Origin of the sequence: Micromonospora sp. NPDC005087 (assembly GCF_042872965.1) — a bacterium.
Lineage (GTDB): Bacteria > Actinomycetota > Actinomycetes > Mycobacteriales > Micromonosporaceae > Micromonospora.
On sequence record NZ_JBIALB010000003.1, the window covers coordinates 553,115 to 610,102 of the forward strand.

General features: G+C 72.5%; 47 protein-coding genes, 1 tRNA gene and 1 pseudogene (1 of these 49 running past the window's edge). 28 read left to right on the top strand and 21 right to left on the bottom strand.

All coding sequences use genetic code 11. From position 1 onward, the window contains the following. Positions 1–122: 122 nt before the first annotated feature. Entirely contained in the window at positions 123–995 is an 873-nt protein-coding gene (locus tag ACFYPS_RS10755; protein WP_354964940.1) for an aldo/keto reductase, read from the bottom strand. Between the two features lie 220 nt (positions 996–1,215). On the opposite strand from ACFYPS_RS10755, the gene ACFYPS_RS10760 reads away from it, so the two are divergent. Further along, entirely contained in the window at positions 1,216–5,202 is a 3,987-nt protein-coding gene (locus ACFYPS_RS10760; protein WP_354964939.1) for a CHAT domain-containing protein, read from the top strand. A gap of 54 nt (positions 5,203–5,256) precedes the next feature. Here the strand turns inward: ACFYPS_RS10760 and ACFYPS_RS10765 are convergent, their stop codons facing one another. After that, on the bottom strand, positions 5,257–5,751 hold the full coding sequence (locus tag ACFYPS_RS10765) for a hypothetical protein (protein ID WP_354964938.1): 495 nt from the start codon (positions 5,749–5,751) through the stop codon (positions 5,257–5,259). Beyond that, positions 5,748–6,068, bottom strand: coding sequence for a hypothetical protein (locus ACFYPS_RS10770; protein WP_354964937.1), 321 nt, complete (start codon positions 6,066–6,068; stop codon positions 5,748–5,750). Before ACFYPS_RS10770 ends, ACFYPS_RS10765 begins: the two co-directional genes overlap by 4 nt. A gap of 243 nt (positions 6,069–6,311) precedes the next feature. On the opposite strand from ACFYPS_RS10770, the gene ACFYPS_RS10775 reads away from it, so the two are divergent. From ACFYPS_RS10775 to ACFYPS_RS10790, 4 genes are all read left to right on the top strand, one after another. Beyond that, entirely contained in the window at positions 6,312–6,677 is a 366-nt protein-coding gene (locus tag ACFYPS_RS10775; protein WP_089019800.1) for a YciI family protein, read from the top strand. 125 nt (positions 6,678–6,802) lie between these two features. Further along, positions 6,803–8,356, top strand: a complete 1,554-nt coding sequence (locus ACFYPS_RS10780; protein WP_387323924.1) for an FAD-binding oxidoreductase — start codon at positions 6,803–6,805, stop codon at positions 8,354–8,356. A 16-nt stretch (positions 8,357–8,372) separates the two neighbouring features. Continuing rightward, on the top strand, positions 8,373–9,821 hold the full coding sequence (pyk, locus tag ACFYPS_RS10785) for a pyruvate kinase (RefSeq protein WP_354964936.1): 1,449 nt from the start codon (positions 8,373–8,375) through the stop codon (positions 9,819–9,821). Beyond that, positions 9,818–10,702 (top strand): acyl-CoA thioesterase II, encoded by an 885-nt coding sequence (locus ACFYPS_RS10790; protein WP_354964935.1) that lies wholly within the window; start codon positions 9,818–9,820, stop codon positions 10,700–10,702. Before pyk ends, ACFYPS_RS10790 begins: the two co-directional genes overlap by 4 nt. A 105-nt stretch (positions 10,703–10,807) precedes the next feature. Here ACFYPS_RS10790 and ACFYPS_RS10795 read toward each other — a convergent pair whose 3' ends face one another. Further along, positions 10,808–11,476, bottom strand: a complete 669-nt coding sequence (locus ACFYPS_RS10795; protein ID WP_354964934.1) for a YceI family protein — start codon at positions 11,474–11,476, stop codon at positions 10,808–10,810. A 271-nt stretch (positions 11,477–11,747) separates the two neighbouring features. Between ACFYPS_RS10795 and ACFYPS_RS10800 the strand changes: the two genes are divergently transcribed. Both ACFYPS_RS10800 and ACFYPS_RS10805 read left to right on the top strand, forming a co-directional pair. Further along, the gene (locus ACFYPS_RS10800; RefSeq protein ID WP_354964933.1) at positions 11,748–12,212 is read left to right on the top strand and encodes an Rrf2 family transcriptional regulator; all 465 of its coding nucleotides are present in this window, start codon (positions 11,748–11,750) and stop codon (positions 12,210–12,212) included. 101 nt (positions 12,213–12,313) lie between these two features. Next, on the top strand, positions 12,314–13,294 hold the full coding sequence (locus tag ACFYPS_RS10805) for a sulfite exporter TauE/SafE family protein (protein ID WP_354964932.1): 981 nt from the start codon (positions 12,314–12,316) through the stop codon (positions 13,292–13,294). A gap of 64 nt (positions 13,295–13,358) precedes the next feature. On the opposite strand, the gene ACFYPS_RS10810 is transcribed toward ACFYPS_RS10805, so the two are convergent. Then, positions 13,359–14,795, bottom strand: a complete 1,437-nt coding sequence (locus tag ACFYPS_RS10810; protein ID WP_387323929.1) for a pyridoxal-dependent decarboxylase — start codon at positions 14,793–14,795, stop codon at positions 13,359–13,361. Between the two features lie 260 nt (positions 14,796–15,055). Between ACFYPS_RS10810 and ACFYPS_RS10815 the strand changes: the two are divergent. Beyond that, a pseudogene (locus tag ACFYPS_RS10815) lies at positions 15,056–17,279 on the top strand (cellulose binding domain-containing protein). Between the two features lie 194 nt (positions 17,280–17,473). Here the strand turns inward: ACFYPS_RS10815 and ACFYPS_RS10820 are convergent. Both ACFYPS_RS10820 and ACFYPS_RS10825 read right to left on the bottom strand, forming a co-directional pair. After that, a complete protein-coding gene (locus tag ACFYPS_RS10820) occupies positions 17,474–18,481 on the bottom strand; it encodes an LLM class flavin-dependent oxidoreductase (RefSeq protein WP_387323999.1) in 1,008 nt (335 codons plus the stop codon). 81 nt (positions 18,482–18,562) lie between these two features. Then, entirely contained in the window at positions 18,563–19,042 is a 480-nt protein-coding gene (locus tag ACFYPS_RS10825; RefSeq protein WP_030334356.1) for an Lrp/AsnC family transcriptional regulator, read from the bottom strand. Between the two features lie 83 nt (positions 19,043–19,125). On the opposite strand from ACFYPS_RS10825, the gene ACFYPS_RS10830 reads away from it, so the two are divergent. Further along, positions 19,126–20,304, top strand: coding sequence for an aminotransferase class I/II-fold pyridoxal phosphate-dependent enzyme (locus ACFYPS_RS10830; RefSeq protein WP_354964929.1), 1,179 nt, complete (start codon positions 19,126–19,128; stop codon positions 20,302–20,304). 14 nt (positions 20,305–20,318) lie between these two features. Here the strand turns inward: ACFYPS_RS10830 and ACFYPS_RS10835 are convergent, their stop codons facing one another. From ACFYPS_RS10835 to ACFYPS_RS10845, 3 genes are all read right to left on the bottom strand, one after another. Further along, the gene (locus ACFYPS_RS10835; protein WP_354964928.1) at positions 20,319–20,969 is read right to left on the bottom strand and encodes an NAD-dependent epimerase/dehydratase family protein; all 651 of its coding nucleotides are present in this window, start codon (positions 20,967–20,969) and stop codon (positions 20,319–20,321) included. 273 nt (positions 20,970–21,242) lie between these two features. After that, positions 21,243–22,052 (bottom strand): transcriptional regulator, encoded by an 810-nt coding sequence (locus ACFYPS_RS10840; protein ID WP_354964927.1) that lies wholly within the window; start codon positions 22,050–22,052, stop codon positions 21,243–21,245. After that, positions 22,025–22,102 (bottom strand) — tRNA-Leu (locus ACFYPS_RS10845). The genes ACFYPS_RS10840 and ACFYPS_RS10845 overlap by 28 nt, the downstream gene beginning before the upstream one ends. 97 nt (positions 22,103–22,199) lie before the next feature. Between ACFYPS_RS10845 and ACFYPS_RS10850 the strand changes: the two genes are divergently transcribed. The 8 genes from ACFYPS_RS10850 (at position 22,200) to polA (ending at position 32,303) form a co-directional block, all read left to right on the top strand. Continuing rightward, the gene (locus ACFYPS_RS10850; protein WP_089019813.1) at positions 22,200–22,820 is read left to right on the top strand and encodes an ANTAR domain-containing response regulator; all 621 of its coding nucleotides are present in this window, start codon (positions 22,200–22,202) and stop codon (positions 22,818–22,820) included. Positions 22,821–22,908: 88 nt separating this feature from the next. Continuing rightward, the gene (locus tag ACFYPS_RS10855) at positions 22,909–24,111 is read left to right on the top strand and encodes a hypothetical protein (RefSeq protein WP_354964926.1); all 1,203 of its coding nucleotides are present in this window, start codon (positions 22,909–22,911) and stop codon (positions 24,109–24,111) included. Positions 24,112–24,479: 368 nt separating this feature from the next. Further along, complete coding sequence (locus ACFYPS_RS10860) at positions 24,480–25,631, top strand: branched-chain amino acid ABC transporter substrate-binding protein (protein ID WP_354964925.1); 1,152 nt, start codon at positions 24,480–24,482, stop codon at positions 25,629–25,631. Between the two features lie 67 nt (positions 25,632–25,698). Next, positions 25,699–26,682, top strand: a complete 984-nt coding sequence (locus ACFYPS_RS10865; RefSeq protein WP_354964924.1) for a branched-chain amino acid ABC transporter permease — start codon at positions 25,699–25,701, stop codon at positions 26,680–26,682. Then, positions 26,679–27,836: a branched-chain amino acid ABC transporter permease gene (locus tag ACFYPS_RS10870; RefSeq protein ID WP_354964923.1), complete on the top strand. Its 1,158-nt coding sequence runs from the start codon at positions 26,679–26,681 to the stop codon at positions 27,834–27,836. Before ACFYPS_RS10865 ends, ACFYPS_RS10870 begins: the two co-directional genes overlap by 4 nt. Beyond that, complete coding sequence (locus ACFYPS_RS10875; RefSeq protein ID WP_354964922.1) at positions 27,829–28,770, top strand: ABC transporter ATP-binding protein; 942 nt, start codon at positions 27,829–27,831, stop codon at positions 28,768–28,770. Before ACFYPS_RS10870 ends, ACFYPS_RS10875 begins: the two co-directional genes overlap by 8 nt. After that, positions 28,757–29,470 carry an ABC transporter ATP-binding protein gene (locus ACFYPS_RS10880; RefSeq protein WP_354964921.1) on the top strand — a complete coding sequence of 238 codons (714 nt, stop codon included), beginning with the start codon at positions 28,757–28,759 and terminating at the stop codon, positions 29,468–29,470. The genes ACFYPS_RS10875 and ACFYPS_RS10880 overlap by 14 nt, the downstream gene beginning before the upstream one ends. 133 nt (positions 29,471–29,603) lie before the next feature. Continuing rightward, positions 29,604–32,303, top strand: coding sequence for a DNA polymerase I (polA, locus tag ACFYPS_RS10885; protein WP_354964920.1), 2,700 nt, complete (start codon positions 29,604–29,606; stop codon positions 32,301–32,303). A 96-nt stretch (positions 32,304–32,399) separates the two neighbouring features. Here the strand turns inward: polA and ACFYPS_RS10890 are convergent, their stop codons facing one another. The 4 genes from ACFYPS_RS10890 to ACFYPS_RS10905 are packed head-to-tail and all read right to left on the bottom strand — an operon-like array spanning position 32,400 to position 34,183. Then, on the bottom strand, positions 32,400–32,834 hold the full coding sequence (locus ACFYPS_RS10890) for a DUF3140 domain-containing protein (protein WP_354964919.1): 435 nt from the start codon (positions 32,832–32,834) through the stop codon (positions 32,400–32,402). Further along, complete coding sequence (locus ACFYPS_RS10895) at positions 32,821–33,042, bottom strand: DUF2945 domain-containing protein (RefSeq protein WP_354964918.1); 222 nt, start codon at positions 33,040–33,042, stop codon at positions 32,821–32,823. Before ACFYPS_RS10895 ends, ACFYPS_RS10890 begins: the two co-directional genes overlap by 14 nt. 53 nt (positions 33,043–33,095) lie before the next feature. Next, a complete protein-coding gene (locus ACFYPS_RS10900; protein WP_354964917.1) occupies positions 33,096–33,380 on the bottom strand; it encodes a Uma2 family endonuclease in 285 nt (94 codons plus the stop codon). After that, positions 33,377–34,183 carry a class I SAM-dependent methyltransferase gene (locus tag ACFYPS_RS10905; RefSeq protein ID WP_354964916.1) on the bottom strand — a complete coding sequence of 269 codons (807 nt, stop codon included), beginning with the start codon at positions 34,181–34,183 and terminating at the stop codon, positions 33,377–33,379. The genes ACFYPS_RS10900 and ACFYPS_RS10905 overlap by 4 nt, the downstream gene beginning before the upstream one ends. 402 nt (positions 34,184–34,585) lie before the next feature. Between ACFYPS_RS10905 and rpsA the strand changes: the two genes are divergently transcribed. Continuing rightward, the gene (gene rpsA / locus ACFYPS_RS10910) at positions 34,586–36,082 is read left to right on the top strand and encodes a 30S ribosomal protein S1 (protein ID WP_354964915.1); all 1,497 of its coding nucleotides are present in this window, start codon (positions 34,586–34,588) and stop codon (positions 36,080–36,082) included. Between the two features lie 289 nt (positions 36,083–36,371). Continuing rightward, positions 36,372–37,553, top strand: a complete 1,182-nt coding sequence (gene coaE, locus ACFYPS_RS10915; RefSeq protein WP_354964914.1) for a dephospho-CoA kinase — start codon at positions 36,372–36,374, stop codon at positions 37,551–37,553. 12 nt (positions 37,554–37,565) lie between these two features. Here the strand turns inward: coaE and ACFYPS_RS10920 are convergent, their stop codons facing one another. Next, complete coding sequence (locus ACFYPS_RS10920; protein WP_354964913.1) at positions 37,566–39,086, bottom strand: hypothetical protein; 1,521 nt, start codon at positions 39,084–39,086, stop codon at positions 37,566–37,568. A gap of 328 nt (positions 39,087–39,414) precedes the next feature. Between ACFYPS_RS10920 and uvrB the strand changes: the two genes are divergently transcribed. Both uvrB and ACFYPS_RS10930 read left to right on the top strand, forming a co-directional pair. Then, a complete protein-coding gene (gene uvrB, locus ACFYPS_RS10925; RefSeq protein ID WP_354964912.1) occupies positions 39,415–41,523 on the top strand; it encodes an excinuclease ABC subunit UvrB in 2,109 nt (702 codons plus the stop codon). Between the two features lie 140 nt (positions 41,524–41,663). Continuing rightward, positions 41,664–42,521 (top strand): helix-turn-helix transcriptional regulator, encoded by an 858-nt coding sequence (locus tag ACFYPS_RS10930; RefSeq protein WP_354964911.1) that lies wholly within the window; start codon positions 41,664–41,666, stop codon positions 42,519–42,521. Between the two features lie 100 nt (positions 42,522–42,621). Here the strand turns inward: ACFYPS_RS10930 and ACFYPS_RS10935 are convergent, their stop codons facing one another. Then, entirely contained in the window at positions 42,622–42,915 is a 294-nt protein-coding gene (locus ACFYPS_RS10935) for an antibiotic biosynthesis monooxygenase family protein (protein WP_354964910.1), read from the bottom strand. Between the two features lie 85 nt (positions 42,916–43,000). Here ACFYPS_RS10935 and pnuC point away from each other — a divergent pair, with 85 nt between their 5' ends. From pnuC to ACFYPS_RS10950, 3 genes are all read left to right on the top strand, one after another. Next, positions 43,001–43,654 (top strand): nicotinamide riboside transporter PnuC, encoded by a 654-nt coding sequence (gene pnuC / locus ACFYPS_RS10940; RefSeq protein ID WP_354964909.1) that lies wholly within the window; start codon positions 43,001–43,003, stop codon positions 43,652–43,654. A gap of 80 nt (positions 43,655–43,734) precedes the next feature. Next, a complete protein-coding gene (locus ACFYPS_RS10945) occupies positions 43,735–44,781 on the top strand; it encodes an AAA family ATPase (protein WP_354965117.1) in 1,047 nt (348 codons plus the stop codon). Between the two features lie 325 nt (positions 44,782–45,106). Beyond that, positions 45,107–46,105, top strand: coding sequence for a TerC family protein (locus ACFYPS_RS10950; RefSeq protein ID WP_354965116.1), 999 nt, complete (start codon positions 45,107–45,109; stop codon positions 46,103–46,105). A gap of 36 nt (positions 46,106–46,141) precedes the next feature. On the opposite strand, the gene ACFYPS_RS10955 is transcribed toward ACFYPS_RS10950, so the two are convergent. Continuing rightward, the gene (locus tag ACFYPS_RS10955; RefSeq protein ID WP_354964908.1) at positions 46,142–47,059 is read right to left on the bottom strand and encodes an NlpC/P60 family protein; all 918 of its coding nucleotides are present in this window, start codon (positions 47,057–47,059) and stop codon (positions 46,142–46,144) included. A gap of 58 nt (positions 47,060–47,117) precedes the next feature. Next, positions 47,118–48,215 (bottom strand): dipeptide epimerase, encoded by a 1,098-nt coding sequence (locus tag ACFYPS_RS10960; protein WP_354964907.1) that lies wholly within the window; start codon positions 48,213–48,215, stop codon positions 47,118–47,120. A gap of 44 nt (positions 48,216–48,259) precedes the next feature. Here ACFYPS_RS10960 and ACFYPS_RS10965 point away from each other — a divergent pair, with 44 nt between their 5' ends. After that, on the top strand, positions 48,260–49,057 hold the full coding sequence (locus ACFYPS_RS10965; RefSeq protein ID WP_354964906.1) for a tyrosine-protein phosphatase: 798 nt from the start codon (positions 48,260–48,262) through the stop codon (positions 49,055–49,057). A 32-nt stretch (positions 49,058–49,089) separates the two neighbouring features. On the opposite strand, the gene ACFYPS_RS10970 is transcribed toward ACFYPS_RS10965, so the two are convergent. Next, a complete protein-coding gene (locus tag ACFYPS_RS10970; protein ID WP_354964905.1) occupies positions 49,090–49,950 on the bottom strand; it encodes a serine hydrolase in 861 nt (286 codons plus the stop codon). A gap of 120 nt (positions 49,951–50,070) precedes the next feature. Next, a complete protein-coding gene (typA, locus tag ACFYPS_RS10975) occupies positions 50,071–51,939 on the bottom strand; it encodes a translational GTPase TypA (protein ID WP_354964904.1) in 1,869 nt (622 codons plus the stop codon). A gap of 133 nt (positions 51,940–52,072) precedes the next feature. On the opposite strand from typA, the gene ACFYPS_RS10980 reads away from it, so the two are divergent. Further along, a complete protein-coding gene (locus tag ACFYPS_RS10980; RefSeq protein ID WP_354964903.1) occupies positions 52,073–53,491 on the top strand; it encodes a DedA family protein in 1,419 nt (472 codons plus the stop codon). 33 nt (positions 53,492–53,524) lie between these two features. Beyond that, on the top strand, positions 53,525–54,415 hold the full coding sequence (locus ACFYPS_RS10985; RefSeq protein WP_354964902.1) for a transglycosylase SLT domain-containing protein: 891 nt from the start codon (positions 53,525–53,527) through the stop codon (positions 54,413–54,415). 13 nt (positions 54,416–54,428) lie between these two features. Here ACFYPS_RS10985 and ACFYPS_RS10990 read toward each other — a convergent pair whose 3' ends face one another. Continuing rightward, positions 54,429–56,555, bottom strand: a complete 2,127-nt coding sequence (locus tag ACFYPS_RS10990) for an efflux RND transporter permease subunit (protein ID WP_354964901.1) — start codon at positions 56,553–56,555, stop codon at positions 54,429–54,431. Positions 56,556–56,680: 125 nt separating this feature from the next. Between ACFYPS_RS10990 and ACFYPS_RS10995 the strand changes: the two genes are divergently transcribed. After that, positions 56,681–56,988 carry the 5' portion of a MarR family transcriptional regulator gene (locus tag ACFYPS_RS10995; RefSeq protein WP_354965115.1) on the top strand. Its footprint extends 208 nt past the window's final position, so the window shows 308 of its 516 coding nt (coding positions 1–308); its start codon is at positions 56,681–56,683; its stop codon lies off the right edge, out of view.

Sequence of the window (56,988 nt, forward strand, 5' to 3'; positions counted from 1 at the left end):
CTTCCCCCAGGGGGGGGGGCGCCCGGGGGGGGGGGCGGGGCCGCCCCCCCCGCCCCCCCCGGGGCCCCGCCGGGGGGGGGGGGCGGCCCCCCCCCCCCCCGCGCGGCGCGCCGTCGACGGGGTCAGGTCGCCTTGGCCAGCGCCTCGAACTCGTCGTCGGTGAGCTGCACCTCCGCGGCGGCCACGTTCTCCTCCAGGTGCGCCACCGAGGACGTACCGGGGATCGGCAGCATCACCGGCGACCGGCGCAGCAGCCAGGCCAGCGCGAGCTGCGCGGGCGACGCGCTGTGCGCGGCGGCGATCGTGTCCAGCGGCCCGCCCGGGCGCGCCAGCTCACCGGTGGCGATCGGGAACCACGGGATGAACGCGAGGTCGTTGCGTTCGCAGTACTCCAGCACGTCCTCGGCGCTGCGGTTGGCGAGGTTGTACAGGTTCTGCACCGAGACGATCGAGGTGATCGCGCGGGACTCCTCGATCTGCGAGACGGTCACCTCGGACAGCCCGATGTGCCGGATCTTTCCCTCCTGCTGCAACAGCGCCAGCTCGCCCAGCTGGTCGGCGAGCGGCACCTGCGGGTCGATCCGGTGCAGCTGGTAGAGCGGAATCGTGTCCAGGCCGAGGTGGCGCAGGCTCAGCTCACACTGCTGGCGCAGGTACTCCGGGCGGCCCACCACACGCCAGTCGCCCGGCCCGGCCCGGGTGAACCCACCCTTCGTCGCGACGACCAGGTCGTCGGCGTACGGGTGCAGGGCCTCGCGGATCAGCAGCTCGGAGACGAACGGGCCGTACGAGTCGGCGGTGTCGATGAACGTCACGCCCAGCTCGACCGCCCGGCGCAGCACCCGGACCGCCTCGGCGGGGTCCTTCGGGTCACCCCAGACGCCCGGCCCGGTGAGCTGCATCGCCCCGTAGCCGAGACGGTCGACGGCGAGGTCGCCGCCGATCCGGTAGCTGCCGGAAGCCTTCGCGGGTTGCTTGCTGACGTCGGTCGCCATACGCGGTTCCCCAATCATGTCGTCGTGGCGGGCAGGAGATCAGCTCGCCACCCCGCTGATGATGCCCCAATCCGGTCGTCGTATCCCCGGCGTGCCGACTGTGGGGGTCGACACGGTCGCACAGGCCGCGCCGGGATTCGGGTCGCGTTTCCGGTGGCGCCCGCGCTGTCCGGTCTGCTACGCCTGATCGCAGCCGGTCCGGCCGGTCGGGGGAGGCGCGATGTGGCGGCGGTTCAGGTCCGATCCGGTGCGCCGGCTGCGGGAGCGGCTGGACGGTTTCGCCGCCACCACGGACCCTCGCGCGGTGCTCGACTCGGGCGCGATCCGCGACGCCGAGGCGGTCGTCGAGTTCGTGACCGCCACGCCCACGGACGGGCCACTGCCGGAGCCGGTCGCCGAGGGCTTCTTCCTCCTCGCCTGCCTGCACTGGTACCGCTACCAGCTGCTGCCCCCGGGCGAGGACGCCGACGACCTCGGTCAGGCGGTCAGGCTCACCGAGTTCCTGCTGCGCTTCGCCCCGGAACGGGTGCCACCGTCGCTGCTGGCCGTGCTGCACGCGCACCGGCCGCCACCGGAGTCCGGTCGGGTCCCCGGTCAACGGGGTCCCGGTGGTCCGGCGTCCGCGCCCACCGGCTCCGGTTCGGCTCGCCACGGTCGTACGGCGGGCCTGCCCGACGGCGAGGCCGGCGCGCTGTTCCTCGAGGCCGTCATGCTGATGGCCGCCGCGGAGAACAACCGTGACTACCGGGGCGCCGACCGGGCGGCGGCGCTGCTGCGACAGGCGGTGGACGGCACACCCGCGGGTGAGCCGGAGCGGTTGCACTACCTGTCCGCCCTCGGCAGGGTGCACCGTGCCCAGTTCCAGTACCTCGGGCGGCGCCGCGCCCTGCCGTCGGCGATCGAGGCGCACCGGGAGAGCCTGGAGTCCACCCCGGCCGGCGACCCGGAACGCCCGGCCCGGCTGTTCAACCTCGGCAACGTGCTCGGCGACCGGTACGAGGTAGACGGCGCCCCGGCGGACCTGGACGAGTCGATCACGCTGCTGCGCGACGCCGCCCGAGCCACCGGCGCCAGCGCCTCGGTGCGCGCCATGGCCCGGGCCAACCTCGGGCAGCGGCTGCGTGACCGGTGGCGTCTGCGGGGCCGGCCGGCCGATCTCGACGAGGCGATCGGCTCCTTCGTCGCCGCCCGAGCCGGCGGTGACCCCCGGGTCGCCGCCCTGCACGGCACGGCGCTCGCCGAACGGTTCCTGCGCGACCGGGCGACCGCCGACCGGGATGCCGCGATCGACGCGTACCGGTCGGCGCTGACCGGGTTCGGCGGTCTCGACCCGGAGCTGGCCGGCATCGCACAGGCCGGTCTGGCGACCCTGCTCGCCGAGCGGCACCAGGCCGACGCCGCCCCGGCCGACCTCGACGCGGCGATCGAGGCGTACCGGGCGGCGGCCGGGTCCGGATCGGCGCACGATGGGCTGGACCCGGACGAGATACGACACGTGGTCGGCGGCCTGCTGGTGACCCGGTACGAGCGGCGGCGGCGGATCGACGACATCACCGAGGCGGTGCGGCTGCTGCGCGAGGGCGCCGACGCCGCTGGCGAACCGGTCCACCGGGCCCGCTGGCTCGCCGAGCTCGGCTACGCGCTGGGCCGGGGGCACGCCGACCTGGGCGGGGTGCGCGCCCTGCGGGCCGCCCGGGACGCGCTGACCGAGGCGGAGTCGCTGCTTCCCCGCGCCGACCCGCTGCGCCATCAGGTGCTCAACAACCTGGGTAACATCCTGCGCGAACTGTCCGACCAGGCGGGGGAGCCGGAGCTGCTGGAGCCGGCCGCCGTGGCGCTGCGGGCCGCGATTGCCGCCGCACCGGATGCCGCCGCGCTGCCCGCGTACCGCTCGAACCTGGGCCTGGTGTTGCAGGCCCTGTTCGCCTCGACCCAGGACCTGGCCACCCTGACCGAGGCGATTCAGGTGCTGGCCCAGGTGACCGAGACCACGCCGCCCGGGCACCCGGACCGACAGTCGGCGCTCACCAACTACGGCTCCGCGCTGAACCGTCGCGTGGAGCTCGCCCTGGACGGCGCGCTGCCCGCCGGCGGCCAGCCCGCCGAGCACGTCAGGGCCGGCGCCGCCCGGGACGCCGACGCCGCGGTGACCGCGCTGCGCGAGGCGGTCGAACTGGCCGAACGGGAGGCCGAGCCCACCGAGTACGTGCAGACGCACGGCACCCTCGCCCTGGCTCACCTGCTGCGACACCGTCTGCACGACGACCCGGCGGGGCTGGACGAGGCGGTCCGGCTCCTCCAGCGGCTGAGCGAGCGCCAGCCGTTGGCCGGCGCAGAGCGGCACCGGATCCACACCAACCTCGGCAACGCGCTGCTGCTGCGCTACCGGGCCGGCCGCGACGAGGCGGACGCCACCGCCATGCTGGCGGCCAACCGGGCCGCGGTCGACGCGCTGCCCGCCGAGCATCCCGCCCGCACCATGTGCCTGAGCAACCTGGCCACCGCCCTGGAAGCGGTCGCCACCCCCGCCGCGCTGGCCGAGGCGACCGCCGCGCTGCGCGCCGCCGCCGCGGTCGAGTCCGCGCCATCGCTGCTCCGGGCGTCGGCGGCGAACCGGTACGCGGACCACGCCGCCGCGGCCGGCGACCTGCCGGCCGCGCTCGACGGGTACGCCACCGCGATCGAGCTGATCGACCTGGTGGCCTGGCACGGCATGGACCCCGACGACCAGGCGCGCCTGCTCGGGCTGTTCCCCGGGCTGGCCAGCGCCGCGGCCGCGGTCGCCATCGCCCTCGACCGCCCGGAACGCGCCGTCGAGCTGCTCGAGTACGGCCGCGGCGTCCTGCTGACCCGGGCCCACGACGCGGGCGCCGACCTGGCCGCACTACGCGCGGGGTCCCCTCGGCTGGCAGCCCGGCTCACCGACCTCCAGGCCGCTCTCGACGGCTTCACCGCGCTGTCGCCCGCCGGCTCGGACGATCCGAGCGGCCGTGTCGAGCAGCGGTACGACCTCGCCGTCCGGCGCCGCGACCTGCTCGCGGAGATCCGCGCCCGGCCCGGGTTCGCCGACTTCCTCCGCCCGCCACCGTTCGCCACCCTGGCCCGGGCGGCTGCCGGTGGCCCGGTGGTGCTGGTCAACGTGGCCGCGCGGCGCTGCGACGCGCTGGTCGTCGCCGACAACCAGGTCACCGTGGTCCCGCTGCCCGGGCTTACCCTGGCCGAGCTGGTCACCCGGACGGCGAGCTTCCTGACCGCGATCGCGGTGCTCACCGGGGCGGCGGCGCCGGACGGCCCGGATCCGGCGGCGCAGCGCCGCCGGCTGACGGCCCGGACCGAGGTCGGTCAGACGCTGGACTGGTTGTGGCGGGTCGTCGCCGCACCGGTGCTCGACGCGGCCGCGCCCGCCCCGGCGCCGTCGGGTGCCGTACCCGCCGCCGGGGCGGACTGGCCACGGCTGTGGTGGTGCCCGACCGGGCTGCTCACCCTGCTGCCGTTGCACGCGGCCGGCCCGCTCGACGGCGGCGACGGGGTGCTGGACCGGGTCGTGCCGTCGTACACCGCCTCGCTGCGGGCGCTGGCGCACGCCCGACGCGGCGTGCCGGCCCGGCCCGAGCCGGTCGACGCGGCGCTCGTCGTCGGCATGCCCCAGACCCCCGGCCTGGCCGACCTGCCCGGTGTCGCGCGGGAGGAGGAGATCGTCCGTCGGCACCTGCCACGGGTCCGTGCGCTCCTCGGCCCGGCGGCCACCCCGGCGGCCGTGCTCGCCGCGCTGCCCGCCCAGCCGGTCGCCCACCTGTCCTGCCACGGCACCCAGGACCTGCGCGCCCCGGCCTGGGGGCGCCTCACCCTGGCCGGCGGCTCGCTGCACGTCCGGGACCTGTGGCGGCCCGCCGGCAGCCCGGCCGCGCTGGCCGTTCTGTCCGCCTGCGAGACGGTGCGCGGCGGGGCCGCCCTGCCCGACGAGGCGCTCACCCTCGGCACCGCGTTCCAGCTCGCCGGGTTTCGGCACGTCATCGGCGCGCTCTGGTCCATCTCGGATGCGCTGACCGTACGGCTCTGCGCCGACCTGTACGCCGGCCTGGCGGTGCCCGGGGGGATCGCACCGGACCGGGCGGCGGTCGCCCTGCACCAGTCGGTCCGCCAGCTCCGCTCCGCCCTGCCCGACCGCCCCGACACCTGGGCCGGCTACGCCCACCTCGGCCCCTGAACCTGTTAGGAAGGGCCCCTTGTACAACATCAGGCGTTAACAAGGGGCCCTTCCTTACCGCTCAGCGGCGGAGACGGCGGCTGGCGGGTCGGGTCGGGCCGGTGCGTACCAGGTCACCCCGACCGCGGCGACCAGCAGCGCGGTGCAGAGCAGCACCAGCCGTACCCCGGTCCGCAGCGACCGGACCGCCGCCATCGCCTCCAGGTGGTCGCCGAGCGGGGCCGGTGGGAGCGCCTCCACCGGGGTCACCGCCAACCTGCCGTGCGCCGCGCGCAGCAGCGCCAGCGCCCCACCCACCCCCGCGGTCAGCGCGGCGAGCAGCAGGACGCCGACCAGCGCCCCCCAGCGCGGCGCCAGCGTGCTGACGTCGGTGCGGCCCCGGATCAGGCTGAACCCGACCAGTGCCACCAGCAGACCGCCGAGGCCGTTGCGCCACGCGACCGCCGCCGCGCGGACCCGCTCCAGCTCACCGCGCAGCAGCCCGGCCAACTGCTGCGCCCGGTGCAGGTCGGCGACGGTCGCGGGCGGCCCGGGGCGCAGCCGGATCACGCCTCGACCGCCAGCTGCAGCGTCCAGTACGCGCCGCAGCCGCGCAGCCCGGCGGGGCGCGACGGGTGGTCGGCCGCGCACTCACAGAGCACCGTCCGGTAGCCCGGGTCCGGGGCGGCCGGCGCGGCCTCCCGCCGGTACAGATCGTCGACCACCGTGCTGGTGGTCGAGTGGTCGCACCGCGGGCATCGTCCGCTGAGCAGCACCGCGAACTCGAACTCCCGCACCGTGAAGCCCGCCGCGGTCTGCGCCGCGTACGCCTCGTCGGTCACCTCGACGTACGGCAGCGGGCCGGCCGCCGGTTCGTCGTCGCGCATCCCGACCTCCCGCCGCCCACCCGGACCGTCCACCGTAGCCGGTCGCGGCGCCCGGCCGGTCGACGTGTCGGATGACCACCAGCACCGCCGCCGGTACGGCGATCGTGACGGGCCGGACCGGGGCCAGTTGGCCGGAGCGAGCGGTACGACCGCCGTCGGCGTGCGACGCTGGGCGCGTGCCGCGACACCGGCTCGGGCAGCCGGACCGGTCCGTACCCGGGCGCGACGGCGGAGGGAGCACCCATGGCGGGAGTGCCGCAGGTCGACTTCGCGCTCGACACGTACGAGTGCATCGTGATCTATCCCGGCGCGGCCGGACGGGCCCTGCCCAACGAGACCGTGCAGCGGTTGCAGGCCGAGCACACCGAGCACATGCAGGCGTTGCAGCAACGCGGCATCATCCTGGTCGCCGGCTCGGTGGACGGGCCGGCCCGCAACCCGGAGCCGCCGATCGGCTTCGGGCTGGCCCGCACCGGCAGCGTCGACGACGTGCGCAGCGTGCTGGAGGCCGACCCGGCGGTGCAGGCCGGGCTCTACCGGGTGGACGTGCTGACGTTCCTCTGCCCGGCCGGGTCGTTGGAGTTTCCGCTGGCCAAGACCGAGAGCTGACCGGATCGACGGCTGTCGTGATGCTGACGGCGGTCGGCCGCCCCCCGGTGCTACGGTCGCGCCCAGCGAGGACCGCCTTCGGGGCGCACCCGGCGCCGGCGGCCGGCCCCGGTCGAGGAGTCGCCGTGAGCTCCGCCGCCACCCCCGATGTCGCGTCCGCCATCACCCGGCTGCGCGCCCTGCTCGGTGACCGCCTCCACGAGCCCGGCGATCCTGCTTTCGTCACCGCCACCCGCCTGTGGAACGCCGCCGTGGACCGCGCGCCCGCGCTGGTCGCCCGATGCCTGGACGCCGACGAGGTGGCCGGCGTGGTCCGCATCGCCGCACGGTGCCACCTGCCGCTCTCGGTCCGTTCCGGCGGGCACGACTGGGCCGGTCGGGCGCTGCGCGACGGCGGCCTGGTGCTCGACCTGACCGGCTTGCGCGCGGTCCGCGTCGACCCGGACGCGGCCACGGTGACCGTGGCCGGCGGCGCCACCGCCGCTGACCTGCTCGCCGCCGCCCGCCCGTACGACCTGGTGGTGCCCACCGGCGTGGTCCGGGACGTGGGCATGGCCGGGCTCACCCTCGCGGGCGGGTACGGTCCGCTCTGCGGCCGGTTCGGCCTGGCCCTGGACAACCTGCTCGGCGCGGAGGTGGTGCTGGCCGACGGTCGCCGGGTCACCGCCGACCCCCGGCACGACGCCGAGCTGTACTGGGCGCTGCGTGGTGGCGGCGGCAATTTCGGCGTGGTCACCGAGCTGCGGTACCGCGCGCACCGGCTGCCCGCCGTGCTCGCCGGCATGATCATGTTCGCGCTGGCCGAGGCGCCGGCCGTGCTGCGCGGCTACGCGGCGGTGCTCGCCGAGGCCCCGGACGAGCTCACCGTGATGGCCGGCTTCCTGCCCGGTCCCGCCGGCGAGCCGGTGATCTTCGTCTGCCCGTTCTACAGCGGCCCGGACCTGGACGCCGGGTGGCCGTGGGTGGACCGGCTGCGGGCGCTGGGCGTCCCGCTGGTCGACCAGGTCGGCCCGCTGCCGTACGCGGACGCGTTGCGGATGTTCGACGGCGGGATGGTCGACGGCAACCACTACCTGCTGCGGACCCGCTGGCTGCCCGCGCTCACCGGTGCCGCGGTGGACGCGCTGGTCGACGCCGCCCGGCAGGTCAGCTCGCCGTTCTCCGCGCTGGCCCTGCACCACTTCCACGGCGCGGCCAGCCGGGTGCGGCGCGACGACACGGCGTTCGGCCTGCGGGCCGATCACCTGTTGACCGAGGTGATCGCCGTCTGGGCGCCGGGCGGGGTGTCCGAGCCGCACCGGGAGTGGGCCGAGCGCACCTCGGCGGCGCTCGCGCACGCCCTGCCCGGTGGCTACCCGAACCTGCTCGCCCCGAGGAGACCGACCGCCTCCGGCTGGCCTACGGCGCGAACTGGGCGCGGCTGCTCCGGGCCAAGCGGCGCTACGACCCCCGTGACCTGCTCACCGCCGTGCCCACCCTGCCGCCGCCGGAGCACTCCGGGTGAGCCGCCGCCGGGAGCACCCGGACGGCGCCTGCCAGCGGAGGCGTACGATTCCCGGCGCGCGGTCGCCGTTGCCCGTCGCCACAACGTTCCCGGTGCCCGCCGGCCCGACGCGCACCGCGCGTCGTTGGACAATTGTTCCGCTGCCTGCAAGGGGTCGGCCCCGAGTCCGACCTGAAGGAGAGACTAGCCTGATGGGCGTGACACGCCGCGCGAAGATCGTCTGCACTCTTGGACCCGCCACCTCGTCCCCGGAGCGCATCCGGGGTCTCGTCGAGGCCGGCATGAACGTGGCGAGGCTCAACTTCAGCCACGGCAGCCACGCCGACCATGAGGCGGTCTATCGACTGGTCCGGGAGGCGTCCGAGGCGGCTGGCAAGCCGGTGGCCGTCCTCGCCGACCTGCAGGGCCCCAAGATCCGGCTCGGCCGGTTCGCCGACGGCCCGCACGAGTGGCGCACCGGCGACTCGGTCGTGATCACCGGCGACGACATCATCGGCACCAAGGACCGGGTCTCCTGCACCTACCGCAAGCTGCCGCAGGAGGTGAAGCCCGGTGACCGGCTGCTGATCGACGACGGTCGCGTCGCCGTCGAGGTCACCGACGTCACCGGCAACGACATCCGCTGCCTGGTCACCGAGGGCGGGCCGGTCTCCAACAACAAGGGCGTCTCGCTGCCCAACGTGGCGGTCAGCGTGCCCGCCATGTCGGACAAGGACGCCGAGGACCTGCGCTTCTCCCTGGGGCTTGGGGTCGACCTGGTCGCACTCTCGTTCGTCCGCTCGGCGGAGGACATCAAGCTCGTCCACGGCATCATGGCCGAGGAGGGCGTGTTCCGCCCGGTGCTGGCCAAGGTCGAGAAGCCGGAGGCGGTGGACCACCTGGAGGCCATCGTGCTGGCCTTCGACGGTGTCATGGTGGCCCGCGGCGACCTCGGCGTGGAGATGCCGCTGGATGAGGTCCCGCTGGTGCAGAAGCGGGCCGTGCAGCTGTGCCGGGAGAACGCCAAGCCGGTCATCGTGGCCACCCAGATGCTCGACTCCATGATCGAGAATTCCCGCCCCACCCGGGCGGAGGCCTCCGACGTGGCCAACGCGGTGCTCGACGGCGCGGACGCGGTGATGCTCTCCGGCGAGACCAGCGTCGGCAAGTACCCGGTGCTGACCGTCAGCACCATGGCCAAGATCGTGACGACCACCGAGGCCGGCTCGATCGGGGTGCCCCGGTTGCAGCACGACCCCCGTACGCACGGCGGCGCGCTCACCGTGGCCGCCTCGTCGATCGCCCGGGCCATCAACGCCAAGGCGCTCGTCGCCTTCTCGCAGACCGGCGACACCGTCCGGCGGCTCTCCCGGCTGCACTGCGACCTCCCGCTGCTGGCCTTCACGCCGGTCCCTGAGGTGCGCAGCCAGCTCGCCCTGAGCTGGGGCGTGGAGACCTTCCTGATGCCGTTCGTGCAGCACACCGACGACATGTTCCGCCAGGTCGACGAGGCGCTGCTCGGCCTCAACCGGGCCAACCCGGGCGACTACGTGGTGATCGTGGCGGGCAGCCCGCCCGGCACCCCCGGCTCGACCAACACCCTTCGCGTCCACCAGCTCGGGTCGCTCGTCGACGCGGCGTCGGCGCGGGCGCTGCAGTGAGCGACGGCCGGGCCGCGGTCGGCCAGGCCGCGGTGGACCAGCTGCTGGAGGTCCTGGACCTCGAACCGGCCGGGGAGATGACCTTCCGGGGGATGAGCCCCCCGGTCGGCCCGCAGCGGGTGTACGGCGGCCAGGTCGCCGGCCAGGCGCTGGTCGCGGCCGGCCGCACGGTCGACCCGGAGCGGTTCGTGCACTCCCTGCACGGCTACTTCGTGCGCCCGGGCGACCCGGTCGAGCCGATCGAGTACCAGGTGGAGAACATCCGCGACGGCCGGTCCTTTTCGGTCCGCCGGGCGGTGGCTCTGCAGCACGACAAGCCGATCTTCTTCATGTCGGCGTCCTTCCAGCGGGCCGAGGAGGGGCTGGACCACCAGGCGCCGGCCCCGCCGGACGTGCCCGCCCCGCAGGACGTGCCGACGATGACGGACCGGCTCTCCCGCTACCCGGAGCGGCTGGGCATCTGGGGTCAGATCCCGCGCCCGATCGACGTGCGCTACGTCGGCGAGCCCGGCTGGGTTCGTCCCGGCGACCGGCCCGCCGACCCGCACCAGCGGGTCTGGATGCGCATCGACGGCAAGCTGCCGGACGATCCGCTGCTGCACGCCTGCGCGCTCACCTACGCCTCGGACCTCACCCTGCTGGATTCGGTGCTCTCGGTGCACGGCGAGGTGTGGGGGCCGGGCGGGGTGGTCGGCGCGAGCCTCGATCACGCGCTCTGGTTCCACCGGCCGTTCCGGGCCGACGAGTGGTTCCTCTACGACTGCTGGAGCCCGTCGGCGTCCGGCGCTCGCGGGCTGGCCACCGGCCGGATGTTCACCACCGACGGCCGGCAGATCGCCAGCGCCGTGCAGGAGGGCCTGCTGCGCCGCGTCGGCGCCTGAGGCTGCCGTCATCCCCGCCAGGCACGCACCTGTTCACAGGTCGCGTCCGGGCGGGGACGACTGTCTCTGGCCGAGCGCCGTCACCACTGACGCGCGCGGCGCGGGTCAGGGCTGGTGGATGCCCTCGCCGGCGATCTCGATCTGCACGGTCTTGCCGACCAGAACTCCGCCACTTTCGAGCGCGACATTCCAGAGCAGGCCGTAGTCCTCGCGGTTGATTTCCGCCGTCGCGCTGAATCCGAAGATGTTCTGCCCATAGGGATCGCGCCGGGCGCCGCCGAAATTCACCTGCAGGTCGACCACCCGGGTGATCCCCTTCACCGTCAACTCACCGGTCAGCACGAATCGTCCGGGTGCCGGGTCCGACTGCGGTGGGAGATTGTGACTTCTGCCTCGTCCACCGAGTCGATTCCTTCGCAGACGCGCCCAGTAGAAGATGGGATCCTCGTTGCCCTGCCAACTGATACCCGTGCTTCGATATTCAAGAGTGGGATAACGATCCACGTCGAGGAAATCGGCACTCTTCAAATGTGTGTCCCGGTCGACGCTCCCGGTGGTGATGCTCGCCGTCTCGATGGTGGCGGTGACCGAGGAGAGCAGCGGGTCCTCCGCCACGAAGATCTGCGCGGTCGCCTCGGCGAATTCACCCCGCACCGGGCTGACCATCATGTGCCGGGACAGGAAACCGATCCGCTTGTGCGCCTGATCGAGACGATAGGTGCCGGCGACCGGGATGGTCATGCCATCCCAGGTGCGTGTCGCGATATCGGTCATCGTGTGCCTTCCCCCCGAGGTGGACCCCGGGTGTTTATCAATGTGCTGATGGAGCCCAGGCAAACGGTCAGACAGTCGTACTCCCCGCCCAGCATAAGGACGCTTCCGAGCAGCTTTTCGGGGCCCACCGCACGGTGAATCATGACGCACTTCACGCGTCCTCGAATGCCTCGGGTCAGCGACCCGAGCGGGCCGGCTTTTCGTCGATGCGTGGCCGATCGGCCGAGGGTCGCCCGTCCGGCCGGCTGACCCGAGGGCTAACCTTGCCGACATGCGCCTCTCCGCCCGGGTCGACTACGCCCTCCGCGCGGCCGCCGAGCTCGCCGCGACGGCCAGCGGCCCCGGGCGGGGCCGACCGGTCACGGCCGACCAGATCGCCCGGGCCCAGGAGATTCCGCCGAAGTTTCTGGAGAGCATCCTGCTCCAGCTGCGCAGGGGCGGCATCGTGCACGCCCAGCGTGGCCCGGAGGGCGGCTACTGGCTGGCCCGTCCGGCCGAGGAGATCTCCCTCGCGGAGGTGATCCGGGTGATCGACGGGCCGCTCGCACACGTACGCGGACAGCGCCCGGAAACGCTCGGCTATCACGGCCCGGCCAGCGCGCTCCAGGAGGTCTGGATCGCGCTGCGGGCCAGTGAGCGGGAGATCCTGGAGCTGGTCAGCGTCGGCGACGTGGCCGCGAACACGCTGCCCGCCCGGGTCACCGAGCTGGCCGCCGACCCGCGCGCCTGGATCTGACCGCCGGCGTCTCATCCACCGATCGGGCACTTGACCCGGGTCGCCCCGTGCCGCATTGTCGACTAAGTCGATAGGAGATGCCGAAAAGTCAGGGGGCGCTCGTGCGCAAGCTGCTGGTCCTCGCTCTGGTCGGGCTCGCCGCGCAGCTGATCGACGGCTCGCTCGGCATGGCGTACGGGCTGACGTCGTCCACCCTGCTGCTGGTCGCCGGGGTCGCCCCGGCCGCCGCGTCGGCGTCGGTGCACCTGGCCGAGATCGGCACCACGCTCGCCGCCGGGGTGGCGCACTGGCGGTTCGGCAACGTGGACTGGCGGGTGGTGACCCGCATCGCGCTGCCCGGCGCGATCGGCGCGTTCGCCGGCGCCACCCTGCTCAGCTCGATCTCCACCGAGTCGGCCGCGCCGTGGATGGCCGGCATCCTCTTCACGCTCGGCGCGTACCTGCTGGTCCGCTTCGCCCGGCCGCTGCGTACCGACCGGGTCGGCGGGCGGCTGCGCGGTCGCTTCCTCGGTCCGCTCGGCCTGGTCGCCGGCTTCGTCGACGCCACCGGCGGCGGTGGCTGGGGTCCGGTGGCCACTCCGGCGCTGCTGGTCTCCGGCCGGATGGAGCCGCGCAAGGTGATCGGCTCGGTGGACACCGCCGAGCTCGTGGTGGCGGGCGCGGCCAGCGTCGGCTTCCTGATCGCGCTGGGCAGCGAGGGGTTCCTGCTGCCCACGGTCGCCGCGCTGCTCATCGGTGGGCTCGTCGCGGCCCCGCTGGCCGCGTGGCTGGTGCGCATCGTGCCGGCCCAACTGCTTGGCGCCGCGGTCGGTGGCGTGATCGTGCTGACCAACGCCCGCACGCTGCTCCGGTCCGCCGAGCTGGACGGTCCGGTCCGCCCCGCGGTCTACGCCCTCCTGGCGGCGGGCTGGCTGGCCGCGCTGGTGCTGGCCGTGCGGACCCTGCGCCGCACCCGCCGAGCCCGCGCAATGGCCGCCGCGCCCGCCACCGCCGTGAGCGCCGCCACCGCTCCTCCCGTCCCGGCGGCCACCGGCGCCGTGCCGACCGAGCTTGCCGGCACGGGTACGCCAGCCGCCCGCTGACCGCGGCAAGCGGTTAGGAAGGGACCCTTCCTCTACACGAGGCGTTAAGAAGGGGCCCTTCCTTTCACGGGCGGAGCAGGTCGTCGGCGGTGGCGGTCAGCAAGCCCCATGCCTCGTCGACGTGCCGTTCGGTGGTCTGCGGCGAGCCGACCGCCAGCCGCAGCGTGTACCGGCCGGCGACCCGGGTGTGCGTCAGGTGCACCCGCCCGGTGGCGTTCAGCCGGGCCAGCAACTCGGCGTTGGTGTCGTCGTCGGCGTGCAGCCGGAAGCAGACCAGCGAGAACGGGTGCGCCGCGGCCAGCTCGAAGCGGTCGTCGGCGCGTACCCGGTCGGCGAACCGGGCGGCCAGCGCCACCCCGGAGCGGATGTGCGCCCGCAGCCCCTCGACGCCGTACCAGCGCAGCACGAACCACAGCTTCAGGGCCCGGAACCGGCGGCCCAACGGCACCTGCCAGTCCCGATAGTCGATCACCGCACCGGATTCGCTGGCCGCGTTGCGCAGGAACTCCGGCAGCACGGTCAGCGCCTCGACCAGCTCGCCGCGGTCGGCCACCCAGAACGCGTCGCAGTCGAAGCCGGTGAGCAGCCACTTGTGCGGGTCGAAGCAGTACGAGTCGGCGTACTCCAGGCCGGCGTGCGACCAGCGCAGCTCCGGGCAGACGGCAGCGGCCCCCGCGTACGCGGCGTCCACGTGCAACCAGATCCCGTACTCGGCGCAGATCGCCCCGATCTCCGGCAGCGGGTCGATGGCGGTGGTGGAGGTGGTGCCGATGGTGGCGACCACGATGGCGGGGATGTCCCCGGCGGCCAGGTCGGCCTCGATCGCGGCGCGCAGCGCGGCCGGCCGTAGCGCCAGGGCCTCCGGGTCCGCCTCGATCGGGCGGACCCCGTCGCTGCCCAGCCCGGCGATCCGCGCCGCCTTCTCGATGGAGGAGTGCCCGTGGACGGAGGTGTACGCCCGGTAGCGCCGGTCGATGCCGGCGTCGCGCCAGCGGCCGCCGCTGGCGCGGTGCAACGCGGCGAGGGTGGCCACCAGGGTCGCCGAGGAGGCCGAGTCCTGGATCACCCCGCCGCCGCTGCCGGTCGAGCGGAACCGCTGCGGCAGGTCCAGCAACTGGGCCAGCCAGTCCATCATCACGGTCTCCAGCTCGGTGCAGGCCGGGCTGCTGGCCCAGAGCATGCCCTGCACGCCGAGCCCGGAGCTGACCAGGTCGCCGAGCAGGCTCGGGCCGGAGGTGTTGGCCGGGAAGTAGCCGAAGAAGCTTGGGTGCTGCCAGTGGGTCAGCCCCGGTACGACGATCGCGTCCAGGTCGGCGAGGACCGCCCCGACCGGCTCGCTGGCGGTGGGCGGGGTGGCCGGCAGGGCGGCCGCGACGGTGCCCGGCGGGTCGGCCGGAGCGACCGGACGCTGCTCCAGCGTGGCCCAGTAGTCGGCGATCCAGTCGATGACGGCGTGGCCGGCGCGGCGGAACTCGTCGGGGTCCATGTGTGGGGCGCTCACCCGGACGAGTTGATCAGGCATCGTTCGCCGGGGCAAGGGCCGGGCGTGGTCGCCGGATGGTCGATTCAGCGAGAGGCATCGATATTGCGGTTCGGAACGCGCTTGCCTTACGATGCGTCTTGAGCCGGATCCGTGCGTACCCAGGGCGTTCACCCCCCGATCAGATCGCTGTCCGCCGCCGTCGTGGCGAACCGTCCACCGCGCCTTTCGGGCAGGCCCGTGGACCGCAGCGGTCATCACCGGATCCCCGGAGGCAGTTCATGCACCCGTCCAGACATCGGCTGATCCTGCTCGCCGGCGCGACCGTCGCCGTCGTCGCGGCCGGCACCCTCGGCACGGTCGTCGCCTCGGCCACCGCCGCCGGCTGTCGGGTCGACTACCAGGTCACCAACCAGTGGCAGGGTGGCTTCGGCGCCAACGTCACCGTCACCAACCTCGGCGACCCCGTCACCGGGTGGACCCTCACCTGGTCGTACGCCGCCGGCCAGCAGGTCACCCAGGCGTGGAACGCGGCCGTCACGCAGGCCGGCGCCCAGGTCACCGCGCGCAACGTCGACCACAACGCCGCCATCGCCACCAACGGCACCGTCGCCTTCGGCTTCAACGGCTCGTGGACGAGCGCCAATCCGGCGCCGGCCAGCTTCGCGCTCAACGGCGCCACCTGCACCGGCGCCGTACCCACCGCCGGCCCGACCACCACACCGCCGAGCACCCCACCCCCCACCACCGCGCCGCCGCCATCGGCCGGGGCGGTGCAGATGGAGGACCTGAACCGGGGGTTGGTCAGCGTCCGCTCCGGCAGCGGCAACCTGGTCTCCTGGCGGTTGCTCGGCACCGAGACCTCCGGCGTGGCGTTCAACCTCTACCGAGGCTCCACCAGGGTCAACGCCAGCCCGATCACCGGCGCCACCACCTACCTCGACGGCGGTGCGGCGGCCGGCTCGGCGTACACCGTGCGCGCGGTCGTGGGCGGCGCCGAGCAGGCGGCCTCGGCGCCAGCGCTGCAGTTCCGCGACGGCTACCTGGACGTGCCGTTGCAGGTCCCGGCCGGTGGCAGCACCCCCACCGGCGAGACCTACACCTACAGCGCCAGCGACGCCTCCGTCGGCGACCTCGACGGTGACGGCAGCTACGAGATCGTCCTCAAGTGGGAGCCGTCGAACGCCAAGGACAACTCCCAGTCCGGCTACACCGGCAGCGTGTACGTCGACGCGTACACCCTGGCCGGCGTCCGGTTGTGGCGCGTCGACCTGGGCCGCAACATCCGCGCCGGCGCCCACTACACCCAGTTCCAGGTGTACGACTACGACGGCGACGGGCGCGCCGAGGTGGCCATGAAGACCGCCGACGGCACCCGCTCCGGCACCGGCCAGGTGATCGGCTCCGGGTCGGCCGACCACCGCAACTCCAGCGGCTACGTGCTGGCCGGCCCGGAGTACCTGACCATGTTCGACGGACAGACCGGCGCGGTCCTCTCCACCGTCACCTACGACCCGCCGCGCGGCACCGTGTCGTCCTGGGGCGACTCGTACGGCAATCGGGTGGACCGGTTCCTCGCCGGCACCGCCTACCTGGACGGGCAGCGCCCCTCGCTGATCATGGCTCGGGGCTACTACACCCGCGCGGTGATCGCCGCCTGGGACTTCCGCGACGGCACGCTGCGCAGGCGCTGGACGTTCGACTCCAACGCCTCGGGCAACGGCGCCGCCGCCGGTCAGGGCAACCACCAGCTCTCGGTCGCCGACGTCGACGGCGACGGCCGCCAGGAGATCGTCTACGGCGCCGCCACCATCGACGACAACGGTCGCCTGCTCTACTCGACGGGCAACGGCCACGGCGACGCCCTGCACGTCGGCGACCTCGACCCGAGCCGCTCCGGGCTGGAGGTGTTCAAGGTCGACGAGGACGGCAGCAAGCCCAGCTCCTGGTTCGCCGACGCCCGTACCGGCCAGGTCCTCTGGTCCACGCCGGCCTCCGGCGACAACGGCCGGGGCGTCTCCGCGGACATCTGGGCGGGCAGCCCCGGCGCGGAGTCGTGGTCGTCTGCGGTCGCCGGGCTGGCCGACACCAGGGGGCGCAACGTCGGCCGCAAGCCGTCGTCGGCGAACTTCCTCGCCTGGTGGGACGGCGACCCGGTGCGGGAGCTGCTCGACGGGACGAAGATCGACAAGTACGGCACCGGCGGTGACACCCGGCTGCTCACCGGCAGCGGGGTGGCGGCCAACAACGGCACGAAGTCCACACCGGCGCTCTCCGGCGACATCCTCGGCGACTGGCGCGAGGAGGTGATCTGGCGGACCACCGACAGCCGGGCGCTGCGCCTCTACAGCACGCCCACCCCGACCGGCACCCGGATCCACACCCTGATGCACGACCCGCAGTACCGGGTGGCGATCCACCGCCTACAACCAGCCCCCGCACCCGGGGTTCTTCATCGGCGACGGGATGGCGAACCCGCCCACCCCGAACATCTACCTACGCTGACCCCTGACGGCCCCGAGCGGGGTCGCCGGGGCGGCAGGCACCGGGCCGCAGCCGCGGAATCCGCTCAGCTACGGCCCGGTGCGCCACACCGCGGCATTCCCGACCCGTCCCGACCGGGGATGCCGTACCACCACCGGCACCTACGTTAGGCACCGTCCTGGTCGCGCGGGTGACGCCGACGTGAAGATCGTGTTTCACGTCCGGTGCAGGCCGCCCACCACCTGCTCGGCGATCAGCTCGTACGAGCGCACCCGGTCCCGCACGTCGTAGACCAGCGTGGTCAGCATCAGCTCGTCCGCGCCGGTGCGCTCCACCAGCTCGGTCAACTGCCGACGCACCGTCTCCGGCGAACCCATCGCCTGACCGTCGCGGCGCTGCTCCACGAACTCCCGCTCGATCTCGGTGTACGGGTACGCCGCCGCCTCCTCGGGCGTGGAGAGGGGCTCCGGCCGGCCGGAGCGCAGCTTCAGGAACGACAGCCCGCTCGGTCCGGCCAGCCACTCGGCCCGCTCATCGGTCTCCGCGCAGACCGCGTTGACCGCGACCATCGCGTACGGCTTGTCCAGCCACTGCGACGGCCGGAAGTTCTGCCGGTACAGCGCCAGCGCGGGCAGGGTGTTCGCCGAGCTGAAGTGGTGCGCGAAGGAGAACGGCAGACCGAGCAGACCGGCCAGCTGGGCGCTGAAGCCGCTGGAGCCGAGCAGCCACACGGCCGGCTGCTCACCCCGCCCCGGGCTGGCGATGATCTGCCCGGGCCGCTCGCCGCTGAAGTAGTTCATCAGGTCGGCCAGCTCGTTCGGGAAGCCCTCGGCCGAGAGCCCCTCCATCGTGCGGCGCAACGCCAGCGCGGTCATCTGGTCGGTGCCCGGCGCGCGGCCGATGCCCAGGTCGATCCGGCCGGGGTGCAACGCCTCCAGGGTGCCGAACTGCTCAGCCACCACCAGCGGCGCGTGGTTGGGCAGCATCACCCCACCCGACCCGAGCCGGATCGTCGAGGTGTTCGCGGCCAGGTGGGCGAGCAGCACGGCGGGAGCGGAGCTGGCGATCGCCGGCATGTTGTGGTGCTCGGCCACCCAGAAACGGTGATAGCCCAGCTCCTCGGTGCGCCGGGCCAGCTCGGTGGTGGCCCGCAGTGCCGCGCCGGCGGTGGTGCCCTTGGCGACCGGAGCAAGATCAAGAACAGACAACGGTACGGTGATCACACGGTTGGCCAACCCGCTCCCGGACGCTTTTGTTCCGCTTGGCCGGCATTCGATCGGACCGCCCGCCCACCCCGTCGTCGCTCAGCCCATCCCGCGGGCCTGTTCGAAGATCAGGCTGGTCTGGGTGTGCTGCACCACCGGATCGACGGCGAGGTGGTCCAGCACGAAGTCGCGAAGCGCGTCCCCGGACGCCGCCCGTACGTGCAGCACGTAGTCCTCCGCGCCGGCGACGTGGAACACCGACACCACCCCGGGCAGCCGCACCGAGCGGGCCCGGAACGCGTCCACCGCCGCCCGCTCGTGCGCCGTGAGCCGCACCGACACCAACGCCTGCAACGGCAGGCCGAGCGCGGCCGGGTCGACCTCGGCGTGGAACCCGCGGATCGCGCCCCGCTCGCGCAGCGCCCGGGTGCGGGTCAGGCAGGTCGAGGGCGCCACCCCCACCCGCTCGGCGAGCGCGTTGTTCGGTAACCGGCCGTCCGCGGCCAGCTCGGTCAGGATCGCGCGGTCCACCTCGTCCAGGGCCGGGTACGGCCGCACATCGTTCGGCTCAGGGGGCATCCCGCCATCCTCGTCCGAATGCCTCAACGAAGCTAGGTCAAATGACAGAATTATCTTCCAAGGCATTGCCCCGTTGGTGGAGGATGTTCGACGCTACCGCCATGACGATGGTGGACACGACAGCCGTACACGCCGGCCGCGACGACCTGCGGGCGCTCGGCGTCCACGTACCGCCGATCGACCTGTCCACCACCAACCCGCTGCCCTCCGTGGACGGCGGCGGGGACGCCTACGAGCAGCTCGCCACCGGCGGCCTCCTTCCCGCCGACGGCAGCGCCGTCTACCAACGGCTGTGGAACCCGACCGTCGCCCGCTTCGAGACCGCCCTCGCCGAACTGGAAGGCACCGCCCAGGCCGTCGCCTTCGCCAGCGGCATGGCCGCGCTCACCGCCACCCTGCTCGCCGCCACCCGGGACGGCCACCGGCACATCGTCGCCGTCCGTCCGCTCTACGGCGGCACCGACCACGTGCTCGCCACCGGGCTGCTCGGCACCACCGTCAGCTGGGCCCGCCCCGACGAGGTCGCCGCCGCCATCCGCCCGGACACCGCGCTGGTCATCATCGAGACGCCGGCCAACCCCACCCTCGACCTGGTCGACATCGCCGCCCTCGCCACCGCCGCCGGCGACGTCCCACTACTGGTCGACAACACCGTCGCCACCCCCGTGCTGCAACAGCCGGCCCGGCACGGCGCCGCACTCGTCCTGCACAGCGCCACCAAGAGCATCGGCGGGCACGGCGACGTCCTCGCCGGCGTCGTCGCCTGCGACGCCGACTGGGCCGCCCGGTTGCGCCAGGTCCGCGCGGTCACCGGCGCGATCCTGCACCCGCTCGGCGGCTACCTGCTGCACCGTGGCCTGCAGACCCTCCCGCTGCGCGTCCGCGCCCAACAGGCCACCGCCGAGAAGCTCGCCGGCTGGCTCGCCGACCACCCGGCCGTACACCGCGTGCACCACCCGTCGGTGCACGACCCGGCGGCGCTGGTCGGTCGGCAGATGGCCGGGCCCGGCAGCCTGCTGGCCTTCGAGGTACGCGGCGGCGCACCCGCCGCGGCCGCCGTCGCCGGCGCCTGCCAGCTGATCACCCACGCGGTGTCCCTCGGGGGCGTCGACACCCTCATCCAGCACCCCGCCTCGCTCACCCACCGGCCGGTCGAGGGCGACGCGAAGCCCGCCGCCGCGCTGCTGCGCCTCTCGGTCGGGCTGGAGGACCCCGAGGACCTGCGCGTCGACCTCGCCCAGGCGCTCGCCATCCTCGGCTGACCGCCCCGGCCGCCTCAGCTCAGATCGCGGTTCCCCAGCACCCGGCGGGGGGAGCCCTGCCGGGCCACCCGCAGCATCGCCCGGCCCAGCCCGTCGGTGGTGGTGACCTGGTTCGGCAGCAGCCGGCGCAACACCGGAAAGAGTGGGCGGGTGACCGCGTACCCGATCCGGTACGCCCGGGTCTTCGACACCGCCCCGTGAGTCGGCTGGATGAAGCCAGGCCGGGCCGCGTAGCCGTTGGGCAGCAGGTCGAGGACCGCGTTCTCGGTACGACCCTTGACCCGTGCCCACATCACCCGCCCCCGCCCGGTGGAGTCGGTGCCCACGCCGGAGACGTAGATGAACGTCACGCTCGGGTTCACTTCGGCCAGCAGCCGCGCCGCCGCGAGGGGGTAGTCGTAGCTGATCCGGGTGTAGGCAGCCTCGTCGAGGCCCAGCGAGGAGACACCAAGGCAGTAGAAGCAGGCGTCGACGCCGGCCAGCTCGGCGCGCACCTCCTCCAGCTCACCGACATCCCCGACGGTGACCTCGCGCAGCTTCGGATGCCGCTGCCCGGTCGGCCTCCGGCCGACGGTCAACACCTCCCGCACGTCCTCGGCGAGCAGGCACTCGCGCAGCACGCCCTGGCCGACCATGCCGGTCGCGCCGAAAATGACCACCCGCATCAGTTCCCACCCCTGTCGTCGATCCCGTCATCCGGCCGTCCGCTCCGGGCCGCGGCGGGTCAGCCTCGCCACCGTGTCGGTCGCCGTGCGTCGGCGGCTGGTCAGCGCCTCGTGCCCGGAGCGGGTGTCAGCGCGGCCGAATCGGCCGCCAGTAACAGCAGCTCGTCGGCAGGGTAACCGGTCGCTGACCCGGCCGGCGCGCTCAGCGACGGCGATGGTGGGCCACCTTGCCCGGGACGACCGGGCGCCGGCCGTTGCCTGGGCTGAGGGAGGTCAGGACTTCGGGCCGACGTGCCGGTCCAGCGCGGCGACCGCCTCCCGCCGGGCCACCGACAGCGAGTTGCGCCGATTCATCCGCCAGGCGATGCCGAGCAGATCGAGCGCCCACTGGCAGAGGCCGATGATGTCGGTCGACTCGTTGGTGAACATGTACCGCGGGTAGACGTACTCCTTGCCGCGGACGGTGACTCGGTTGGCGAACCGGCAGCCGTCGGAGTGGAACAGACCGCGCACGAAGTCGCCGGGATGGCGTTCAATGATTGCCCGCTGCCAGTCGGCGAGGACGATCGGGCGTTCGTGTTTCTTGCCGGGACCGTGCTGGGGCAGCAAGCACGGCCAGTGGCTGCCATAACTCTGTACGCCGACGCAGCCCTGCTTCTGCACCAGTTGCACCGAACTGGCAAGCACGTCGCGCATCGCCTGGTCGCACAGCTTGATGAGATTCGGCCAGGCGTTTGAGCAGTAGATCCGGAGCACCGGCACCCGAGCCGACGTCACCAGATGGCCGTCGCCCAGGTAGAGGCCGAGAAGGTAGGCGTAGGCCCCGGGGTCCGTCGGACTGTCGACACCCTCGCGGCAACGAAAACACCGCAGTTGCGTGCCCTGCTGCTTCGCCTCGGGGCGGTCGTTGCACCAGTGCCAGACAGTCCGATAGGGCAGGCCCATTTCGCGAGCGGTGTCTGCAACGGTGCTGCCGGCAAGGAAGAGCCGGCGTGCACGGGAGCGGATCTGAGGTGGATGCACGAAAACAGCTTCGAACATCCGTACGACGATTTTGGTGCCCTCGGTGGGATTCGAACCCACACTGTATGCAGTTTGAGTGCATTGCCTACTGCCAGTTGGGCTACGAGGGCGCTTCCCTGATTCGGCCCTGACAGGATACCCACTACGCTGAGGGCGGTGACACCCGGCTGGGCGGGTGTCGGGTTCTGACTGGTGGGGGTAGGGCTGGTGGCCGAGACGCCGACGGATGCCGAGCGCAGGCGGGTGCTGATCGCCGAGGACGAGGCGCTGATCCGGCTGGACCTGGCCGAGATGCTGGTCGAAGAGGGCTACGAGGTGGTGGGGGAGGCCGGTGACGGCGAGACCGCCGTCCGCCTCGCCGAGGAGTTGAAGCCTGACCTGGTCATCCTCGACATCAAGATGCCGATCATGGATGGGTTGGCCGCCGCCGAGCGCATCGCCGGCGCCCGGATCGCCCCGGTGATCATCCTGACCGCGTTCAGCCAGCGTGACCTGGTGGAACGGGCCCGGGCGGCCGGCGCCATGGCGTACCTGGTGAAGCCCTTCCAGAAGAGCGACCTGGTCCCGGCGGTGGAGATCGCGCTGTCGCGCTACTCCGAGGTCGCCGCGCTGGAGGCGGAGGTCGCCGGCCTGACCGACCGCCTGGAGATCCGTAAGACGGTGGAGCGCGCCAAGGGCGCGCTGATGACCACGTACGGGATGACCGAGCCGCAGGCGTTCAAGTGGATACAGCGCACGGCGATGGACCACCGGATGACCATGAAGGAGGTCGCCGAGCGGATCCTCGCCGAGACCGCCGGCGGCGAAGTGGCGCAGCCAACCGTCTGATCGCCGCCTGCCTCCTGGTCGCGGCGGACGCCTCGGTGTCCGCGATCGGGGACCACCGCGCAGGGCCGGCAGGGCATAGCATCGACCCGTGACCGTCCGACGGGTGATCGCGGTGCTCGGCCTCTTCGCGCTGCTGGTCTCCGGCTGCGACGGTCCGGTCGAGCCGTCCGGCGGCGCCTCGACCGGCACTGGGCCGACGACCGCCGCCGCGCCGGCGCTCCGGCCGGGGTGGCAGCCGCTGACGTTGCCGGCGCCGCCCGGTGGTGCGGGCCGTCTGTTGCTCCGCGACGCGGCGGCCTGCGCGGGTCGCTGGTTCGTGGTCGGTGGTGTCGCCGACGCCGGTGGCGGCACCCGTCCGGCGGCCTGGACCAGCGTGGACGGTACGGCCTGGACGGTCGTACCGGTGCGTGCGGATTCCTTCTACGGCAGGCAGAACGTGCTCTCGTCGGTGGCCTGCCGCGACGGGAAGGCGGCGGTGATCGGCGCCAAGACCGGTGGGGCGCACGGCTATCCGCGGATCAGCACCTGGCGGCAGCTGCCGGACGGCGCGCTGGGCGAGGTGCAGGCGTCGTTCGAGACGTACGGCGGGCCGACGGCGGTGAACGTGTCCCGGTTGGCGGCCGGCGCGTCGGGCTGGCTGATCGTCGGCAACCGCTCGGCGGGCGCGGCCTCCTGGGTGTCGTCGCCGGCGGCGGCGGAGTTCGAGCTGGTGGAGGGCGCGCCGGAGCTGGCCAGCGATGCGGTCGGGGTGACCTGGGCGTTCGATGCGGTGGCGGCGCCGCCGGGCTGGCTGGCGGTGGGTGGCCTGCTGCCGGCCGGCCGGATCGACCGGGACCCGGCGGTGTGGTCGTCGCCGGACGGGCGGTCGTGGCGGCGCACCGTGCTGCCGGGCGGCCCGGAGTACGAGGAGTTGCAGCGCGTGGCAATCGTCGGTGGGGTGCCGGTGGCGGTCGGGTTGCGCGGGTCGACGTTCGGCGCGTGGCGGCAGGAGGGGACGGGCTGGGTGGCCGCCGGGGCGTTCGGTCGGCGGGCCGGGGCCGGGGTGCCGGCGGTGGCTTCGCTGGTCGTCGCCGGGGACCGGCTGGTCGCCGCGGTCGCCGACGGTGAGCGGTACTCGGTGTGGGCCTCGGCGGATCGGGGTGGGTCGTGGCGGGAGGTCGCGATGCCGCTCGATGTGCCCGCGGGGGTCGACCGGGACGTGGCACTTGTGGCGGTGGGTGACAGGTGGTGGTTGGCGGCGGACGACGGTTCGCGGTCCGCGCTGTGGTGGGCGGGCGGCCTGGTTGCCTGAGTGCCGGGGGTTGCGCAGCGCCTCGGCCTCGGGTTGCGGCGTGCCGAGCTGTTTTCGCAGGTCAAGGGGCCTTTCGTCCAGGTGCGGATGGTCCGGGTCGATGCGGGTGAGCTCCGACCGGCCGCGCGGTTAAGGACCGACCGACGGATTCACCTGTTACGGACATCGACAGGATTGCCCACGTCTTCGTAACGGTTTCGCAGACCCCCCGTTCAGGCCTTCCGGGAGGGTGTGCGGTGTCGGTACGCTCCGCCATCACGAGCCGTAACGCAGGGGGAGTCCCTGCGGGGTGGGTGGAATTGCGGGTTTGCTGCTGTCGCCGTCGCTTCGGGTCAGCCGCGTCCGCATCTGGAGGAGGTCAGGAAGCCGTGAGGCGAAGCTATGTACGGGCGCTGGGCACCGTTGCGCTCGCCGCGACCCTGGTGGTCGCGGCTGGTTGCCAGGATTCCGGTGGCGGCGATGGTGGGACCGCGTCCGGTGACTGCGGTGGCAAGATTGCGATCTTCGGCGCGTTCACGGGTGACAACGCGGGTCTGGTGATCCCGTCGCTGAACGGCGCGAAGCTCGCGGTGAAGCAGTTCAACGCGGCGAACCCGGACTGCAAGGTCACCATGCAGGAGTTCGACACCCAGGGTGACCCCGCGGTGGCGACCCCGTTCGCGAACCAGATCGCCGGGGACAACTCGTTCCTCGGTGTCATCGGTGGTCACTTCTCCGGTGAGTCGGACGCCACGATGCCGATCTACCAGGCCGCTGGCCTGGCGATGGTCAGCCCGTCGGCGACCCGGACGGACCTGACCCAGAAGGGCAACACGTCCTTCTACCGGGTGGTCGGCAACGACGGCACGCAGGCCGGCGCGGTGGCGAGCTACCTGAAGACCCAGAACGCGAAGAAGGTCTTCCTGGTCGATGACGCCAGCGCGTACGGCGCGGGCATCACCGAGGAGCTGGGCAAGCAGCTCGGCCCGCTGATCGTGAACAAGGACAAGATCCAGGAGCGGCAGGCGCAGTTCGACGCCACCATCTCCAAGATCAAGTCCGCGCAGGCGGACTTCGTCTTCTACGGCGGTTACACCCGTGAGGCCGCTCCGCTGGTGAAGCAGATGCGTGCCGCCGGTGTCCAGGCCAAGTTCGTCGGCCCGGACGGTCTCTACGACCCGGCGTTCCCGGCGGGTGCCTCCGGCGGTGCCGAGGGCGCGATCATCACCTGCCCCTGCCTCCCGGCTGACAAGGCCGGCGGCACCTTCTCCGCCGACTACCAGAAGGAGTACGGCATCCCGCCGGGCTCCTACGGTGCTGAGGGCTTCGACGGCGCCAAGATCTACCTGGACGCCTTCAAGGACGGCAAGAAGAGCCGGGCGGACATCCTGGCGTACGTGAAGGCGTACGACAAGCAGGGCGTGTCGAAGTACATCAAGTTCGATGCCAAGGGTGACGTCGACCCGTCGAAGGTCGTCATCTGGGCCTACCAGATCAAGGGCACGGCTATCGAGGCGCTGCAGGAGCTCAAGCTCAGCTGACGCCGCAGGCATTGGAGTGCGGCCGGGGTGTTTCACCCCGGCCGCACTCGATTCAAGGAGACCCCCGGTGCATTTCGATGAACTGATCGGCCATCTCGGCCAGCACACGGTCGACGGCCTGTCCAAGGGCGCCATCTACGCCCTGATCGCCCTCGGCTACACCCTCGTCTACGGCGTCCTTCGCCTGATCAACTTTGCGCACTCCGAGGTGTTCATGGTCGGTACCTTCGCGGTGCTGATCCTCTGGAACCAGCTCGGGGTGGAAAATAACCCGCCGGTCGGCCAGGCGATCCTGTTCCTGGTGCTCGGCCTGCTCGTCGCGGCGGCCGCCTCGGGCGGTACGGCTCTGGCCCTTGAGCGGATCGCGTACCGGCCGTTGCGGCGCAAGAACGCGCCGCCGCTGATCTTCCTGATCACCGCGATCGGTCTGTCGCTGGTCTTCGTGGAGCTCTTCGGGCAGGTGCTGCCCAAGCTGCTCGGTGGCGTGCTGCCGGCGGCGTTCGGCCGGCCCCGGCAGATCGTCGGTATGCCGACGATCATCCAGCAGGAGACCCTGTTCACCATCGGCAACACCGCGATCACGAACATCCAGCTGATCGTCTTCGTCGCGGCCGTGGTGATGATGGCGATGCTGGACTGGTTCATCAACCGCACCCGGTACGGCCGGGGTGTGCGGGCGGTGGCCCAGAACCCGGAGACCGCCGCGCTGATGGGCGTCAACCAGGAGCGCGTGATCATGCTGATCTTCGTGCTTGGTGGGATCATGGCCGGCGCCGCCGCTCTGTTGTGGAGCATGCGGTTCGGCTTCACCCAGAACAGCATCGGCTTCGTGCTCGGCCTCAAGGCGTTCACCGCCGCGGTCCTGGGCGGCATCGGTAACCTGCGCGGCGCGCTGCTGGGTGGCCTCTTCCTCGGCATCGTCGAGGTCTACGGCGCCACGCTCTTCGCGTCCAACTGGGAGGACGTCATCGCCTTCGTGGTGCTGATCGTGGTGCTGATGTTCCGGCCGACCGGTCTGTTGGGCGAGTCGCTCGGGAGGGCCCGCGCATGATCGACAAAATCCGCTCCGCTGACCGCCGCCGGGTGAACATGCTGACCACGGTCGGCGACCGCTGGCGGGCGCTGACGAAGTGGCAGCAGGCCCTCGGGCTGGCCGCCTTCGTGGCGATCCTCTACTACCTGCCGTTGCTCGGCATTCCGGGCCTGACCTGGTTGCGTACCGACTCGATCGAGGGCGGCAACAACTGGGCGGGTGTGCTCTTCATCTGCGCCATCTACGTGCTGGTCGCGATCGGCCTGAACGTGGTGGTCGGTCTCGCCGGCCTGCTCGACCTGGGCTACATCGGCTTCTTCGCCATCGGGGCGTACAGCGTGGCGCTGTTCGGTTCGGTGAACTCGCCGGTGGTGAAGTGGATCCAGCAGGAGTTCAACCTGCCGGCGACCTGGGCGGTGACCTGGGCGATCTGCCTGTTCATCGCGATCGTGCTGACGATGATCTCCGGGGTTTTGCTGGGCTGGCCGACGCTGCGGCTGCGCGGTGACTACCTGGCCATCGTGACGCTGGGCTTCGGCGAGATCATCCGGATCGTGGCCCGCAACGCCACCGGGCTGACCAACGGCCCGGTGGGCATCTCGGCCATCCCCGGTCCGGAGGGTGCGCCGTCGGCGGACAACAAGTACTTCGGTCTGATCGACGCGAAGCCCTGGTACTGGCTGGCGATCACCTTCGTGCTGGTCATGGTGTTCCTGGTCCGCCGGTTGGAGCGCAGCCGGGTCGGCCGGGCGTGGCTCGCAGTTCGGGAGGACGAGGACGCCGCCGCGGTGATGGGTGTGTACCCGTTCAAGTTCAAGCTCTGGGCGTTCGCCATCGGTGCGGCGCTCGGCGGCCTGTCGGGCTTCCTCTTCGGCAGCCGGAACGCGTTCATCGACCCGACCCAGTTCAACGCGAACCTGTCCATCCTCTTCGTGGCGATGGTCGTGGTCGGCGGTTCCGGCAACATGATCGGCGTCTCGCTCGGCGCGGTGCTGCTCGCGTATCTGCCGGAGCGGTTCCGCGACTTCGCCGACTACCGGTGGCTGGTGTTCGGTCTGGCCATGGTGCTGGTGATGATCCTGCGTCCGCAGGGCCTGATCCCCAGCCGGCGACGGGCCCGCGAGTTGAAGGACCGCGCGGCGGAGGCAGAGGAGGTGCCCGCTCATGTCTGACCAGACCACCAGCACGGCGACGCCGAAGATCCCGACCCAGCCGGGCCCGCGCTCGGTGCTGCTCGAGGTCGACGACGTCACGCTCCGCTTCGGCGGCGTGGTCGCCCTCGACAAGATCAATTTCCAGATCTACGAGGGCGAGATCCTCGGTCTGATCGGCCCGAACGGTGCCGGCAAGACCACCAGCTTCAACGTGATGACCGGCGTCTACAAGCCGACCTCCGGGGCGGTCCGGTTCCGCGGCCAGAAGGTGACCGGCCGCAAGCCGCACCAGATCAGCCAGCTCGGCATCTCGCGGACGTTCCAGAACATCCGTCTCTTCCCGGAGATGACGGCGATGGAGAACGTCATGGTCGGCACGGACTCCCGGCACAAGACGAGCGTGCCGGGTGCGCTGTTCCGAGTGCCCCGGTTGAAGGCCAAGCCGCACGAGTTGCCGCAGGTCACGGCCACGTCCGGGTTCGCCCGGACGTGGCAGGAGATCCGCCGGACGTGTGCCCGGACGTTCGGGCTGTCCCGGTACGTCCTGGAGGAGCGGGCCGCCGAGGCCAAGGCACTCGAGCTGCTGCGGTTCGTCGGGATCGCCGACCGGGCCAACGACGAGGCGCGCAACCTGCCGTACGGCTACCAGCGCCGCTTGGAGATCGCCCGGGCGCTGGCCACCGAGCCGAAGCTGATCTGCCTGGACGAGCCGGCCGCCGGCTTCAACCCGGCGGAGAAGGAGGAGCTCCTCACCCTGATTCGCAAGATCCGTGACATGGGCCTGACCGTCCTGCTCATCGAGCACGACATGCGGCTGGTCATGGGGGTCACCGACCGGATCGTGGTGCTGGAGTTCGGCCGCAAGATCGCCGAGGGTGCGCCCGCGGAGGTCAGCCGCGATCCGAAGGTGATCGCCGCGTACCTGGGGGAGCCCGCCGATGACGCTGCTTGAGCTTGAGAACGTCGCCGTCGCGTACGGCCGGATCGAGGCGCTGCACGGCATCAGCCTGAGCGTCAACGAGGGTGAGGTGGTGGCCCTGATCGGCGCGAACGGCGCCGGTAAGACCACCACCATGCGGGCCATCTCCGGAACCCGGTCGCTCGCCAGCGGAAAGATCACGTTCAACGGCGAGGACATCAGCAAGCTCCGGGCCGACCTGCGGGTGGTCCGGGGCCTGTGCCAGTCACCCGAGGGCCGGCAGATCTTCCCCGGCATGACGGTGATGGAGAACCTGGACATGGGGGCGTACACCCGGCGGGACTCCGCCGGCATCGCCTCCGACCTGGACCGGGTGCTGACCCTGTTCCCGCGGCTGGCCGAGCGGCGCAAGCAGGCCGGTGGCACGCTCTCCGGCGGCGAGCAGCAGATGCTCGCGGTCGGCCGGGCGCTGATGAGCCGGCCGAAGCTGCTGCTGCTCGACGAGCCGTCGATGGGTCTTGCCCCGTTGGTGATCCGGCAGATCTTCGACATCATCACGGAGATCAACCAGCAGGGCACCACGATCCTGCTGGTGGAGCAGAACGCCCAGCAGGCGCTGTCGCGGGCGCACCGCGGCTACGTGCTGGAGACCGGTCAGATCGTGAAGGAGGGGTCCGGTCAGGACCTGCTGCACGATCCGTCGGTCAAGGAGGCGTACCTCGGCGTTGCCTGAGCCATCCGACCGGCGGCCGGCCATCCCTCGCGGGGTGGCCGGCCGCCGGCTTTCGGGCCGGCGGTCGGTCCCGCCGTCGGACGCGCGGTGCCGCCACCCGGCGATGTCGGTGCGACGGACTAGAGTCGCTGCCGTGACAGCTACGACGCCGCGCCTGCTTCTCGTCGACGGACACTCCCTGGCATACCGGGCCTTCTTCGCCCTGCCGGTGGAAAACTTCTCCACCACGACGGGTCAGCCGACCAACGCGGTCTACGGCTTCACCTCGATGCTGATCAACGTGCTGCGTGACGAGCAGCCGACGCACATCGTCGTCGCCTTCGACGTCTCCCGCCGCTCCTTCCGCACCGACAAGTACGCGGAGTACAAGGCCGGCCGCAGCGAGACCCCGACCGACTTCAAGGGCCAGGTCAGCCTGGTCAAGGAGGTCCTGGCCGCGCTGCAGATCCCGGTGGTCGAGATGGAGGGCTTCGAGGCCGACGACGTCATTGCCACGCTCGCCTGCCAGGCCCGCGACCAGGGCATGACGGTGCTGATCAGCAGCGGTGACCGGGACGCGTTCCAGCTGGTCGACGACCAGGTCACCGTGCTCTACCCGCGCAAGGGCGTCTCCGACCTGGCCCGGATGGACCCGGCGGCGATCGAGGCGAAGTACGGCGTCGGGCCGCAGCAGTACCGGGACCTGGCCGCGCTGGTCGGCGAGACCAGTGACAACCTGCCCGGCGTCCCGGGCGTCGGCCCGAAGACCGCCGCCAAGTGGATCACCACGTACGGCGGGGTGGAGGGCGTGATCGCCCGCGCCGACGAGATCAAGGGCAAGGCCGGCGACAGCCTGCGGGAGCGGCTCGCCGACGTGATCCGCAACTACGAGATCAACCGCCTCGTCTCCGATCTGGAGCTGCCGCTGCGCCCGGAGGACACCCGCTGGGCCGGCTGGGACCGGGAGGCGGTGCACCAGGTCTTCGACACCCTGGAGTTCCGCATCCTGCGTGACCGGCTCTACCAGTACCTGGAGGCCGTCGAGCCGGAGGCTGAGTCCGGCTTCGACCTGACCGGCGAGGTGCTCACCGCGCCCGGCGCGCTGTCCGGCTGGCTGGCCGCGCACGTCCCGACCGGCACTCCGGTCGGGATGGCGGTCAAGCTCGACACCGGCCCCAACCGCCGGCACACCGCCTCCATCGTCGGTTTGGCGCTGGCCACCGCCGGCGGCGCGGCGGCCTGGGTCGACCCGGCGGGCCTCGACCCGGCCGACGAGGGCGCACTGGCCGGCTGGCTGGCCGACGCGCAGCGGCCCAAGGTCCTGCACGACAGCAAGCCGGCCGTGCTGGCCTGCGCCGCGCACGGCTGGGAGCTGGCCGGCGTCGTCCGGGACACCCAGATCGCCGCATACCTGGCCCGCCCCGACCAGCGGTCGTACGACCTGAGCGACCTGGCGCTGCGTTACCTGCACCGCGAGCTGCGGGTGGACGCGCCGGAGACCGGCCAGCTCACCCTCGACGGGCTGGGCGACGAGGGCGTGGCCGAGCAGAACCTCATGCTCCAGGCCCGGGCCACCCTCGACCTGGCCGACGCGATCGACGCCGAGCTGTCCCGCGACGGTGAGCAGTCCGCCCGGCTGATGGCCGGGGTGGAGCTGCCGCTGATGCGGGTGCTGGCCGACATGGAGAGCACCGGCATCGCCGCCGACACGCACTACCTGTCCGAGCTGGAGGCGCATTTCGCCGCCGAGGTGAAGGCCGCCGCGCAGGGCGCGTACGAGGCGGTGGGCCGGGAGTTCAACCTCGGCTCGCCCAAGCAGTTGCAGGAGATCCTCTTCACCGAGCTGGGCCTGCCCAAGACCAAGAAGATCAAGACCGGATACACCACCGACGCGGACGCCCTGCAGTGGCTCTACGCGCAGAACCCGCACCCGGTGCTGGCCCACCTGCTGCGCCACCGGGACGTGGCCAAGCTCAAGTCCACCGTCGACGGTCTGCTCAAGTCGGTCTCCGACGACGGCCGGATCCACACCACCTTCAACCAGACGGTGGCGGCGACCGGTCGGCTCTCCTCCACCGAGCCCAACCTGCAGAACATCCCGATCCGCACCGAGGAGGGCCGGCGGATCCGCCGGGCGTTCGTGGTGGGCGAGGGCTACGACTGCCTGCTGACCGCCGACTACAGCCAGATCGAGATGCGCATCATGGCGCACCTGTCGTCGGACGACGCGCTGATCGAGGCGTTCAACTCCGGCGCCGACTTCCACGCGGCCACCGCCTCGTCGGTCTTCGGAACGCCGGTCGACGAGGTCACCCCGGACCAGCGCCGCAAGATCAAGGCGATGAACTACGGCCTGGCGTACGGGCTGAGCGCGTTCGGGCTGTCCCAGCAGCTCAACATCGGCACCGAAGAGGCGCGCGGGCTGATGGAGAACTACTTCGCCGGTTTCGGCGGGGTGCGTGACTACCTGTACCAGGTGGTCGCCCGGGCCCGGCAGGACGGCTACACCTCGACCATTCTGGGTCGCCGCCGCTACCTGCCGGACCTGGGCAGTGACAACCGGCAGCGCCGCGACATCGCCGAGCGGATGGCGCTCAACGCCCCGATCCAGGGCTCGGCGGCCGACATCATCAAGCTGGCGATGTTGCACGTCGACACCGCGCTGAGCGAGGCCGGGCTGCGCTCCCGGATGCTGTTGCAGGTGCACGACGAGTTGGTCTTCGAGGTCGCGCCGGGTGAGCGCGAGGCGTTGGAGGCGCTGGTCCGGCGGGAGATGGGCGAGGCGTACCCGCTGTCGGTGCCGCTGGAGGTGTCGGTCGGCGAAGGCCGGGACTGGAACAGCGCTGACCACTGATCTCTGTCGTTGCGGTGGTGGGGGTTCCGGTGGTCGGTGCTGTTCTGCGTTGTGAATCAAAGTGGTGCGTCAGAGTGGTGGCGTCGGAGTGGTGGGTCAGCGGCCGGGTCCTCGGCGCTCCTTCGGGGGTGTGCCGTGCCGATCGAGGGCCCGCCGGGACGGGCCGCCCGGGGACGGAAGAGGACCCTTGAGGGGGTCGTGACCCCAGTTCATGAGCGACCAACGCCACTTGGTGTCGCGGACATTGCCGGAGGGGCGCTGGGCCATGTGCCGGCGGACGTAGCCGACCACCTTGCGCATGTGCTTGTAGTCGCCCTCCGACAGGTCGCCGCGCTTGCGCCGCAACAGGTCGATGATCTTCCGACCGGACTCGTGCCCCACCGACTCACCGCCGCCGGAGCGGCCGCCCTTGTGCCAGCCGACCTGCTTCGACTCGCCGCTCTCCAGCCACTTCGACAGCTCGCCCGGCTTCATGTTCACCGCGTCGGTGAACTCGCGGTAGGTGTCGCCGGCATCGTCACTCCCGCTCACGGCGCAGCACCTCCGGTCGGTGGGCGACGTCGCGGCCCGAGTCGTCGTTGCGGATCCGGTACTGCGGCTCGTCCTCGGTCGCGTTCACGGCGTGGCCGCGTACGTGCGTCCGGTCGGTCAGCTTCTCCTTGACCACGCCGCGCGCCCGGCCGCTGTGACTGGCCCAGGAGACGTGGTCGCCCTCGCGGAATTCCCTCTGCTCGGCCATACGCTCCGGCTACCCGGCACCGACGGGGCGAAACGGCCAGCCGAAGCGGCCGACTACGGCGTGATCTCGGCGATCGGCAGCTTGATGTCGAACGGCTCGGTCAACTCGATCACGTCGGCGCCGTCGGCGACCAGCTCGTACTGCCGCTCACCGCCGGGCCCCACCCGGTCGCCGATCCGGTACGCGTAGACGTGCACCGGGTTCTGCTCGATCCGCCAGTAGAAGGGGATGCCGGCGGCGGCGTACTCACCCGGCTTGGCGAACAGGTCGATCCGCCGGGTGCCCGGCGAGACGATCTCCACGGGGTGGGGGTCGCACCGCGCGTGCGACGCGGTCATGCGGTGGGCTTCTCGGTGACGAAGATGGCGGTGCCGGGGAAGAGCCGCCCGCGCAGCGGGCTCCACTGCCCCCAGATCCCCTCGTGCCCCGCCGGCCACTCCGGCTCCACCAGGTCCAGCAGCCGGAACCCGGCGCCGACCAGCTCCCGGATCCGGTCGCCGAGGGTGCGGTGCTGCTCGACGTAGGTGGCCACACCGGATTCGTCCTGCTCCACATAGGGGGAGCGGTCGAAGTACGAGTGCACGGCGGTCAGCCCACCCTCACCCGGGTCGTCGAGGAAGATCCAGCGCATCGGGTGGGTGACCGAGAAGACCCACCGGCCGCCGGGGCGCAGCACCCGGTGCACCTCGGCGAGCAGGGTCGCCGAGTCGTCCACGAACGGGATCGCGCCGAACGCGGTGCAGGCGACGTCGAACGACCGGTCGGCGAACGGCAGGGCGAGCGCGTCGGCCTGCACCAGCGGTACGCGTACCCCGGTGCGGTCGGCGGCTTCCGCGGCGTGCCGCAACATGCCGGCGGACAGGTCGAAGGCGACCGGCCGGGCGCCCTGGGTGGCCAGCCAGCGGGCGGCGGCCGCGGCGCCGCAGCCCACCTCCAGCACCCGGCGCCCGGGCAGGTCACCGAGCAGCCGGGCGTCGGCCTCGCGCAGCCCCTCGGGGCACCAGACGAAGTCCACGTCGCCGAGGAACGCGCCGTGCTCGGCCTGGTAGTCGTCGGCGTCGGTGTCCCACCAGCCGCGGTTGGCCCGCCGGGCCTCGGCGTCACCCACCCGGCGCCGGGTCACCCGGCTGTCGTCATCCACCCGCTCACGCTAGGCCCCGTCGCGGCTGTGGAGGGCGATGGGCCGGCCGACCCGCCGACGCGGCGGCGTCGCCGACCGGACGCCCGTTCGGTGGTGCTGTCGGGTCAGGTGTGACGGACGAGACAGCAGGGGCGGTTTCCGGGCGATTGTTCGGCTTTCGCAGGTCATCGCAGGGCGAGAAGCCGGGAGGGCTTGCACGCTGTGGTAATGCGCACGGTAGGCTAGACGATGCGCTCGCGGATCGCGTTGCCTCGGCAGGGAGCAGGTGCGCGGTCGACGGAGCCACATCATGATCTCACTAGGCGATCGTTCGGTGTGCCCGGCGACGGATCCGCTGGCGCGAACAGGTCACCGCGACACCAGCCTGCTGTGACAACCCATCCGACCGGAGCAACCGCCCACATGACGAGCAGCATCGAGGCCCCCTCGAGCGCCACCCGGGTCACCCACGACGATCTCGGTTCCGAGGAGGCTTTCCTCGCCGCGATCGACGAGACCATCAAGTACTTCAACGACGGCGACATTGTCGAAGGCACCGTCGTCAAGGTCGATCGGGACGAGGTCCTGCTCGACATCGGCTACAAGACCGAGGGTGTCATCCCCTCTCGGGAGTTGTCGATCAAGCACGACGTGGACCCCGCCGAGGTTGTGACGGTTGGTGACCACATCGAGGCCCTTGTCCTCCAGAAGGAGGACAAGGAGGGTCGTCTGATCCTCTCCAAGAAGCGGGCGCAGTACGAGCGGGCCTGGGGCACGATCGAGAAGATCAAGGACGAGGACGGCGTCGTCCGCGGTTCGGTCATCGAGGTGGTCAAGGGTGGCCTCATCCTCGACATCGGGCTGCGCGGCTTCCTGCCCGCGTCCCTGGTCGAGATGCGGCGCGTGCGCGACCTGCAGCCGTACGTCGGGCGGGAGCTCGAGGCCAAGATCATCGAGCTGGACAAGAACCGCAACAACGTGGTTCTGTCCCGCCGGGCCTGGCTGGAGCAGACGCAGTCCGAGGTGCGCACCGAGTTCCTCAACAAGTTGCAGAAGGGCCAGGTCCGCAAGGGCGTCGTGTCCTCGATCGTCAACTTCGGCGCGTTCGTGGACCTTGGCGGCGTCGACGGTCTGGTGCACGTCTCCGAGCTGTCCTGGAAGCACATCGACCACCCGTCCGAGGTCGTCGAGGTGGGCCAGGAGGTCGAGGTCGAGGTCCTGGACGTCGACCTGGACCGCGAGCGGGTCTCGCTGTCGCTGAAGGCGACGCAGGAGGACCCGTGGCGGCAGTTCGCCCGCACCCACGCGATCCAGCAGATCGTGCCGGGTAAGGTCACCAAGCTGGTGCCGTTCGGTGCGTTCGTCCGGGTGGACGACGGCATCGAGGGCCTGGTCCACATCTCCGAGCTGGCCGAGCGCCACGTGGAGATCCCGGAGCAGGTCGTCCAGGTCGGCTCCGAGGTCATGGTCAAGGTCATCGACATCGACCTGGAGCGCCGCCGGATCTCGCTGTCGCTCAAGCAGGCCAACGAGGGCTTCGTCGAGGGCGAGGAGCACTTCGACCCGACCCTCTACGGCATGGCCGCGACGTACGACGCCGAGGGCAACTACATCTACCCGGAGGGCTTCGACCCGGAGACGGGCGAGTGGCTCGAGGGGTACGACAAGCAGCGCGAGACCTGGGAGAGCCAGTACGCCGAGGCCCGTCTGCGCTGGGAGGCCCACACCAAGCAGGTGCAGACCTCCCGGGCCGCCGACGCCGAGGCCGCTGCCAACCCGACTCCGGCCGTCCCGGCCGCTGGCGGCACCACCTCCACGTCCAGCCCGGCCCCGAGCCGGCAGGCCGAGGAGCCGGCCGGCACGCTGGCCACCGACGAGGCGCTCGCCGCTCTGCGGGAGAAGCTCGCCGGCGGTAAGTGACCCGCTGAACGACGACGGGCCCCGTCCCCGCGATCTTCGGATCGTCGGGGGCGGGGCCTTCGCCGTATCCCGCCCGCCGGTCCGGTACACGATCGGGTCGCGCTGAGCGAAGGGCACCCCGGCCGGGCCACCGTGCCGCTGGTCCCGCGCCCGGCCCGCAAGATCGTGGAAAGAGGGGCCTCCCGCTGGCCAGGTGACCACTACATCCAGGATCGAGCATGATCTCGCCACCGCCCGCCGTGCGCGGGTGGGTTTGGCGGCGGGGACCGAGATCCGGTTGACTGGTCCGGTGCTGAGAGTGGGATTGACCGGCGGGATCGGGTCGGGCAAGAGCGCGGTGGCCGCGCGGCTGGTCGAGCGGGGCGCCGTGCTCGTCGACGCCGACCGGGTGGCCCGGGAGGTCGTCGCGCCGGGCACCGAGGGGCTGGCCGAGATCGTCGCCGCCTTCTCCGAGCGGGTGCTGGACGCTGAGGGCGCGCTGGACCGCGCCGCACTGGGCGCGGTGGTGTTCGCCGACGAGACCGCCCGCCGCCGGTTGGAGGCGATCACCCATCCCCGGGTCCGGGCCCGCACCGCCGAGCTGGTCGCCGCGGCCGCACCCGACGCGATCGTCGTCAACGACGTACCGCTGCTGGTGGAGGTCGGTCTGGCGCCCACGTACCACCTGGTGGTCGTGGTGCAGACGGCCGTGCCGTCCCGACTGGAACGGCTGGCGCGCGACCGGGGGATGGACCGCGCGGAGGCCGAGCGGCGGATCGCCGCGCAGGCCGACGACGCCCGTCGCCGCACGGTGGCGGACGTGGTGCTGACCAATGACGGCAGCCCCGCGGCGCTGCACGCCGAGGTGGACAGGCTATGGCACCAGCGGCTGCTGCCCTACGAGCGCAACCTGCGTGAGCGGCGGGTGGTCCCGCCGGGCCGGGTCGACCGGGCCGAGGCCGACCCGACCTGGCCCGAGCAGTACGAGCGGCTGGCCGCGCGGATCCGGCACGCGCTCGCCCCGGCCGACCTGCGGATCGACCACGTCGGCGCGACCGCGGTGCCCGGCGTCGCCACCGAGGACGTCATGGACGTGCAGGTGGCCGTGCCCAGTCTCGCCGACGCCGACGGGACGCTGGCTGACCGGTTGGCGAACGCCGGGTTCCCGCGGGTCCCGGGGCAGTGGTGGGACGATCCGCGCCCGGCCGGCAGCGGCCGGTGGGAGAAGCGGCTGCACGGCAGCGCCGACCCGGCCCGCCCGGTGCGCCTGCACGTGCGGGTGGCCGGATCGCCGGGCTGGCGGTACGCGCTGCTGATGCGCGACCACCTGCGCGCCGATCCGGGCCAGCGGGCCGTGTACCTGCTGCTCAAGCGGGAATTGGTCGACGCGGCGCCGGTTGTCGGCGGTCCCGGTACGGCCGGCGACCCCCGGTTCGACGAGGAGTACCTGCGCGCCGAGCAGTGGGCCGCGCAGACCGGCTGGCGGCCGTAGGGACTGTTTCGGTCAGGTGGTGGCCGCGGAGCGGGGCACCGGCGCGAGCCGGGGTACCGAAGCGGGATTGAGGTCGAGTTGTGCCCACGTGCCGGGGGCGGTGCGCAGCTCCAGCCGGCGCAGCGACCCGTTCCGGTCGATCCAGTAGCGCAGGAGCGCGTCCGCCGTGCGCAGCTCGACGACGTCCACGGTCCGCCCGGCGGCGACGTCCTCGCGTACCCGCACGGCCGCGCCGCGCTGCCCGGCCGACCCGGCGGCGGCCACCGCCGCGCCAACCAGCAGGCTGAGGTCGTCCGTACCGGACCGGGTGAACCGCCACGCCCCGGCCGGGGGCGGCAGCGGCGGCCGACCCGGCGTCTCCGCAGTGCCACCGCCACCGGCCGCGGCCGGTACGTCCGCCCGGGCCAGGCCGGCGGTGTCCCGGCGGAGCAGGGTCCGGCGATCCGGTACGCCCAGATCGGCCACCGCCAGGTACGCGGTGCGCGCGGTCCAGCTCAACCAGCCGGCGCCCCGCAGGTTGGTGTCCGTGCCCACCGGGGCGGTCAGCGTCAGCGTGGCCCCGCCCTGCGCGCGCAGCCGGGCCGGCAGGCGGCTGAGCCGGTCCCGTTCGGCGTCGGTCAGCGCGCGGGGCAGCCCCGGCCGGCCACCGAGCGCGTCCACCGGCCGCAGCGTCGGCCGGTCCGCCCGGTTGAGGATCACGGTGACCGGCCCGACGCCGGGCAGCTGGGCGACCAGCTTGTGCAACCGGCTGTCCTGGTCGAGCCAGTAGCGGGTCTGCCCGTCCGGGTCGGCCTCGACGCCCGGCGGGCCGGCCGCCGCGCTGCCCGGTGCCGGGTTGCCGCTGGCGGGTGCGCCGCCCGGCAGCGGCGCCTGCAGGATGTCCACCGGGCCGGCGGCGACGGTGTCCCGGGCCACCCAGCGGGCACCGCCGTCGCGCAGTGCCTGAGCCGGGTCCGGGCGGTCGGCGGCGAGGCCGAGGAGCAGGTCGAGCACGGGAGCCAGGCCCGCGCCGGGTGCCAGGTGGTGCAGCCGCCAGTGGTCCGCCGGCGGCACCAGTGGGGGCGCGGCGGGGGTGGGCACCGCCGACGGGTCCGGCCGGATCACCAGCAACGGGCCGACGCTCTGCAACAGGCCCCGCTCGACGCCCGCGCCCGGCCCACCCACGTCGAGGTAGAGCAGCGGCCGCGACCAGTCCACCCACCCCACGAGTTCGGTACGGGCGGCACCGGTGCCGACCGTGACGCGGACCCCGGCGCGCAGGTCCCGCAGGTTGGTGACCCGCATCGCGGCCAGTCGCTCGCCCTCGGCCACGGTCAGCGGCCGGGCGGGCTCGGGTGGGTCGGGCGCCCAGCTCAACAACCCGATCACCAGCGCGGTCGCGGACGTGAGCGCGGTCAGGCCGAGCAGCAGGAGCACCGTCCGGCGGCGGCGGCCGGCTCGGGCCGGGCCGGTGGTGTCGGCGGCCGGGTCGGTGGCGCCGGCGGGGCGGGGCGTGCTGCTGGTGTCGCGCGTCGGGTTCGGAGAGGTGTCCACGGATGTGAAACGGGCCGGGCGGCGGCGGGGTGACGAGCACGGTCGGGTGGCGTCGCCGGAACGAGCAGGGGCGCTCGCGGCGGCCGGTCAGCGCCTCGAGCGCGACCACACCGGTGCGCACGCCGGACGCGCCGGGTGCTGCGACCGCTGTGCCGGGGGTGGCCGGCCGAGATGACGGCCTGGGCCACCGGCCCGGTCGGCCGCCGCGAGCGGCCTACAGCGAGAGCCTAGCGCCGGTGACATGTGCCACACAATGGGAATATTGAAGCTGATCACGTAACCGCCGTGACGGCCGTTCCTGTCGGACCTCCGGCGTACCGTTGAGGTCATGGCGCTCGACATTCCCCGGCTGGACAGCCGCTTCCAGGTCGTCAGTGACTTCCAGCCGGCCGGCGACCAGCCCGCCGCCATCGACGACCTTGAGCGTCGCGTTCGGCGTGGCGACCGCAACACGGTGCTGCTCGGCGCGACCGGCACCGGCAAGAGCGCCACCACCGCGTGGCTCATCGAGCGGCTGCAGCGCCCGACGCTGGTGCTCGCCCCGAACAAGACGCTCTGCGCGCAGCTGGCCAAGGAGTTCAGCGAGCTGCTGCCGCACAACGCGGTCGAATACTTCGTCTCCTACTACGACTACTACCAGCCCGAGGCGTACATTCCGCAGACCGACACCTACATCGAGAAGGACTCCTCGATCAACGAGGAGGTCGAGCGGCTGCGGCACTCGGCGACGATGTCGCTGCTGACCCGCCGCGACGTGATCGTGGTGGCGACCGTGTCGGCGATCTACGGCCTGGGCACCCCGGAGGAATACCTCGACCGGGCGGTCCGGGTCGAGGTGGGCCAGGAGCTCGACCGCGACAAGCTGCTGCGCCGGCTGGTCGACATCCAGTACACCCGCAACGACATGGCCTTCAACCGCGGCACCTTCCGGGTCCGCGGCGACACGTTGGAGATCATCCCGGCGTACGAGGAGCTGGCTGTCCGCGTCGAGATGTTCGGCGACGAGGTGGAGAAGCTCTACTACCTCAACCCGTTGACCGGTGACGTGGTCCGGGAGGTCGACCAGCTGGTGATCTTCCCGGCGACGCACTACGCGGCCGGCCCGGAGCGGATGGAGCGGGCCATCCGCGACATCGAGGTGGAGCTGGCCGAGCGGCTGGCCGAGCTGGAGCGGCAGGGCAAGCTGCTGGAGGCGCAGCGACTGCGGATGCGCACCACCTACGACATCGAGATGATGCGGCAGGTGGGCTTCTGCTCCGGCATCGAGAACTACTCGATGCACATGGACGGGCGGCTGCCCGGCAGCCCGCCGCACTGCCTGCTCGACTACTTCCCGGACGACTTCCTCACCGTCATCGACGAGTCGCACGTGACGATCCCGCAGATCGGCAGCATGTACGAGGGCGACGCCTCGCGTAAGCGGATGCTCATCGACCACGGTTTCCGGCTGCCCAGCGCGGCCGACAACCGGCCGCTGCGTTTCGACGAGTTCCTGGAGCGGGTCGGCCAGACGGTCTACCTCTCGGCGACTCCGGGCCCGTGGGAGTTGGAGCAGGCCCAGGGCGAGTTCGTCGAACAGGTCATCCGCCCCACCGGGCTGATCGACCCGGAGGTCGTGATCAAGCCGACCAAGGGCCAGATCGACGACCTGATGCACGAGATCAAGCTGCGCACCGAGCGGGATGAGCGGGTGCTGGTCACCACGCTGACCAAGAAGATGGCCGAGGATCTGTCGGACTACCTGCTGGAGAACGGCATCCGGGTGCGCTACCTGCACTCGGAGGTCGACACCCTGCGCCGGGTGGAGCTGCTGCGCGAGCTGCGCAAGGGCGAGTACGACGTGCTGGTCGGCATCAACCTGCTCCGCGAGGGGCTGGACCTGCCCGAGGTGTCGCTGGTGGCGATCCTCGACGCCGACAAGGAGGGCTTCCTGCGCAGCGGTCGGTCACTCATCCAGACCATCGGCCGGGCCGCCCGTAACGTCTCCGGCCAGGTGCACATGTACGCCGACAAGATCACCCCGTCGATGGCGGCCGCGATCGACGAGACCGATCGGCGTCGGGCCAAGCAGATCGCGCACAACGAGGCGCACGGGATCAGCCCGGAGCCCCTGCGCAAGAAGATCCACGACATTCTGGACGACATCTACCGCGAGGCGGAGGACACCGAGAACTCCCGGGTCGGGGGCGCGGTGCGCCAGCTCTCCCGGGGCAAGGCGCCGGTCAAGGAGACCCGCAGCCGCAGTCGGGCCGCCGCCACCACCCCGTCCCGGGAGGGGATGGCCCGTGCCGACCTCGCCCAACTCATTCAGGAGCTCAACGACCAGATGCTGGCCGCCGCACGCGAGCTGCAGTTCGAGCTGGCGGCCCGGATCCGCGACGAGGTCGCCGACCTGAAGAAGGAGCTGCGCGGCATGGACGCCGCCGGCGTGAAGTGACGACCACGCCAGCGGGCCGAAACGGCAGGTACGGGCCGGTCCGACCGGTCCACCGTGGGCGATTCGGCGGTTGCGCTACGCGAGCGTGGTATTGCACTGGGTGATCGTCCTGCGTACTCTCCCTCGGTGGGGAGGCGGGGATGCCGGTGCCAACAAGTCCTGTCATTCGACGTGTGCGGCTCGGCGCCGAGCTGCGCCAGTTACGCCGGCGCGAGGCGCTGACCCTGGAGCAGGTCTGCGACCGGCTGGGCTGGGCGTCGACGTCGAAACTGTCCCGCATCGAGCTGGGCCAGAGCCGCCCGGACCTCGCCGACGTCCTGGACCTGCTCGACGTCTACCAGGTGCCGGCGCCCGCCCGGGACGCGCTGATCGTGATCGCCCGGGACGCGGCCACCAGCCACGGCTGGTGGAAGACGCTCGGCGAGATGAGCGAGCGGCAGCGCACCTACGCCGAGCTGGAGGCGGGTGCCGCCCACATCGTCGAGTACCAGCCGGCGGTCGTGCCGGGGCTGCTCCAGACGCCGGCGTACGCCCGGTTGCGGGTCGCCGCCGGTGCCATGCTCACACCGGAGATCGACGTGGAGGCCGAGGTGCGCGCCCGGGCGCTGCGACAGGAGGTGCTGCGCCGAGCGGACCCGCCGCGCTACACGGCGGTGCTGGCCGAGGCCGTCTGCGACCCGGCTGAGCTGGCGGTTCCGGTCTGGCGCGAGCAGCTGCGGCACCTGGTCGCCGTGAGCGGGCTGGCGCACGTGACGGTGCGGCTGCTGCCCCGCAGCGTGGCCGGCGACGGGCTGCACCCGCTCACCCCGTACTCCTGCTATGCCTTTCCCGACCCGGCGGATCCGCGGACGGTGATGCTGGAGGCGTTGACCACCGACGTCCGGTTGACCACCCCGCTCGACGTCGACCGGTACGAGCGGATGACCGAGGCTCTGCTGACCGCCGCGCTGTCACCGGAGGAGACGGTCACCGCGCTGGCCCGCCGCGTCGGCGAGTGAGGGCACGGCGCGACCACCGGGCCCGGCGCCCCCGAGCCCGTCGGGACCGGCGGCCGGCGCGTGCGGTGGGCACGATAGCCGCGCGGTACGACAGCTCCGCTCAGGCCGGCACGTCGATGAAGTGCTCGACCAGGGGCGGCCCGGCGAAGTACGGCCCGATCAGCTCGCGCCACCGCTCGAACCGCTCGGTGGCCCGGAAGCTCTCCTCGTGCGCCTCGACCGAGTCCCATTCGACCAGTAGCACGAATCGCGTCGGGGACTCGATCCCCCGGTTCATCCGCACCGACCGGCAGCCGGGCGTCCCGGCGAGCACCGGGTGACCCTGGGCGTACGCGGCGGCGAACGCGTCCTCGTTTCCGGGCAGTACGTCGATCAGCGCGACCTCAAGCACCATGGTGGAGAGCCTCCCACGACGGGTCGGCCGAGTGGTGTCGTGGGGTCTGTTCCGGTGTCGACACAGACCCTAGGGTGGCACTGTGATGATCGACTGGCTGACCGGCACCGCGTTCCGGGTGGCCGGCACCGGCACCACCTGGGCGGAGCTGTTGGGGTTCGCCACCGGCGTGCTGAACGTCTGGTTGGTGGCCCGGCAGCGGATCTCGAACTGGCCGATCGGCATCGCCAACGTGCTGCTGCTCATGCTGCTGTTCTGGACTGCCGGCCTGTACGCCGACGCCGGGCTCCAGGTCGTCTACGTCGCGCTCGGCTGCTACGGCTGGTGGCAGTGGCTGTTCGGTGGCGAGCGGCGGACCCGGCTCACGGTGAGCCGGACCGGGCGGCGGGAGTGGCTGGCGCTGGCCGTCGTCGGGGTGCTGCTCACCGGGGCGCTCTGGGCGCTGCTGGACCGGGCCACCGACTCCACCGTGCCGCTGCCGGACGCGCTGACCACGGCCCTGTCCCTGCTGGCGACGTACGGCCAGACCCGCAAGCGGGTGGAGAGTTGGTGGCTGTGGATCGCCGCCGACCTGATCTACATCCCGCTCTACGCGTACAAGGGCCTGCACCTGACCGCCGTCCTGTACCTGGTCTTCCTGGCCCTCTGCGTGCTCGGGCTGCGCGCCTGGCGGGCCGACCTGCGCCGGGCCGCCGGGCCGACCGCGGTGCCGTCCGGGCCGGCGCCGGTCAGCGCGTGACCGGGCGGGCACCGGGCCACCCGTCGGCACCGACGCCGAGGTCGCCCGGACGGGCGTCGAACCCGGAGTTCGGGCACGGGATGGTGGTGGGGAAGTTCTATCCGCCGCACGCCGGGCACCACGCGCTGATCGAGGCCGCCGCCGCCCGCTGTGCCGCGGTCACCGTGGTGGTGGCGCCATCGCGCCGCGAGTCCATCCCGCTCGAGGCGCGGCTGGAATGGCTGCGGGAGGCGCACGCCCACACCCCGTGGGTCCGGTTCGTGGGTCGGTACGACGACCACCCGGTGGACTACGCCGACCCGGCGGTCTGGGACGCGCACTGCGCGGTGTTCCGTGCGGCGGTCGGACCGGAGGCGGTGGACGCGGTCTTCTCCTCCGAGGCGTACGGCGTGGAACTGGCGCGGCGCTTCGACGCCGTACCCGTGTCGGTGGATCTGGACCGGCGGACCGTGCCGGTCTCCGGCACCGCGGTGCGCGCGGACCCGGCGGGTCACTGGCGATGGCTGAGCCCGCCGGTGCGCGCCTGGTTCGTCCGGCGGGTCGTGGTGGTCGGCGCCGAGTCGACGGGCACCACCACGATGGCAGCGGCGCTGGCCGCGCACTACCGCACCGACTGGGTGCCGGAGTACGGCCGGGAGTTGACCGCCCGCAAGCTGGCCCGGCTCCGCGAACGCTCGCCCGGGGCGAGTGTGTTCGACGTCCGTTGGGACCGGGGCGACTTCCGCACGGTGGTCCGCGAGCAGCAGGCGGCCGAGGACGCGGCGGCCCGATCGTCCGGGCCGCTGTTGTTCTGCGACACGGATGCGCGGGCCACCGCCGTCTGGGAGGAGCGCTACCTCGGCAGCGCGTCCCCGCAGGTCCGGGCCGCGGCACGCCGGCCGGCGCTGTATCTGCTGACCGACCACCGGGACGTGCCGTTCGCCGACGACGGTCTGCGCGACGGGGAACACCTGCGGGGCTGGATGACCGAGCGGTTCCGCACCGAGCTGGTGGGGTGCGGCGTGCCGGTGGTGGAGCTGACCGGACCGCACGCCGAGCGGCTGGCCCGTGCGGTGGCGGCCTGCGACGCCCTGCTCGCCACCGGCTGGTCGCTCACCGACCCCCTTGTCGCACCTGACACGCACTAGCCTCCTAGGACGCCCGAGGGGACGTGTCGGACGCTATTCCCGTTCGGCGAGTGGGCGGTGACACCGAATGCCCGGGGTGCGATCACACCGCGTGGTGGGGGAGAATGGCCATCGAGGAGGGGAGTATTCCCTCGCGACGGAGTCGTCAGCACGGTCGATCGCCGGAACGTCGGCGGCCCCCGACCCGGCCCCGTCGGTCGCCGCCCGCTCGCGGGAGGCGGCGGAAGAGACCTCCGACAGTCACCAGAGTGAGCGTCAGCGGCACACCGGCCCTTTCGGGGGCGTACGGTGTGCCCGACGCCGCGTGTCTGCCGGAGGAATGAAGTTGGACGTGTCCGGATTGGTGTGGGCGGGGACTCTCGTCGCACTGACTGCGGTTCTACTCGTCGACCTGTTGATCATCGGTCGGCGTCCACACGAGCCGAGTGTGCGCGAGTCGAGCCTCTGGGTCGCCTTCTACGTCGGCCTGGCCCTGCTCTTCGGCGCCGGTCTCTGGCTGACCTCCGGGGCGAGCGCGGCCGGGCAGTTCTACACCGGCTGGCTCACCGAATACAGCCTCTCGGTGGACAATCTCTTCGTCTTCGTGATCATCATGGCCCGCTTCGGGGTGCCCCGGCAGTACCAGCAGAAGGTGCTGCTGGTCGGCATCGTGCTGGCGCTGGTGATGCGCGGTGGGTTCATCGCCGCCGGCGCCGCCCTGATCTCGCAGTTCTCCTGGGTCTTCTACATCTTCGGCGCCTTCCTGATCTACACGGCGGTCAACCTGGCCCGGCAGGGCGAGCCGGACGAGGACGAGTTCTCGGAGAACCTGCTGATCCGGTGGAGCCGTCGGGCGCTGCCGATCTCCAAGAGCTACGACGACGCGAAGCTGACCACCCACGAGAACGGCCGGCGGCTCTTCACGCCGATGCTGATCGTCATGATCGCGATCGGTACCACCGACCTGATTTTCGCGCTGGACTCCATCCCGGCGATCTTCGGCATCACCCAGGAGCCGTACCTGGTCTTCACCGCGAACGTCTTCGCGCTGATGGGCCTGCGTCAGCTCTACTTCCTGCTCGGCGGCCTGCTCGACCGGCTGATCTACCTGAGCTACGGGCTGGCCGTGGTGCTCGGCTTCATCGGGGTCAAGCTGGTGCTGGAGGCGCTGGCCGACAACAACCTGCCGTTCATCAACGGCGGGGAGCACGTGGGGTGGGCGCCGCACATCCCGATCTGGCTCTCCCTGCTGGTCATCCTCGGCACCCTGCTGGTCGCCACGATCGCCAGCCTGATGAAGTCCGCCCGGGACCGACGCCGCGAACTGGCCGAGGCTCGACGCTGACCCGCGCCGGCCGGGTGCGGGGACGCGCCCGGCCGGTCAGACCCGGTGCGCGCCGACCAGGGTGGCGGTCCGATCGGCCGGCAGCGGCTCCTCCACCACTCGCCGCCGCCGGTAGCAGGCGTGCAGCATCCGCCGGTTCTCGTGGTCGCCGGGGACGGCGGTGACGATGCCGATGTGATGGATCTTGCGGCCGGGTCGGGCGAAGAAGTAGAGGTCGCCTGGGCGCTCCTCGCCCAGCGGCAGTGGTGTGGTCGCCTGGGCCTGGTCGTCGGCGTCGCGGGGCAGCAGTACCCCGAAGCGGCGCCAGGCCAGGTGCACCAGCCCTGAGCAGTCGATGCCGTACGCGGAGAGCCCACCCCAGACGTAGACGACGTGCAGCAGCCGCTGCGCCACCGCGAGCGCGTCGGCGGCGTTGGGCGGCGTGGCCGGCGCGCAGGTGAGCTGACCGTCGGGCAGCCAGAGGGGCGCGGCCTGGCCGGGGACGTGCACCGGCTGCCAGCCGTCGCGCACCGGGCCGGCCGGGACGAGGCGGGTGCCGACGACCACGCCGGGCAGCACCACCGGCCCGTTCGGCGCGGCGCGCAGCCCGGTGACCGTGGCGTCCACCACCAGGGGGCGGCCGGTGACGGTCGGGTCGACGGGGGCCAGTTGATCGACGGGCAACCAGCCCGGGTAGCCGCGCGGGTCCAGCTTCGCGGCGGGTTGCTCGACGGCGACCACCCGCGCCCAGCCGTCCGGGCGCAGCTCGCTGATGTGCACCCGCTCGCCCAGCAGCAGCTGGCTCAGCACGCAGTCGCCGACCTGTTGGTCGGTGTCCAGGCCGGAGACCCAGGTCGGGATGTCGGCGCGCGCGGTCAGCGCCGGCTGATCCACCGGGCGGACCGCCTCGGGGGAGGTCCACATCGTCGCCACCGCGACCCGGACGACGGCCTCGCGGCCCGGCTGCAGCTCCACGTCAACCCCCAGCTCGTGTCCGCTGTCTCTGGAACCCTATGAAAGAAACCAACGATCATCAACTGCGGGGCTGCATCTTTACTTCAGCCAGGCCCGAGATGCCCAGGCCGGGAGCGTCCGGCAGCACCACCGTGGCGCCCTCGTAGCGGAGGCCGCCATGCACCGGTGACCAGGCCAGCCACCAGGCGGCGTCCAGGTCGGCGACGGCGGTGGTGCCGTACGCGCCGACCAGGCTCGCGGCCGCCCCGATGCCGACCTGGGTCTCCATCATCGACCCGACCACCGTGCCGAGCCCGTGCGCGGCGGCCAGCTCCAGCAGGGTGCGCGCCGGTTGCAGCCCGCCGGCCTTGGCCAGCTTGACGTTGACCAGGTCGGCGGCCCGTCGACGGATCACCTCCACCAGGTCACGGACCCCGAAGACCGCCTCGTCGGCCAGGATCGGCACGGACACCCGGTCGCTGACCCACGCGAGCCCGTCCAGGTCCCAGCGGGCCACCGGCTGCTCCACCAGCTCCACGTCGAGCCCGGCGTCCTCGATGCCGCGGATGACCCGCACCGCCTCCCGGGGCGTCCAGCCCTGGTTGGCGTCGAGCCGGATCCGGACCCCGGCGCCGACCGCCGAGCGGACCGCCCGGACCCGGTCCAGGTCGCCGGCCGCGTCGGTGCCGACCTTGAGCTTGAGCACGCCGAAGCCGTCGGCCCGTCGCTGTCGCGCGGCCGACGCCAGGTCCGCCGCGTCGCCCGCGGCCAGCGTGACGTCCGTGGGCACCCGCAGCGTGGTGCCGCCGAGCAACCGCACCAGGGGTACGCCCAACCGTCGGGCGGCCAGGTCGTGCAGGGCGACGTCGACCGCTGCCTTGGCCGCCTCGTTGCCGACCACCGCGCGCTGCACCTCGGCGCAGCGGGCCACCAGGTCGTCCGGGTCGCGCCCGGTGAGCAGGGGTCCGAGCAGCTCCCGTACGCACGCCTCGGCGCCAGCGACCGACGCGCCGGTGACCTGCCAGACCTGCGGCGCCTCGCCGAAACCGGAGCGGCCGTCGGCGTCGACCAGTTCGACGACCAGCGTTTCCACAGTGGTGGTACGGCGCAGCGCGGTGACGAACGGGGTGTGTAAGGGGGCGGAAACCCGGTGGGTGCGTACCGCCGAGATCGTCATGTGGGGCACCCTATACGCAGGCGCGCGGCGGGAGGGGAGACCGGATGACCGGGCGGGACTGGGAGATGGTGGGCGCACCGAACGCGCGTGACCTGGGCGGCATCGTCGGCGCCGACGGCCGGCGGGTGCGCCCCGGGCGGTTGATCCGGACTCCGGCGCTCGGCCGGCTCACCGACGAGGACCTGCCGGTGCTCGCGAAACTCGGCCCGGCCTGCGTGGTCGACCTGCGTGACGGCTCGGAGATCGCGGTGGCCCCGACGGACCGGCTGGTGGGCGAGCCGCAGGTGGTGCACCTGCCCGTGCACGACCCGGAGCACCCGGTCTTCACGTACGTCTCGGCGGTGCTGCTCGGCCACGACCTCGACGCGTACGCGGAGCTGGCCCGGCAGGGCACGGCGGCGGCGATGGCCGCGATCTACCGGTGGTTCGTCACCGGCGAGTCGGCGCGGGTCGGCTTCGCCGAGGCCGTGCGGCTGGCCACCCAGTCGGAGAACCTGCCGCTGATCTACCACTGCTCGGCCGGCAAGGACCGCACCGGCTGGCTCACCGTCATCCTGCTGACCGCCCTCGGGGTGGACGAGGCGACGGTCCGCGCCGAATACTTGCGCAACAACGCGCTGACCGACAGCCTGCGCGCGGTGATCGTCGAGGCGATGCGGCGCCGCCAGCCCGAGCTGGACGTCGAGGCGGTGCTGCCGGTGCTGGAGGTTCGCCCCGAGTACCTCGACGCCGGCTACCAGGAGGTACGCCGGGTGCACGGCTCGTTCGACGGCTACCTCCGCGACGGCCTCGGGCTGCCCGACGAGGTCCTGACGGCGCTGCGGGAGAACCTGCTGGAGTGACCGGTGCGCCGGCCGGCCCGCGGGTGTCGGGGTCAGAGCTGGTGGCGGGCCGCCCAGACCTGCGCCGAGACGTGGGCGATCAGCCGGCAGGCGTCATCCTCGACCTCGTCGCCGCTGGGGCCGCCGTCGGCCAGGTCGGTCGTCGTGCAGACGGTGATCACGTACGGCGGGGCGTCGTCGGGCAGGACCACCCCGGCGCCGTGCCGGACGCCGCGTACCCAGCCGTTCTTGTGCGCGATCCGGGTGCCCTCGGGCAGGCCGGCGGCCAGGTCCTCGCGGTGCTCCTGGGCGAGCAGCACGTCCAGCATGGCCGCGCAGCCGGCCGGCGAGGCGAGCCGGCCGGGGCTGGTGGCCCCGGTGGCGACCGCGCCGAGCAGGGCGGCCAGGTCGTGGGCGGTGACCAGGTTGGTGATGCCGGCCTCGCGGGCGGCGAAGTCCTCGATGCCGCGGCCGGTGACGCTGTGCCGGGCTCCGGCCAGCGCCCACACCTCGGCCACCGCGGGCAGGCCAACGTGGCCGATGATCAGGTTGGTGGCCAGGTTGCTGGACCGCACGATCATCCGGTCGGCGAGCCAGCGCAGCGGCGCGGTGCCGCCCACCCGGTCCCAGACCGCGTCGTCGTTGTCGTAGTGCTGCGCGCAGGAGAACCGGGGTGCGCCGGGCTGGGCCGAGCCGAACTCGTTGATCACCGGGACGGGGGCGTCCAGCTCCAGCGTGCCGGCCTCGGCGGCGCGGTGCAGCGCGGCGAGCACCGCCGCCTTCATGGTGCTGGCGGCGTAGTGGGCGGCGTCGGCATGGCGGGTCCAGGTGGGCGGCGCGTCGAGGCGGCCCACGTACGCCGAGACGGTGCCGGGCACCTTGTCCAGGTGGGCGTCGAGATCATCCCAGGTCATGCCGGTGACCGTAGCGGATCACCGGCGGGTCGGCCGGGCGGGCCCGCGTACCCCGCCGGAACGCGGACGGGCGCGCCGACCGCAAGCGGTCGACGCGCCCGGTGCCGGGTGCTGGTGGGGTCAGCCGGCGTGCTTGCGGCGGGCGGCGGCCCGGCCACGCAGCTGCTGGTCGAGCACGACCTTGCGGATGCGCACCGCGGTCGGGGTGACCTCGACGCACTCGTCCTCGCGGCAGAACTCGAGGGCCTGCTCCAGCGACAGCTTGCGCGGCGGGATCAGCTTCTCGGTCTCGTCGGAGGTCGACGCCCGCATGTTGGTGAGCTTCTTCTCCTTGGTGATGTTGACGTCCATGTCGTCGGAGCGGGAGTTCTCCCCGACGATCATGCCCTCGTACACCTCGGTGGTCGGGTCGACGAAGAGCTGGCCACGCTCCTGCAGGTTGATCATCGCGAAGGCGGTGACCGCGCCGGCCCGGTCGGCGACCAGGGAGCCGTTGTTGCGGGTCCGCAGCTCGCCGAACCACGGCTCGTACGACTCGAAGACGTGGTGCAGGATGCCGGTGCCCCGGGTGTCGGTGAGGAACTCGGTGCGGAAGCCGATCAGGCCGCGCGCCGGGACCAGCCACTCCATCCGGATCCAGCCGGTGCCGTGGTTGACCAGCTGCTCCATCCGGCCCTTGCGGGTGGCCAGCAGCTGGGTGATCGCGCCCAGGTACTCCTCGGGCGCGTCGATGGTCAGCCGCTCGACCGGCTCGCAGGTCTTGCCGTCGATCTCGCGGGTGACGACCTGCGGCTTGCCGACGGTCAGCTCGTAGCTCTCCCGGCGCATCTGCTCGACGAGGATGGCCAGCGCCAGCTCACCACGCCCCTGCACCTCCCAGGCGTCCGGCCGCTCGGTGGGCAGCACCCGCAGCGACACGTTGCCGACCAGCTCCTTGTCGAGCCGGTCCTTGACCATCCGTGCGGTGACCTTGGAACCCTTGACCCGGCCGACGTGCGGCGAGGTGTTGGTGCCGATGGTCATCGAGATGGCCGGCTCGTCGACGGTGATCAGCGGCAGCGGCACGGGGTTCTCCGCGTCCGCGAGGGTCTCACCGATCATGATCTCGGAGATGCCGGCGACCGCGATGATGTCGCCCGGGCCGGCGGACTCGGCCGGCTTGCGCTCCAGGCCCTCGGTCATCAGCATCTCGGAGATGCGGACCCGCTGGGTGCTGCCGTCGGTGCGGCACCAGGTCACCGTCTGACCCTTGTTGATGGTGCCCTGCCGGACCCGGCACAGCGCCAGCCGGCCCAGGAACGGCGAGGCGTCGAGGTTGGTGACGTGCGCCTGCAGCGGCGCGTCCTCGTCGTACGCGGGCGGCGGGATGGTGTCCAGCAGGGCGCGGAACAGCGGCTCCAGGGAGGTGCTGTCGTCGGGCACCGAGCCGTCGGCGGGCTGGGTCAGCGAGGCGATGCCGTCGCGGGCGCAGGCGTAGACGATCGGGAAGTCGATCTGCTCCTCGTCGGCGTCCAGGTCGAGGAAGAGCTCGTAGGTGTCGTCCACGACCTCCTTGATCCGGGCGTCGGGGCGGTCCACCTTGTTGATCACCAGGATGATCGGCATCCGGGCGCGCAGCGCCTTGCGCAGCACGAAGCGGGTCTGCGGCAGGGGGCCCTCGCTGGCGTCGACCAGCAGCACCACCCCGTCGACCATGGTCAGGCCGCGCTCCACCTCACCACCGAAGTCGGCGTGGCCGGGGGTGTCGATGATGTTGATGGTGACCGGGTCGGAGCCATCCGCCGGCAGGTAACGCACGCCGGTGTTCTTGGCCAGGATGGTGATGCCCTTCTCCCGCTCAAGGTCCCCCGAGTCCATCACCCGCTCGGTCGTCTCACCGCGGGCGCCGTACGCGCCGGCCTGCCGCAACATGGCGTCGACCAGGGTGGTTTTGCCATGGTCGACGTGAGCGATGATGGCGACGTTGCGGAGGTCGGTGCGAAGCTGCATACCCTCTATCCTTCCGCCTGCGCTCGCGCAGGCCGCGTCGGGGTCACCCCCAGGTGCCCCTGATCTCTGGTGAAACTGCTGTCCGGGTGGTTCTCCCGGCTGGCATGCTGGCTCCCGTGTCCCGGGGGCCTGAGTGCATGACCTGCTGACCTTGGTGCAGGGTCTGCCCACCCTGTGGATCTACCTGGTCGCCGCGCTGATTGTGGCGGGCGAGACCGCGGTGATCTTCGGCCTGCTCGTGCCGGGTGAGGCTACCCTGCTGCTCGTCGGCTTCCTCACCTACAACGGTACCTTGCGGCTGGGCCCGTCGTTGCTGGCGATGATCGTCGCCGCGGTCGCCGGTGACGCCCTGGCGTTCCGCGCCGGGCGGCGGTACGGCTCGCGGCTGCGTACCCGGCTGGGCCACCGGGTCGGGCCCGAGCGGTGGGGTCGGGCCGACGCGATGCTTGCCCGGCTGGGCGGGCGGGGTGTGTTCGCCGCGCGCTGGGTGGCCTTCGCCCGCACTCTGGTGCCCCGGCTGGCCGGCGCGGCCGGCATGCCGTACCGGCGGTTCGCGCCGTGGAACCTGGCCGGCGTGGTGACCTGGGTGGGCGGTTCGGTGCTGCTCGGTCACGTCGCCGGTGAGTCGTACGACACGGTCTCCCGGCTGCTCGGCCGGGCCACCGGGGCGGCGCTGGTGCTGCTGGCCGGCCTGCTGGGGGTGGTGCTCACCGGCCGGTGGTTGGGCCGTAACCCCGACCCGGTCCGGGCTCTGCTCTCGCGGGCCGGCGCGCTTCCGCCGGTGCGCTGGCTCAGCGCCCGCTACGGGGTGCTGTTCTTCCTGGTGGCGATACGGATCGGGCCGGCGTGGACGCTGCTGCTCAACCTCGCCGCCGGGCTGTTGCTGCTCTTCGCCGCCGGGCTCGCCATCGCCGGCCTGCTCGCCGTGGTGGTGCGCAACAGCGGGCTGTCCGCGCTGGACGGGGCGATCGGGGGCTGGTTCGCCGCCCGGCGGACCCCGGACGCCGCCGATGCCACCCTGGCACTGGTGTCGGTGGTGCGGGGGTGGGTGCTGATCGTTCTGGTGGCCCTGGTGGCCGCGGTGCTGGCCTGGCGGAATCGGCCGTGGCGGGCGGACCTGCTCAGCGTGGTCGGCACGGTGGGCGCGTTCGTGCCGCTGCTGGTGCTGGCCGTGGTGGCCGAGCTGACCGGGTCGCCGGGAGCGGGGCCGGGCGGCGGCGAGGGGGTCCCGTTCCCGACGCAGAACGCGGTGGTCGCGGCGAGCTTCTGCACCCTGGCCTGGCTGGTGTCCCGGGGCGCCCGCTGGCCGGTGGCGGTGGCCGCCTGGACGGCCGCCGCGGCAGGGGTGCTCGGGGTCGGCGGCGCCCGGCTCTACCTCGGGTTGGACACGGCGAGCGGGACCGCGGCGGCCGTGCTGCTCGGGGTGCTCTGGACGGTCGTGTTCATGGTCGCCTGGGCCACCCGGGACCGCGCGATGGGGGAGCGGGAGCAGCCGGAGGACCCGGTCCTGCCGCGCTCGCAGGGGCCTCGCCGCCCGGTCGAACCTTGCTAGGGTGCGGCGACGGTCACACGGGGGAGGAACGGCATGCGTGGACGGACCGGTCGGGTGGGTGCCGTGGTGCTCGCCGGGCTTCTGCTGACGGGCACGATGGTCGGCTGCGCCGACCGCGGTGAGCGCCCGCAGGGCCAGGCCGAGCCGGTCGCGGTCACCGATGCGCCGACGGACGCCCCGGTCGACGAGGCCGCCGCAGAGCCGAGCCCGTCGGCGAGCGGGGTGGCGGCGATGGGTGCCGCGCCGAGTCGCAGCGCGACCCCGACCCCGACCCCGAAGCCGACGAAGAAGCCGACCCGACCGTCCGGCCCGGCGACGAAGCCGCGCCCGGTGGCGAAGCCGCCCACCGAGACCAAGGTCCCGCCGGCGCCCCCGAAGCCGGCACCGACCTCCTGTAAGCCCAGCTACAAGGGCACCCAGGCGACCCGGGCCGAGACGAAGGCGGCGCTGGCCGACGCGGCCGCCCGCGTCTACTGGCCGACCTCCGCACCGGACATCAAGATCCCACTCGACCTGGTCAAGGCCACCGCCTGGCAGGAGAGCGGTTGGCAGTCCAACATCTATGCCTGCGATGGCGGCGTCGGGCTGATGCAGGTGATGCCGGGCACCGCGACCTGGATGAACCAGCGGTTCGAGCAGAGCTACAAGATCGACGACTACCGGGACAACGCGTTCCTGGGCGCCAACTACCTGGCCTGGCTGACCAAGTACATCGGCGACATGTACTTCGAGTCCGACTTCCGGCTCGACGCCGGCCTGTGCACCTCCGAGCTGAACTCCTGCCTGCTCAACGCGGTGATCGCCGCGTACAACTTCGGGCACGGGGCGGTGGCGCAGGAGGGGGAGCCGCTGGCCATCCCCAACCCGTCCTACGTGCGCAACGTGCGCGCGCTGATGACCGAATGCGTCTGCCTGGGGTACTGAGCGAGCCGATCGGTCAGCCGCGGGCGGCCACCGGCTCGGGCGGCACGGGCGTGTCCGCCGCGCTCTCGCGGGCTATCCGGCCGGGCCACCAGAAGCGGTCGCCGAGCATGAACGCCAGCGCCGGCACCAGGACCGTGCGGACCAGCAATGTGTCCAGCAGGACGCCGATGGACACGATGATGCCGATCTGGGTCAGCGTGATCAGGGGCAGCACCCCGAGCACGGCGAAGACCGCGGCGAGCAGCACGCCGGCGCTCGTGATCACGCCGCCGGTGACCCGGAGCGCGGAGAGCATCCCCTCCCGGGTGCCGGCGCTGCGGGCGTCCTCGCGGGCACGGGTGACCAGGAAGATGTTGTAGTCCACACCCAGCGCCACCAGGAACACGAAGGCGAGCAGCAGCACACCGCTGTCCAGTGCCGGGAAACCCAGCACGTGGTCGAAGAGCAGCCACGCCGCACCGAGGCTGGCGAAGAACGACGCGATCACGGTGAGCACCAGCAGCACCGGCGCGACCAGACCCCGCAGCAGCAGGACGAGCACCGCGCCGACCAGCAACAGGATGATCGGCAGGATCAGCCGCAGATCCCGGTCGTTGGCCTCCTCCGAGTCGTAGGTGCCGGCCACCGTGCCGCCGACGATCGCCCCGGACGGCGCGTCGGCGCCGTCGACCGCGGGCGGAGCGGAGTCGGGGACCGCGGCGACCGCGTCGCGCAGCGCCTCGATCGTGCGGTCGGACGCGGTCGTCCCCGGTTCGGCCTCCAGCACCACGTCGACCTGTGCGATGCCCTGGCCCGCCTCCCCGGGGCGGGCCGAGGCGACCCCGGGAACGGCGGCGGCGACGTCGGTGACCGTCCGCACCGCCGCCGGGGTGGTGAGCACGGCGACCGGCTGCGTGGTCCCGGCGGGGAAGGCCCGGGCCAGGGTCTGCGCGCCGGTCACCGCCTCGGGCTGGGCCCGGAACTGCTCGGTCTCGGACAGGCCGGTGCGGATCCCGAGCCCGCCCAGCGCCAGGGCGGCGAGCAGCAGCGTGGCCAGCACCGCGACCGGTACCGGACGGCGTTGCACGGCGGCGCCGAGCCGGCCCCAGAGCCGGCCCTCGCGGATCGCGCCGCCGACCCGGGGTACGAACGGCCAGAACAGGCCGCGGCCGAAGAGCACCAGCACGGCGGGGAGCACGAACAGCGCCGAGAGCACCGCGAAAACCACCCCGGTGGCGCAGGCCACGGCCAGTGCCCGGTTGGTCTCCTGCTCGCTGAGGAGCAGGGTGAGGACGCCGAGCACCACCGTGCCGCCGCTGGCCAGGATGGGCTCGGCCGTACGGCGCAGCGCGGCGCGCATCGCCGCGTACCGGTCCTCCTCGCGGCGCAGCTCCTCCCGGTAGCGGGCGATGAGCAGCAGCGCGTAGTCGGTGGCGGCGCCGAAGACCAGCACGCTGGCGATGCCGGTGACCTGGCCCTGCTGGAGGTTGATGCCGACGGCCGGCACGATCGTGTCCACCGCGCGCAGGGTGAGCTGCTCGGTCGCCGCGACGACGACCAGCGGCACGATCCACAGGAACGGGCTGCGGTAGGTGATCAGCAGCAGCAGCGCGACCACGGCGGCGGTCACCGCGAGCAGGGTGACGTCGGCGCCCTCGAAGACCGAGGCGAGATCGGCGGTGAAGGCGGGTGCGCCGGTGACCTCGACGGCGAGCCCGTCGGGCAGGTTGGTCAGCGCGGCGCGGAGCTGGGCGATCGTCTCGGTGACCTCGTCCTGTCCGCCGACGGTGCTGAGCGGCACGGCGACCAGCGCAACCGTCCCGTCCGGGGAGAGCTGCGGGGGGCTGACCCGCCCGCCCACCGCGAAGCGGCCCAGGTCTGCGGAGCGGCCGGCGACGGCGGCCCGGTCGGCTTCGCTCAGCGCGCCGCCGTCACCGCGGCTGACCACCACGATGGCCGGCTGGACCTCGCTGGCGGGCAGCTGGTCCTGCAAGCGCTGCACCTGAGTCGACTGCCACTGCGCGGACAGGCCGGTGGCGGAGACCGGCGCCGGGTTGTCCGGCTGGGGCAGCCCGAAGACGGCCGCGCCGACGACGATCGCGGCGGCCACGGTGAGCCAGGCGGCCAAACGGCCGCGGGCGACTCTGGTGAAGGCAGACATCAGGGTGACCTCGGAGCATCTCGATCGGAGAGTATCTTGATTACCGAGATTATCGACGGCTGTTCTATGCTGCAACCCGAGGGACCGACGACGGGAAGAAGCGGCGCGACGTGGTGACTCACGGCATGTACCGGCGGCGCGACACGCGCCGGGAGCAGCTGGTCGCGGAGATCACCAACAACCTGCGGCGGTACGCGGCGGACGCCCAGCAGGTCGGCCACGCCTTCGCCAACCTGCACGGGCTCAACCCGACCGACCTGAACGCGCTGCTCGCGGTGATGGACGCCGAGATCCTCGGCGACCCGATCACCCCCGGCCGCCTCGGTGAGCAGCTCAACCTCTCCTCCGGCTCGGTCACCGCCCTGATCGACCGGCTGGAACGAGCCGGCCACATCCGCCGGGACCGGGACACCGTCGACCGGCGCAAGGTGCT

Coding starts and splice junctions, on each gene's coding strand:
- ACFYPS_RS10755 (WP_354964940.1), bottom strand. CDS start 995: ATGGCGACCGACGTCAGCAAGCAACCCGCGAAGGCTTCCGGCAGCTAC.
- ACFYPS_RS10760 (WP_354964939.1), top strand. CDS start 1,216: ATGTGGCGGCGGTTCAGGTCCGATCCGGTGCGCCGGCTGCGGGAGCGG.
- ACFYPS_RS10770 (WP_354964937.1), bottom strand. CDS start 6,068: ATGCGCGACGACGAACCGGCGGCCGGCCCGCTGCCGTACGTCGAGGTG.
- ACFYPS_RS10775 (WP_089019800.1), top strand. CDS start 6,312: ATGGCGGGAGTGCCGCAGGTCGACTTCGCGCTCGACACGTACGAGTGC.
- pyk (WP_354964936.1), top strand. CDS start 8,373: ATGGGCGTGACACGCCGCGCGAAGATCGTCTGCACTCTTGGACCCGCC.
- ACFYPS_RS10795 (WP_354964934.1), bottom strand. CDS start 11,476: ATGACCGATATCGCGACACGCACCTGGGATGGCATGACCATCCCGGTC.
- ACFYPS_RS10800 (WP_354964933.1), top strand. CDS start 11,748: ATGCGCCTCTCCGCCCGGGTCGACTACGCCCTCCGCGCGGCCGCCGAG.
- ACFYPS_RS10825 (WP_030334356.1), bottom strand. CDS start 19,042: ATGCCCCCTGAGCCGAACGATGTGCGGCCGTACCCGGCCCTGGACGAG.
- ACFYPS_RS10830 (WP_354964929.1), top strand. CDS start 19,126: ATGTTCGACGCTACCGCCATGACGATGGTGGACACGACAGCCGTACAC.
- ACFYPS_RS10835 (WP_354964928.1), bottom strand. CDS start 20,969: ATGCGGGTGGTCATTTTCGGCGCGACCGGCATGGTCGGCCAGGGCGTG.
- ACFYPS_RS10870 (WP_354964923.1), top strand. CDS start 26,679: ATGATCGACAAAATCCGCTCCGCTGACCGCCGCCGGGTGAACATGCTG.
- ACFYPS_RS10875 (WP_354964922.1), top strand. CDS start 27,829: ATGTCTGACCAGACCACCAGCACGGCGACGCCGAAGATCCCGACCCAG.
- ACFYPS_RS10880 (WP_354964921.1), top strand. CDS start 28,757: ATGACGCTGCTTGAGCTTGAGAACGTCGCCGTCGCGTACGGCCGGATC.
- ACFYPS_RS10895 (WP_354964918.1), bottom strand. CDS start 33,042: ATGGCCGAGCAGAGGGAATTCCGCGAGGGCGACCACGTCTCCTGGGCC.
- ACFYPS_RS10900 (WP_354964917.1), bottom strand. CDS start 33,380: ATGACCGCGTCGCACGCGCGGTGCGACCCCCACCCCGTGGAGATCGTC.
- rpsA (WP_354964915.1), top strand. CDS start 34,586: ATGACGAGCAGCATCGAGGCCCCCTCGAGCGCCACCCGGGTCACCCAC.
- uvrB (WP_354964912.1), top strand. CDS start 39,415: ATGGCGCTCGACATTCCCCGGCTGGACAGCCGCTTCCAGGTCGTCAGT.
- ACFYPS_RS10930 (WP_354964911.1), top strand. CDS start 41,664: ATGCCGGTGCCAACAAGTCCTGTCATTCGACGTGTGCGGCTCGGCGCC.
- ACFYPS_RS10935 (WP_354964910.1), bottom strand. CDS start 42,915: ATGGTGCTTGAGGTCGCGCTGATCGACGTACTGCCCGGAAACGAGGAC.
- pnuC (WP_354964909.1), top strand. CDS start 43,001: ATGATCGACTGGCTGACCGGCACCGCGTTCCGGGTGGCCGGCACCGGC.
- ACFYPS_RS10945 (WP_354965117.1), top strand. CDS start 43,735: ATGGTGGTGGGGAAGTTCTATCCGCCGCACGCCGGGCACCACGCGCTG.
- ACFYPS_RS10960 (WP_354964907.1), bottom strand. CDS start 48,215: ATGACGATCTCGGCGGTACGCACCCACCGGGTTTCCGCCCCCTTACAC.
- ACFYPS_RS10965 (WP_354964906.1), top strand. CDS start 48,260: ATGACCGGGCGGGACTGGGAGATGGTGGGCGCACCGAACGCGCGTGAC.
- ACFYPS_RS10970 (WP_354964905.1), bottom strand. CDS start 49,950: ATGACCTGGGATGATCTCGACGCCCACCTGGACAAGGTGCCCGGCACC.
- typA (WP_354964904.1), bottom strand. CDS start 51,939: ATGCAGCTTCGCACCGACCTCCGCAACGTCGCCATCATCGCTCACGTC.
- ACFYPS_RS10985 (WP_354964902.1), top strand. CDS start 53,525: ATGCGTGGACGGACCGGTCGGGTGGGTGCCGTGGTGCTCGCCGGGCTT.
- ACFYPS_RS10990 (WP_354964901.1), bottom strand. CDS start 56,555: ATGTCTGCCTTCACCAGAGTCGCCCGCGGCCGTTTGGCCGCCTGGCTC.